The organism is Kitasatospora sp. NPDC093550, assembly GCF_044764985.1.
Taxonomy (GTDB): Bacteria; Actinomycetota; Actinomycetes; order Streptomycetales; family Streptomycetaceae; genus Kitasatospora.
In genome coordinates, this window is record NZ_JBIWJF010000019.1 from 21,832 (window position 1) to 76,426 (window position 54,595).

Here is a 54,595-nt window from a genome sequence, read left to right on the forward strand (position 1 = left end):
CCCGGCCCCCCCCCCCCCCCGCCCGCCCCCGGCCGCCCCGCCCCGCGCCCCCCCGCCCCCCCCCCCGCCCCCCCCCCCCCCCACCGGGCCGCCCCCCCCCCCCCCCCCCGGGGGGGCCCCCACCCCCGCGCCGGCGGCCGGGGGACCGCTGCCCGGTCCCCCGACCGCCACCCTCCGCCCCCGGCCGGGCGCACGGCCGTACGGCTATCGTGCACAGGTGCACGAGGCGGCCCGGGACCCCGGGCACGGCACGTGAGGGGAGCTCCAGGTGATCGGACGGGCGCTGAACGGGCGTTACGAACTCGTCGAGACGCTCGGCGTCGGCGGCATGGCCACCGTCTGGCGCGGCGTGGACCGCGTGCTCGGCCGCCAGGTCGCCGTGAAGGTCCTCAACGGCGGTCTCGCCGACGACCCCCGCTTCGCCGAGCGCTTCAGCCGGGAGGCGCAGCACGCGGCCATGCTGGTGCACCCGAGGATCGTCATGGTCTTCGACTCGGGCGTGGACCAGGGCACCCCGTTCATCGTGATGGAGCTGGTCAGCGGCCGTTCCCTGGCCGCGCTGCTGGCCCAGCAGCCGACCCTGCCGGTGGAGCGCGCCGTCGGCATCGCGGCGGCGGTCTGCGAGGCGCTCGCGGTCGCGCACGCGGCCGGACTGGTGCACCGGGACATCAAGCCCGGGAACATCATGATCACCGAAGACGGCGGCGTGAAGGTCGTCGACTTCGGCATCGCCCGGGCCGGCTCCTCCAGCAACCTGACCCAGACCGCGAGCGTGCTCGGCACGGCCGCCTACCTCTCGCCCGAGCAGGCGACCGCCTCCCCGTTGGACGGCCGGACCGACCTGTACGCGGTCGGCTGCGTGCTGACCGAGATGCTCACCGGAGCGACCCCGTTCACCGCCGAGACCCCGGTGGCGATCGCCTTCAAGCACGTCAGCGAGCAGCCGCTGCCGCCGTCCGCGCGGCGCCCCGGCCTGCCGCCGGCCCTGGACGCGGCGGTGCTGCGCCTGCTCGCCAAGGACCCGGCCGGCCGTCCGGCGGACGCCACCGCCGCCCGGGCCGAACTGCTGGCCACCGTGCCGGGGTTGGTGGTCGGGGACCCGACGGCCGAGCTGCTGGCCACGGCCGCCCCCACCCAGCTGCTGCCGCCGGTCCAGGCTCCGGCTCCGGGGCCGGGTCCGGTGGCATCGAACCAGCAGCACACCACCGTCCTCCCGCCCCAGGCCCCGGCCGCCACCTCGGTGATGGCTCCCGTGCCGGTCGCGGGGCCCGTCGGCGGTCCTGCTCCCGGCGCTCCTGGCGCTCCCGCGGCCCGCACCGGCCGCCGCAAGCCGCTGGTGCTCGGCGCGCTGGGCGTCGCCGCGCTGGCCGGCGTCACCGCCCTGGCCGTCTCCGCCTTCGACGAGCCGGCGGGCCACGCCGCGCCCACCAAGCCCGCCGCGGCCTCCACCCCCGCCGCGCCGCCCGGCACCGCCCCGACGCCCGTCGCGACCGCCACCGCCCCCGCCGGCCCCTCGGCGGCCCCGACGCCCACCCAGGCCGTCCCGCGCAACCAGCCCGCGGCGCTGCAGCTCCAGTCCTTCCGGCAGGCGGTGGCCCAGGCCCAGCTCGGCAAGGACCGGGACAAGCAGACGGAGCTGCTGCGGATCCTCGACACCACCTCCGCCCGCCTCAACGAGGGCGACCCGGACGCGGCCGCGCAGGAGCTGAAGAACGCCCAGAAGGTGATCAAGGACATGGGCAAGCGGCACGCCGTCGACGCCCCGACCTACGCCAACTGGAACGCCCGCCTCTCGGCCCTGTTCGCCACCCTGCACAGCGCGGCCGACCTCCAGGACGACTGACCGGGCTGGCCCGTCGGACCTCCGCCCGCGGACGGGGCGTCAGAATGGGCCCGTGCTGACGATCGGTTCCCTCGTCCTCGGTGTCTCCGACATGCCGCGCGCCGTTGCCTTCTGGACGGCGGCGCTCGGCTACGTGCCGCGCGGCGGGCTGGTGGAGGAGGACTGGACGGTGCTGGTGCCCGCCGAGGGCGCGGGCGGGGTGCAGCTCGCCCTCGGCCTGAGCGAGTCGCCCGTCCAGGAGCACCCGAGGGTCCACCTCGACCTCTACGCCGGGGACGCCGCCGACCAGGCCGCCGAGGTGGAGCGGCTGGTCGCGCTCGGTGCCGAGCGGGTCGACTGGGACCTGTACCCGGAGGACCCCGACTTCGTGGTCCTCGCCTGCCCCGACGGCAACCGCTTCTGCGTGATCGACACCGGTCGCTCCTGAGTCCACGGCGTCGTCCACAGCCTGTGGACGGCGCCCGGCCCGGCCCGCCCGCGGGCTCAGCCCTTCTGCCGGATCCGCCGTTCGACGTTCCCGCGGATCGCCCGGGAGGCCGTCCCGGCCGCCGCCGCGAGGAAGACGAAGTTGTAGCCGATCTGCAGCACCACCACGAACCGCGCCGTCTGCCCCGAGGGGGTGATGTCGCCGTACCCGACCGTCGCCAGCGTTACGACCGTGAAGTACAGCGCGTCCAGCCGGGTCTCCAGGCCGGCGAACTCCGCCTTGTGCGAACCCAGGACGTAGTACGTCGCCGAGAAGACGGTCAGCGCCAGACTGATCAGGAAGGCCAGCCAGACCACCGGACGCCGGGCCGTCCCCCGCAGCACGCCCGCGATCTTGACCAGCAGCAGCCAGGTCAGGCCGACCAGCGCGCAGACGAACAGGGCCCAGCTCAGCACCGGCCGGTGTTCGCCCAACCACCCCAGCGGAAGCGTGAAGTACCCGACCATCAGCAGGGTGAAAGCGCACAGCAGCCAGAACCAGGCCCGCAGGTCGGCGGGCGGCGGTGGCGGGTTCTCGGACATCCCGACCAGCCTGGCCGCCGTCCGCCCCCGCCGCCCGCCCGCCTGCTCCGTCCGGGCGAACGGGCCGGACCGGGCGGGGCGGACGGATCCGGCGCCCCCACCGACCGGCCGCCCGGGTCGTCCGGGGGCGTGGCCCCGGACAGCCGAATGCCCCCCGGACAGCCGAGAGCCCCCGGTGGGTCACCGGGGGCTCTTGACAGGAAGGGGGAGACTCAGGCGCTCTCGGGCCGCTTCGCCTCGGTGGCCTTGGTCACGTTGGTCGGCGTGACGGCCGGACGGTCCGCGCTCTGCTGGGGAGCGGCGGTGCTCTGCGCGGTGCCGGCGTCCGCCGGGGTCTCGTCCTCGCGCATGGCCTTGGTCTCGGCCTTCAGGATGCGCATCGACTTGCCCAGGCCGCGGGCCATCTCCGGCAGCTTCTTCGAACCGAACAGCAGAATGACGACCGCCAGCACCACGAAGATGTGCCAGGGCTCAAGACCGTTCCGCAGCATCCCTGGCCACCGGTCCCTTCTTGTCTAGAGTCACGGCGGGCTAGCGCCCGTGCTGGCCAGTATGCCTGGCCCTCACGGCGAACGGATACACCGGCCGGGAAACGCTGGCCAAAAACCAGGTGCCGCTCCAGCGGATCGCGAGGCCGACGGCGACCGCTCCTCGGCGGCGGTCCACCGGCCGGGCAATCGGCCCGTACGGCCCGTACGGCGTGGACGGTCAGGCCGTACGCCGGGCCAGCAGGTAGCCGCGCCGGGTGGGCGCCTCCTCGGGCAGGGCCGCGCGCTCCATCCGCACCTCGACGGTGAACCCGGCCCCGGCGAGGCGCTCGGCGACGGTGTCGCTCTCCAGGAAGTGGAAGTCGACGTCCACCGGGTGGCCCCACCACTCCCGCATCCGCCGCACCTCGGTGCCCAGGTGGAAGGAGACCAGCAGCACGCCGCCGGGCCGCAGCACCCGTCGCATCTCGGCGAACGCGGGCGCCAGCTCCTCCGGTTCCAGGTGGATCACCGAGTACAGCGCCACGGCGGCCGCGAACTCCCCGTCGGCGGCGGGCAGCGCCAGCAGGTCGCCGGTGCGGAACGCGGCCCGCGGCTGTTCGCGCCGGGCCAGCCCGACCATCCGCGGCGAGAGGTCGACCCCCACCACCTCGGCCCCGCGCCCGGTCAGCCACCCCGCCACGTGCCCGGGCCCGCAGCCCAGGTCCGCCACCACCCCGCCGGCCGCCTCCTCCACGACCACCCCCAACAGCGCCCGGTCGACGGCCTTGTGCGCCAGCTCGTCCCCGATCCGCCCCAGGTACTCCTCCGCCACCGTGTCGTAACTCCCGCGCACCCGCGCCCGATCAGCACCCATGGCCCTCACCCTGGCACGGGCGGTCGCCGGCCGGCAGGGGTCTCCGGCCTTCCCCGGTACGGCGGAGAGCCCCCGCCCTGGCACGGGCGGAGGCTCTCGATGACTCGCGTGGATCGGGCCGCGGTGGATCGGGCCGGCGTGGTTCAGACGGTGGCGGGCTCGGCGGGCCGGGCGGGGGCGGCGGCCGGGAGGTGGCGCATCAGGCGGTGGGCCAGGAGCGCCGCGCCGAGGGCGAAGACCAGGCCGACCACGGCCGCGACGTGCAGACCGTCGGTGAAGGCGGTGCGGGCGGTCTCCAGCAGGTCGGCGCCGAGCGTGCCGGGCAGCTGGGCGGCGGTGTGGACCGCCCCGCCGAGGGTGTCCTGGGCGGTCCGGGCGGCCTCGCCCTCGACGCCGGCCGGGAGGGCGCCGTCCAGCCGGTGGTGGTAGACGGCCGCGCCGGCCGCGCCGAGCAGGGCGATGCCGAGCGAGCTGCCGAGCTCGACCGCGGTCTCCGAGGTGGCGGAGGCGGCGCCGGCCTGCTCGACCGGGGCGGCGGAGACGACCATCTCGGCGGTCATCGTCATGGTGCCGACGGTCCCGGCGGCCAGCACACCCGCCGCGGTGAGGACCAGGGCGAGCGGGGAGTGCGCGCCGACCTGCGTCATCATCGCGAAGCCCGTCGCGCCGATCAGGAACCCGCCGCTCATCAGCGTTGCCGGGCGGACCCTGCCGGCCAGCGCGGAGCTGATCCCGACCGCCGCGCCGACGCCGACGCTCGGCACCAGCGACCAGAGCGAGGCGGTCAGCGGGCTCATGCCCTTGACCAGCTGCAGGTACTGCGAGGTGAAGAGGGAGAAGCCCATCATCGCGAACATCGCGATGGTGTTGACGCTGATCGCGCCGCTGAAGGTGCGGATCCGGAACAGGCTCAGGTCGAGCAGCGGGTCCGCGGCGGTGCGCTGGCGCAGGACGAACAGGGCGGCGAGCAGCAGGCCGGCCGGAACGGCGAGCCCGGGGAGCAGGCTCCAGCCCTCGACGGCGAGGGTCTTGACGCCGTAGACGAGCGGCAGGATCGCGGCCAGCGAGAGGGCGGCGCCGAGCAGGTCGAAGCGGCCGCCGCGGGCGGTGGAGCGGTACTCGGGGAGCAGGATCGGCGCGGTCAGCAGCACCAGGGCCATCACCGGGACGGCGGGCAGGAAGGCCGAGCCCCACCAGAAGTGGTCGAGCAGCAGGCCGCCGGCGACCGGGCCGAGGGTGGCCCCGGCGGTGAGGATGCCGCCCCAGGCGCCGAGCGCGACCTGCCGCTGCCTGGGGTCGTGGAACATGTTGCGGATCAGCGCGAGGGTCGAGGGCATCACGGTGGCCCCGGCGGTGCCGAGCAGGGCGCGGGCCGCGATCAGCTGGCCGGCGTCGTGCGACCAGGCGGCCAGCAGCGAGGCGCCGATGAAGCCGGTGGCGCCGATCATCAGCAGCCGGCGGCGGCCGATCCGGTCGCCCAGCGAGCCCATCGTGATGAGCAGCCCGGCCAGCAGGAACGAGTACATGTCCATGATCCACAGCTGCTGGGTGCCGCTGGGCGCCAGCGTGGTGGAGATGTACGGGACGGCGAAGAAGAGCACGCCCATGTCCATGGTCAGGACGAGGGTCGGGAGCAGGAGGACGGCCAGGCCGATCCATTCGCGACGGCCTGCGCGGCCGGTGGTTGCGGTCATGGGGAAGACAGTACGATCGTGTCAGACGTTTGTCTAGTACGTTCGTGTAAATCGAACGTGCAAGACGCGCGTGCAAGACATTTGTGCAGCCGTTCCGTAGGATCGGGGGCATGGGAAACCGCGAAGACCTGATGGCCGGCGCCAAGCGCTGCCTGTACGAGAAGGGCTACGGGCGCACCACCGCCCGCGACATCGCCACCGCCTCCGGTGTCAGCCTGGCCGCGATCGGCTACCACTTCGGATCGAAGGACGCGCTGCTCAACGCGGCGATGATCGAGGCGATCGGTGACATGGGGACCGCCCTGGGCGCGGTGGTGGTCGCCGCCAACGAGGTGTCGGGCGACCCGGAGAAGCGCTTCGCCGCCGTCTGGGACGGCCTGCGGGACGTCTTCGTCGAGCACCGCGGGCTCTGGGCCGCCCAGTTCGAGGCGCTCGCGCAGGCCGCGCACGCGCCCGAGCTGGCCGAGGCGTTCGCGGGGGCGCAGAAGGACGGCCGGCTCGGACTCGCCGCCCTGTTCCAGGGGCTGCCCGAGGTGGCGGAGAACGAGGAGGAGCTGGCCCGCGGCGCCTTCTACCAGACCCTGCTGGCCGGCTACGCCGCCCAGTGGCTGGCCGCGCCCGAACTCGCGCCCAGCGGGGAGGACTTCCTGCGCGGGCTGCGACTGGTCAGCGGCAGCGTGCTCAACCCCGGCTGAGCGGCCCGGGTGGCTCAGGGGTCGACGGCGGTCGGGCGGGAGACGGCGCCGGGCGGGAGGCGGCGGTCGGGCGGGGGACGGCGTTCACGTGGTGACGGCGGTCAGCAGCACCACCGAGTCGACGTGCGCCAGCAGCCCGTGCCGCTCCTGCGGGACGGGCTCCAGCCGACCGACCGGCAGCTCCAGCAGCCGGCCGGCGATGGTCAGCGAGACCCGGCCGCGCAGCACCTGGACGCTGCCGGCGGTGGGCGGGTTGTGCTCGTCCAGCGCCGTCCCGGCGGTCAGCGCGATCACCGTCTGCCGCAGGGCGCCGTCGTGCAGCACCAGGTGGGCGCTGCGCCCGTGCGGGCTCTCGGCCGCCAGGGCGGCGTGCTCCACGGCGAGCTGTTCGAGATCGGGCATCGCGCCGCCTCCTCACTCCGTGTGCCCAGGGTCGCGGACCGCCCGGCGTCCCGCACCCGGAGCGGCCCGGCGCCCCGACCCGAGCAGTCCGAGGTGCAGGCCCCGCCGACTGCCCGCATCGTGGAGGCATGGCGACCAACCAAAACTTCTTCAGCGGGTTCCAGGTCAACCGCTCGCTGCTGGCCGGCGGCGTGGTGCTGACCGGCATCGGCGCGGCACTCGGCGCGGCCGGGACGGTGATGGTGTGCGCGGCGCTGGCCACGGCCGGCCGCAACTGGATGCGGAACATGGACGCTCCGCCGAGTGCGATCGCGCACCGGGCGTTGCACGGGGCCAAAGTGGCGTCCGCCGCGGGCTGGGAGGCCTGGCGCGCCGAGCAGGCCTCGCCGAACTGAGCCCCACCGCCCGGCCCCGGGCCCGACCGGCCGCGCCCCGTCCGGCCCCGGGCCCGAGCGGACGAGGACGGCGCGGCGGGCCGCCATGGGGGTGCGGCCCGTCGCGCCGTCGGAACCGAACGGACCTACAGCCCGAGCGACTTGGCGACGATGCTGCGCATGACCTCGCTGGTGCCGCCGTAGATCCGGAACACCCGGTTGTCGGTGTAGAGCCGGGCGATCGGGTACTCCAGGATGTAGCCGTAACCACCGTGCAGCTGGAGGCACTTGTCGATCACGGTGGAGGCCGACTCGGTGCAGAACAGCTTCGCCGCGGCGGCGTCGGCCACGGTCAGCTCGCCGTTCTGGTACAGCTCCAGCGCGCGGTCCACCATCGACTGCTGCGCCATCACCTGGGACTCGCAGTCCGCCAGGGTGAACTTGGTGTTCTGGAACTCGGCCACCGCCTTGCCGAACACCTTGCGGTCCTTGACGTACTGCACCGCGAAGCGCACCGCCGCCGCGGCCGCCGCGTACGCGCCGACGGCGATCGCCAGCCGCTCCTGCACCAGGTTGTGGGTCAGGTAGGAGAAGGCCTTGCCCTCCTCGCCGAGCAGGTTCTCCACCGGCACCTTGACGTCGCTGAACGCCAGCTCGGCGGTGTCCGAGGTGCGCAGCCCGATCTTCTGCAGCTTGCGGCCGACGGTGTAGCCCGGCGAGTCGGTGTCCACGCACAGGATGGACAGTCCGGCCCGGCGGTTGTCCGGGTCGTACGGGGCGGTGCGGCAGACCACCAGGACGAGGTCGGCCAGCACGCCGCCGGTGATGAAGGTCTTGGCGCCGTTGAGGACGTAGTGGGTGCCGTCCTCGGAGAGCCGCGCGGTGGTGGTGATGCCCGCGAGGTCGGAGCCGGCACCCGGTTCGGTCATCGCGATCGCGGTCATGATGTCGCCGGAGACGAAGCCGGGCAGCCAGCGCCGCTTCTGCTCCTCGTTCGCGTACTCCAGCAGGTACGGCAGCACCAGCCCGGTGTGCACGCCGGAGGAGCCGAAGCTGACGCCCGCCCGGGCGGTCTCCTCGGCGACCACCGCCTGGAACTTGAACCCGCTCTCGCCCGCGCCGCCGTACTCCTCGGGCACCTCGATGCCGTAGACGCCGAGCGCGCCGAGCCGGCGGTAGAAGTCGCGCGGCGGGTGGCCCTCGGCCTCCCAGCTCTCGTAGACCGGGACGACCTCGTTGGCGATGAAGTCCCGGATGGTCTCCCGGAAGGCCTCGTGGTCCTCGTTGAACACGGTGCGGCGCACGGCGGCGCTCCCTTCGACGGTGCCGGCCGGAGCTGCCGGCTGGGCGGAACGTTCCAGGTGATGGCCCCACAAGTTAATCCCGGGTAGCTTCAGCTGTCCAGAGTCGCCCGCCGTGGAAAACCAGGCCACTGGGGGGATCGGGTGAATCCTTGCTAGCCTTCGGGCGACGATCCGGAAGGCTGCGCGGGAGGCTCGCCATGGTGGTCCGAAGGCCGCCCGGACGGCGTGCCCAGATCCTCGCCGTGGCAGCCGACCGCTTCCATCGCAGCGGCTACCACCAGGTCTCGATGAGCGAGGTCGCCGCCGGGGTCGGCATCACCGCGCCCGCGCTCTACCGGCACTTCCGCGGCAAGCCCGAACTCCTGGACCGCGCCGTGCGGTTGGGCCTGGACGCGCTCGCGGACGGCCTGCGCCCGGCCGGCACCACCGGGGAGCTCGGCGCCGCGCTGGCCGCCGTCGCGGTCGGCCACCGCCCCCTCGGCACCCTGGTGCAGCGCGACGCCCGGCTGCTGCCGTCGGCGCGACGGGCCGCGCTGCGCCGCGAGCTGCGCGCGGACGTCGCCCTGATGGCCGCCGTGCTGCGCGCGGAGCGCCCCGGACTCTCCGCCGCCGACGCCGAGTTCCTCTGCTGGTCGGCGCTCTCGGTCTGCGCCGGGCTGTCCTACCAGTCGGCCGCCCCGCAGCCCCGGCGCGCCGAGGCGCTGCTGCGGGAGCTGGTCGCTGCCGTCCTCGCCGTCCCGCTGGACGGCACGGCCGAGGACCCGCCGGCCGGACCGGCACCGGACCCCGGGCCGCGGGCGCGCCGGGAGGAACTCCTCGCGGCGGCCGTCCGGCTGTTCCACCAGCGCGGCTTCGACAACGTCAGCACCGACCAGCTCGGCGCCGCCGTCGGCATCTCCGGCCCCAGCGTGTACCGGCACTTCGAGAGCAAGGCCCAGTTGCTCGCCGCCTCGCTGGTGCGCAGCCGCGAGCGCCTGTGGCACGAGGTGGACGGCGCGATCGCGGCCGCCGACGGGCCCGGTGCGGCGCTGTCGGCCGGGCTGGCGGCGTACATCGGCTTCGCCCTGCGCAACGGCGACTACCTGGGCGCGATGCTCAGCGAGACGGAACGGCTGGCCCCGCCCGACCGCCGGGCCGCGGTGGACTTCCGGCGGGACTTCCTGCGCACCTGGGTCGGTCTGCTGCGGCAGGTGCACCCGGAGTACGACGCGGTGGCCGCCCGGATCCGGGTGCACGCGCTGTTCTCGCTGGTCAACGACGGGGTGCGGAACCGCCCGCACAGCGGCCGGCCGGACCTGGGGGACTGCCTGCTGCGGCTCGGCCGGGCGGTGCTGGGGCTCTCCCGGAACGGGCTCGCCTGAATCACCCGCCGGGAAGCGGCGGGGGGCCGGGTGCCCGCCCCGCGACGGCGGGACTGGCACCCGGCCCCTCGGCTCTCCTGGCCCTAGGCCCTCTGGCGGAGTGCGGCCTAGGAGACGACGTGCGGGTAGTACACCCGGGCGTCGACGTTGCCGTTGCCCTGGAGGGCGCCGACGTTCCCGCCGTTGCCGGCCACGGCGAGGCCGTTGTTCTGGTTGCTCGCGCCCGAACCGGTCGCCGTCTGCTGGGTGTTGACCACGTTGCCGTGGACCGTTCCGATGACGTTGCCGGAGCCGACGTTGCTCACGACGCTCCCGTTGGAGTGGTCGGTCGCACCGGCGCCGTTGTCGGCGTGCGCGGTGGCGGCACCGACGCCGACGAGGAGGAACGCCCCGAGGGCGGTGACGGCGGCGGCTGCGCGGATACGGGACACGCTGGTCTCCCTGACTGGAAGTGCGAATGGTGGCGCGGACGGAGTGGCCGCTCCGCAGCGCCGTTGCCTGACGTCGCCCGCTCAGCATTCACCAGCGGTGTGGACGAACTCCACCGAACGGGTGGCAATTCCTCCGATGGTGGAGGCCGGGTCAATTCGGAGTTGACGGGATTCCGTCATGCCGGCGCTCGTCATACCGGTGCTCCTCAGGCCGGCGCTCGTCCTTCGAAGTCCGCCATTCCGCCTCCCGCCATTCCGTCAGGAACCCCCGGGAAGAAAGAAATGGTCGGCAGATAGTCGCACTGGCACACTGGGGACCCATGTCTGAAGGTGCCCCGCCCGAGCCCACCCCCGCCGAGGAGCTGCGGACGACCGAGGTCGACCTCGGCGGCCTGGTGAGCGTCCTCGCCACCCACCTCTACTCCACCCCGCTGGTCGCCCTGCGCGAACTGGTCCAGAACGCGCACGACTCGCACACCCGCCGGCTCCTGGAGGACCCCGAGGGCGAGCACCGCCCGCTGATCCGGGTGCGCGCCGACGCCGCCCGGCGGACCGTCGCCATCGAGGACACCGGAGCCGGCCTCACCGAGCCCGAGATCCACTCCTACCTCGCCACCGTCGGCACCGGCTACACCCGCATGCTGCGCGAACTCACCGGCAACCAGGAGCTGATCGGCGCCTTCGGGCTGGGCTTCCTCTCCGCCTTCTCGATCGCCGACGAGGTCACCGTCACCACCACCTCGCACCGCGAGCCGCAGCTCGGCCACCGCTACCGCAGCCGCGGCGGCGAGCAGTACCGGGTCGAGCCGGTGCCCGCCCGGCCCCGCCCGGGCACCGTGGTCGAGCTGGCGCTCAAGGCCGAGCACGCCCACCTCGCCGACGAGGACACCCTGCGCGACGTCCTCGGCCGCTACTGCGTGCTGCTGCCGATCCCGGTGTACGTCGGCGAGGACGAGCAGCCGGTCAACTCCGTCGAGGTGCCCTGGCGCCAGGCCGTGGGGGGCGACCAGCACGCCGCCCGGATGCGCTTCGCCACCGCCTTCGGCCGCCGCTTCGAGCCGCTCACCGCCTTCCCGGTCCACCCGGTCGACGGCGCCACCGACGCGATCGGCCTGCTCTGGGTCCAGGACGGCGGCACCTACGGCAGCAGCGACAACCGCGACCTCGCCGTCTACCTGCGCGGCATGCTGCTCGCCGAGGACGCCCGTGAACTGCTGCCCAGCTGGGCCGGGTTCATCGGCGGCGTGGTCGAGTCCAGCCGGCTCACCCCGACCGCCAGCCGCGAGGACCTCCAGCGCGACGAGCACTACCGCGCGCTCCGGAAGGCCCTCGCCGACGCCATCGTGGACGGCCTGTACGAGACCGCCCGGCTGCGGCCCGCGGCCTGGCGCCGCATCCTCACCCGGCACGGCCAGGACCTGCTCGGCGCCGCGCTCTGCGACGAGCGGCTGTTCACGCTGCTCGCCGACGACGTCCCGGTGCCCACCTCGCAGGGCGACCTCACCGCCGGCGCGCTGCGGGCGGCCGGCGGGGGAGCGGTGCACGTCGCGCTCGGCAGCGGCGGCGGCTTCGAGGAGATGCTGTACCGGGCCATGCGGGTGCCGATCGCGCGCGGCGACCGCTACGCCGTCCTGCCCTTCCTGCGGCGCTACGCGCAGCTGCGCGGTTGCCGGCTGGTCGAGCTGGGCAGCGAGCAGGGCAACCGCGAGCTGTTCCGGGACCCGGAGCGGCCGCTGCCGGACGGCGAGGCGGCCTGGCTGGCCGGCGCCCTGGCCGACCCTGGCGAGCAGCTCGTCCCGGCCCGCTTCGACCCGCCGGGCCTGCCGCTGGTGCTGGTCCCGGACCGCGAGGCCGAGCTGAAGGCCCGGATCGAGGACGACCAGGCCGACGCCCGGATCCCGTCCGCCGCGTTGCGGCTGGCCCGGGCGTTCACCGCCCGCACCGACGGCGGGGTCAGGGCCCGGCTCTACCTCAACCTGGCCTGCCCGGCGGTCCAGGACCTGCTCGCCGCCTACCGCACCGGGCACACCGGCAGCGCCACCGCGGCCGGGCTGCTCCGCTCGCTCAAGGTGATCATGGCCGCGGCCTCCTCCGGCCCCGCCGACGGCGACCTCACCGCCGCGCTGGCCGGCGTCGGCACCGCGGTCTCCGCGCTGACCGCGGCCGTGCCGGCCGGCCTGCCGGACGTCCCGGACAGCCCCGGCGCCCTCGCGGGGGACGCGTGACGGACGGGTCGCCGCTCCCCCCGGCCCGGGGCGGAGGCGCGCCCTTGTCAGTGGTTCGCGATAGACACGTCATCAGCACGACGCAGGGGGAAGAAGCATGACCACCGACATCTGGTCCTGGGTGCGCGACGCCCACCGGCAGTTGGCCGAGGCCGGCCACCACCGGCTGGCCGACGCCATCGTCGAGCTGCCCGACCACGCCTCGGAGGGCCGCAACGACCAGCTGGACGCGCTCTACCCGGAGGCGGTCGCCGCCGCGCGGTCGCTCGGCCTGCCCTGGGTCGAGGTCTACCTGCGGCACTGGCGGATGCAGAACCTGCTGAACAAGCGCCAGCAGGGCGAGGCGGTCATGCCCGAGGTGGTCGACCTGCTGGACTTCGCGCACCGGGAGGAGACGGCGGGCTGCCCGCAGTCCGTCTGCGTGGTGCAGGACTTCGCGATCTGCCACGCCCGGGTCGACGGGCCCGGGTACGTGGCCGAGCGGCTGGAGGTCGTCGGCGAGACGCTCTCCCGGATCGAGCCCGGCCGGGCCTGCTACGACTGCCTGTCCCGCGAGTACTCCGACGCCCTGGAGGACGACGGCCGGGCGGCCGAGGCGCTCGACCACCTGGACACCGCGGCCCACCGGATGCGGGCGGCCGGCCAGCGGATCTCGCTCCGCTTCCACCAGGCCCGGGCCGGCACCCTGCACCTGCTGGGGCGGTACGACGAGGTGCTGGAGCTGCTGGACACCGCCGAGCGCGCCGAGCTGGCGCAGGGGCGCCGGCTGGACGAGCGGGACGAGCGCTGGGGCGCCCTGCTGCGGGCCCGCGCGCTCGCCGCGCTCGGCCGGGCGGAGGAGGCGCTCGCCCTGCTCCCCGACCGCGCCGAGGCCGAGCTCCACGCCGACCTGCGGCCGGCCTGGACGGAGACGGTCGAGCTGCTGGTCGCCGCCGGGGCCCGGGAGAACGACGCCGAGCTGGGCGCCGTGCTGGCCGGCTGGGTCGGCTACCTGGACGGCGTCGGCGCGCACCGCCCCTGCGTGGACCTGCTGCTGGCGGCGGGCCGGCTCGCCCTCGCCCGCGGTGCCCGGACGGTCGCGCTGACGCTCGCCGCGACGGGGGAGCGTAAGCTCACCCGGTTGCGTCGCACCGACGGCGTGTCGGAGCAGGTCGCCGCCCTGCGCGCGGCCGCCGAGGCGCTGCCGGAGCCCGAGCTCCCCGTGCCGCCGGGCGAGCTGACGGCGCACCTGGCCGAGGCCGGGGTGCCCTTCGAGACCGGCGCCGACCTGCTCTCCGTCGCCCTGGACCGGTACCGGGGTGAGCAGGCCGGCGCCACCGGGCTGACGGTGCTGCTGGCCACCGTGCTGGGCGGGCTCGGCCACGCCCGGGCCGCCGCCGACCTGCTGTGGCAGCGGCTGGAGGCCGATCCGGGAGACCGCGAGCTGACCGGCAGGCTCGGCGAGCTGCTGATCGACGCCCGGGACGCCGAGGGCGTGCGACGCCTCGCCGACCGGCTGGCCGGCCCGGCGCCGGCCGACGCGCACTGGATACGCGCCCGCTGGGCCGCCGCCGAGAGCCGCTGGGCCGAGGCGCTGGAGCAGTGCGGGGCGATCCTCGCGCTGGACGACGAGGTGCTCAACACCCGCCGCCTCGCCGCCCGCGCCGCCACCGAACTGGGCGACCACGCCACCGCGCAGCGCTTCTACCAGGAGCTGCTGGAGCGCGCCGCGCCCGCCGACGCCCCGGAGGAGGACCACCGGGCGGTCCGGGAGCCCGACCTCTGGCACCTGATCACCGCGGCCACCGCCAACCGGGACTGGGCCGTGGTCCGCTCCACCGGCGCGCTGCTCGGCATTGAGTTCGAGGAGCCCGAGGGCCCGGTGGACGAGGAGTGGCAGCTGGTCACCGTCCGGGCCACCCGGACCAACGGCGCGACGGCCGACCTGCCCGCCGTCCGGACGGGCCCGGCCACCGCCCGCGTCCTGCCGGTGCTCGGCGAGGACCTGACGCTCAACCACGGCGACGTGGTGGTCTTCGGCCCGGCCCTGCTGGAGAGCCCGCCCGCCGAGGACGCCCCGGAGGAGGAGCGGCGGAACTGGCGCCCGGTGTTCGAGGTGCTCACCCTGCTCGACCCGGCGGGGTACACCACCTACTGGATCGACGGCGGCTGGCCCGGCGACGAACCGTGGGCGGCCCTGCGCGAGCGGCTGCGGGAGCACGGCTACGCGGTGTGGGCGTACAGCGGGGAGCAGTACCGGATCACCGACCCGGCGGACGAGGACGAGTCGCTGCCCGGGATCTACGCGGCCCTCGGGGTTCCGCCGACGGCCTCGGCCGCCGAGGCCGACGCGCTGCTGCACCGGCTGACCGGCGACTGGACGCACCCGCTCGCCTGGCCGGTCCTGGCCCAGGCGGCCGGCGCGGACGTCGCCCGGCACGAGGAGATCGTCGAGCGCTACGGCCTCTGACCGGCGGGTTCTCCGGCCCGGCCGCGGTCCTGAGCTCCCGCCTCGGGCCGGGGCCGGGGAACCTTTCCGGCCCGGATCGAGTCTTTGTGAATGCTTTACCATTCCATTGCCAAGACCCGACCTCCGGGAGTGCCCGCACCGTGACCAGCCTCGCCCTCGGCCCGTCCTGGCTCGATCCGACCACCCTGATCTCCACCTTCGGCCTGCTCGGCATCCTGGCCATCGTCTTCGCCGAGTCCGGACTGCTGATCGGCTTCTTCCTGCCGGGCGACTCGCTGCTGTTCACCACCGGCCTGCTGGTGGCCGGCGGCACCTACCTGCACCAGCCGCTCTGGCTGGTCTGCGCACTGATCGTGGCCGCCGCCGTGGCGGGTGACCAGGTCGGCTACCTCTTCGGCCGCAAGGTCGGGCCGAGCCTCTTCCGCCGCCCCGACTCCCGGGTCTTCCGGCAGGAGAACGTCGAGAAGGCCGCCGCCTTCTTCGACCGGCACGGGCCCAAGGCGATCGTGCTGGCCCGCTTCGTGCCGATCGTGCGCACCTTCACCCCCGTCGTCGCCGGGGTGAGCAGGATGAACTACCGCGCCTTCGTGGTGTTCAACCTGGTCGGCGGTGTGCTGTGGGGCGGCGGGGTCACGGTGCTCGGCTACTTCCTGGGGCGGATCCCGTTCGTCCGGGACAACATCGAGGCCATCCTGGTGGGCATCGTGCTGCTCTCGGTGGTCCCGGTGGCGTTCGAACTGCTGCGGGCCCGCCGCTCCGGCGCGGCGCCCGCCACCCGCCACCGCGCCGGGTAGGCGCCCGCCGCCCCGGCCGCGGGACGTCGCGTACATGTGCGTCGGGCTGTTCGATCAGGCAAGGTGTAACCCGAGATCGAGCGGTGGCCGGCGGCCACCAGGGGCGGCGAGGAGCGGAAGTGCCTAAGCGGGGCCGACCGGGTGCGGGCAAGCGGGCGAGGGGAGGCCGGGCGGTCCGCCGGACGCGGCAGACACCCCCGAAGCCGGTGCACCCCGCGGACGCCCCGCCCACCGAGGGCCTGCTCGGCCACCCGGCGCCGCCCGTCGAGCCCACCATCGTGGTTCCGCTCGCCCCGCCCGCCCCGGAGACCAAGGGCCTGCTGGCGCCCGAGCCGACCCCCGAGCCCGAGCCGTACCCCGAGCCGCACCCCGACCCCGAGCCGCACCCCGAGCTCACCGTCGACGTGCGCGCCCGGGGCGCGGGTCCGACGGACGGCCACGCCGCGCCTGCCCGCTCCGCGGACGCCCGCCCGGCCCGCCGCCGCTCGGTCGCCGAGGACACCCTCACCCCCGAGGAGTGGCGGGCGGCCGGCTACACCCCGCCCACCGGCATCCCGATCCCCGAGCTGACCGCCGGCGCCCCCGGCGAGGCCCCGTGGCCGGACCGGATGCGCACGCTGCTGCGCACCCCGATGTCCGAGCGCCCGGCCTTCGAGCGGACCGCCCGGGAGATGCACCCCTCGGCCGGCGCGGCCCGCAACGTCCCCCGCATCCTCGACCTGACCCTGCGCATCGGCGAGCTGCTGCTGGCCAGCGGCGAGGCCGCCGAGGACGTCGAGGCGGCGATGCTCGGCATCGCGCACGCCTACCGGCTGGACCGCTGCGAGCCGCAGGTGACCTTCACCCTGATCGGCATCTCGCACCAGCCCTCCCTGGTCGAGCCGCCGGTCACCGCCGACCGCGTGGTGCGCCGCCGCACCTCCGACTACACCCGGCTGAACGCGGTGTACGAGCTGGTCGCGGACATCACCGCGGAGAAGGTGACGGTCAACGACGCCTACCGCCGGCTCGCCCGGATCCGCCGCAACCGGCACCCGTACCCGGCCTGGCTGCTCGCCCTGACCACCGGTCTGCTGGCCGGCGCGGCGACCTTCCTGGTCGGCGGGCGGGTCGACGACAAGGCCTGGCTGGTCTTCGCCAGCGCCTTCGTCGCGGCGGTCCTCGGCGACCGGCTGGCCTCCGCGCTGGCCCGGCGCCGGCTGCCGGAGTTCTACCAGTTCGTGGCGGCCGCGATGCCGGCCGCGGCCTCCGGGATCATCCTGTCCTTCAACGACTGGGGCCTGCGCGGCTCGGTCGTGATCACCGGTGGCCTGTTCGCCCTGCTGCCCGGGCGCGCCCTGGTCGCCGCCGTCCAGGACGGGCTGACCGGCTTCTACATCACCGCCGCGGCCCGTCTGCTGGAAGTGATCTACCTGGTCGCGGGCATCGTGATAGGCGTCATGGTGATCCTCTACCTGGGCGTCGGCTTCGAGGCGGAGCTGCGGCCGGACGAGAGCCTGGTGGGGGTCAGCTCCCCGCCGGTCCAGCTGACCGCCGCGATGCTGCTCACCCTGGCGTTCGCGATGCTGCTGCAGACCGACCGCCGTACGCTCGCCTTGGTCACGGCCAACAGCGCCATCGGCTGGTCCAGCTACGGCGCGCTGGTCTACAACGCGGGCGTCAACCCGATCGCGGCGACCGGGGTGGCGGCCGGCCTGGTCGGTCTGTTCGGCCAGTTGATGGCGCGCTCCCGCAACGGCTCGGCGCTGCCGTACGTCACCGCCGCGATCGGCCCGCTGATGCCGGGTTCGGCCCTCTACCTCGGGATGCTCGCCTTCGCCCAGGGGCACTCCAGCGCCGGCCTGGTGTCGGTCTTCCGGGCGGCGGCGATCGCGATGGCGCTGGCCGTCGGGGTGAACCTCGGCGGGGAGATCGCCCGGTTGTTCCTGAAGCTTCCGGTCGGTGCCGAGCTCCCGTCGCTCTACCCGGCGGGGCCGCGCCGGGCGGCCAAGCGCACCCGGGGGTTCTGACCGCGCGTTGACCCGTGTCGGACCCTTCTTGGGCCCCGGGCCATGTCACGGCAGCCAGGACGCAGGACCAGGAACGAAGGTAAGGCGCATGACCACACTGTTGGACAGCTACCGCGAGCACATCGTCGACGCCCACAAGCAACCGCTGTTCCTGCTGCTGGTCGGTTTCATCACGTCCTTCGTCTTCATCCGGTTCAGCGTCCGGATGATCCGGGCCCAGGTGCGCTGGTGGCCCGGCAACGTGACCCCCGGCGGCCTGCACATCCACCACATGGTGTTCGGCCTGGGCTTCCTGCTGCTCGGCGGCATCGGGGTGTTCGCCACGTACGGGGGGCAGCCGTGGATGGACTGGTTCGGACTGGCCTTCGGCATCGGCTGCGGCCTGGTGCTGGACGAGTTCGCGCTGATCCTGCACCTGGACGACGTGTACTGGAGCGAACAGGGCCGCAAGTCGGTGGACGCGGTGATCTTCGGGATCCTGTTCACCGCCCTGCTGCTCATCGGGTACGTGCCGTTCGGCGCGCTGCCCGGCGAGGAGACCAGGTGGGGCCTGATCACGGTGATCTCGGTGAACGCGCTGGCCTCGGTGATCACCCTGATCAAGGGCAAGATGTGGACCGGCCTGCTCGGGATCATGGTTCCCGGCCTGTCCTGGATCGGGGCGATCCGGCTCGCCCGGCCGAGCAGCCCCTGGGCCCGCTGGCGGTACACCACGCGCCCCCGGCGCCGGGCGCGCGCGCTGCGGCGCGAGCGCCTGCTGCACCGGCGCGCCGACCGGGCCCGCACCTGGCTCTTCGACCTGATCGCCGGCGCCCCCGACAAGGTGCCCGCCAACCACCCGGCCGCCCACCGGGTGGCCGAGCGGATGGCGGCCCGGGCCACCGCGCACCTCGACGCGCACGCCGCCCGGGCGCTGGCCCGCCGCCAGGCCCGGCTGGCCGACCGCCGCACGGCGGCCGCCGCCGGGGCGACGGCGAAGTTCCCGGCGGCGGACGGTTCGGCGCACGGGGCCGGTCCCGGCCGCTCCCACCGGGCGCAGCAGCGGCGCCGTACGGTCCGGGCCGGGCGCAGCCGGACCTATGCGATCGGTCCGACCGGGCTGGAGCGCCGTCCCGAGCGACACCCCCGGCTGCGGACGCACACCCCCCGGATCCACCGGTAGTCCGTCCACCCCGTCCGCCTCGATGGGGTTGATTCCTGGTCGGATCATCGGATGGTCCCTCGACTGGCGGAGCGCCTTTCCGGGTGTGAGGGCCGCTGGAATTGAGAACATGAGCGTCATGTGACCGTTCTGTCACGTGATGGGATGAATCGTCGGATTCCCTGCCGCCGGTCGGCGTCCGCCCGCCCGGCGGCCGCCCGTGCGCCGTGCGCCGTCCGCTGGCCGTCGTCCGCCGAGCGCCGTCGGGCGTGGGCCGTCCGCGGCCGTCCCCTCCGGACCCGTCAGAAGGGATGTCCCGTGGCGCGCAGGCTCCTGCCGACCCTCCTGTTGTCGCTCACCGCCCTGTTCGGGCTGCTCCCGGCCGCCCGGGCCGTACCGGTCACCCCGGCCACGGGCGAGCCGGTCGTCGGCGAACCGGCGAGCCGGCCGGCCGGCGGCGGGGACCCGTACCCGAGCACCGAGGAGATCGACCGCGCCCGGACCGAGGCCGCCGGCAAGGCCTCCTCGGTCGCCACCCTGGAGGCCGCGCTCACCGCCGCCCGGGCCGAGCTGGACCGGGCCGGGCGCGGAGCCGAACAGGCCGTCGAGGCCTACAACGGCGCCCAGCTCGCCCTCGCCCGGGCCCGCGCCGAGGAAGGCGCCGCCGCGCGGCGGGCCGCCCAAGCGGAGGCCGAGCGGTCGGCCGCCGCCGAGGACGCGGCCCGGCTCGCCGCCGAGACCTACCGGCAGGGCGCGGGCGCCGAACTGTCCGCGCTCAACGCGCTGCTCGGCGCCCACGGCGCGCGCGAGGCGGGCGACCGCGCCGCCGTGGTCGGGGTGGTCAGCGAGCGCACCCGGCAGATCCTGGACGCCGCCACCTCCACGGCCGCCGCCGCCAGGACCGCCTCCGCCGCCGCCCGGGCCGCCACCGAGACCGCGGAGAAGGCCGCCGTCGAGGTCGGCGCGGCCAGGGCGCGGGCGGAGCAGCGGCTGGCCGCCCAGCAGGGCGAGGTGACGGCCGCCGGCCTGCGCCGCGAGCACCTGCTCACCGAGCTGGCCGCGGCCCGGAACACCACCGTCGAGCTGGAGCGCCGGCGCCGCGAGGCGCTGGAGGCGATCGCCGCCCGCGAAGCCGAGGCGGCGGCCCGGGCCGCCGCCGAGCAGGCCGCCCGGGAAGCCGAGGCCGAGGCCGCCGCAGCCGCGGCCGCCGCCCCAGCGCCCGGTGCGCCGCCGGCGGAGCGTCCGTGGTCCGCCGAGGGCGCGGCCGCCGCGGTGGCCTTCGCCAAGTCCAAGATCGGACTGCCCTACGTCTGGGGCGGCGAGGGCCCCGACGGCTACGACTGCTCGGGGCTGACCATGATGGCCTGGCGCGAGGGCGGCCGGCCGCTGAACCACTTCGCGGCCGACCAGTACGCCCAGAGCACCCGGATCGGCTACCGCCAACTGCGGCCCGGGGACCTGGTGTTCTGGACGGACTCCGGCCGCGCGGCCGACATCTTCCACGTCGGGCTCTACATCGGCGACGACCAGATGATCGAGGCCCCGCGCGCGGGCATGCCGATCAAGCAGGCCAGCCTCTGGATCATGGGCACCCCGGACTTCTACGCCCGCCCGTGAGCCCGGGCCGGGACCGTCATCCGGGCGGGGCGGGGACCGTCCTCCGTCGGTCCCCGCCCCGCGGGTCACCGGCCGAACAGCGCGCCCAGCTCCTCCCGGCGGACGCGCAGCCCGCCGAGGGCCCAGACCCACGCGGCGCAGAGCGGGAGCGTCAGGACGACGACCGCGACCGCCCCGCCGATCCGGCCGATCACCTGGGAATCGCATACCTCCTGCAGGTGGTAGCCGAGCGGTTCGTAGAACGCGGGCGAGCCGCAGTCCCCGCCGGCCGGGGCGAGGACCAGCCAGGCCGCCCAGACCCAGCCGAGCACCGTCAGCGCGCCCAGCGCCTTCGCCGTGGTGCTGCGGCCCTCGTACTCCTTCAGCCTGCGGCGGTATTCGTCCTCCATGGCTCCCCCCGGGAGATCGTCCGTACCTGAACCGGCACGAGGATGGCAGCAAGGGCACTCCGGCGCCACTGTCGGGGGTCGGCGGTAGCGTGGCCTCCCGACCGTTCTGAGGAGTCGTCGTGATGCTGCGGGATGTTCGTGCGGGAGATGTCGAGGCGTACCTGCGGATGCGCTGCGACCCGGTGATGATGGCCGAGTTGGGCGGTCCGCTGTCCCGGGAGGCGGTGGAGGAGCGGCACCGCAAGGACGTGGTGGAGGCGGCGGCGGACCGCTGCTGGATCAGGATGATCGTCCCGGACGGCACCGAGGACGGCGAGGTCGCGGGCACGGTCAACCTCTGGTCGGCCGAGGAGGAGGACGGCGAGCGGGTCTCCGAGATCGGCTGGATGGTGCTGCCCGAGCACCAGGGCCGGGGCCTCGCCAAGGAGGCCGTCCGCCGGGTGCTGGACGCCGCCGCCGCGGACGGCCGCTGGGGCGAGGTGCACGCCAACCCGGGGAGGACCAACGGCCCGTCCAACGCGATCTGCCGGGCGCTGGGCTTCCGGCTGGTCGGCGAGCGCGACGTCGACTTCGCGGACCGGGTCCTGCACACCAACCACTGGGTGGTGCTGCCGGGGGAGCACACCGGGGCGGGCGCGGCATGAATCGGGTACGGAATTAATCGGGTGCCGCTCCCGGGGGGCCGCCGTACGGTGGGCCGATGGGCAACAGCATGGATCACCCGGCCGTCGACACCGTGAACGGACTCCTGGTCAGGGCCGTCTCGGTCGACGAGGTGGAGGAGTGGAACCGGGCGCTCAACTTCGGGTTCCTGCGCCCGCACGCGGGTGTCGCGCCGGAGCTGCGCCGCCGGCGCTGGGAGCCGGGCCGGATGCTGGCCGGCTTCGACGGCGAGCGCCAGATCGCCACCTACCGGAGCTTCGACACCGAGCTGACCGTCCCGGGCGGGGCGACGGTGGCGGCCGACGCCATCACCAACGTCACGGTGAGCGCCACCCACCGCCGCCGCGGTCTGCTCAGCACGATGATGCGCCGGGACCTCGCCGCCGCCGCCGAGCGCGGCGTGGCCGTCGCCGTCCTGATGGCCGCCGAGTACAACATCTACGGCCGGTTCGGTTTCGGCCCGGCCACCCGTGGCTCCGGCTGGAGGATCGACCTCCGCCGCACCCGGGGCCTGCGGGAGGGGCTGCCGGGCGTGCCCGGCGGCCGGATCGACTTCGTGACCATGGCGGAGCTGCGCGAGCTCGGGGCCGCGCTGCACGAGCGCTGGCGGCGGACCCAGCCGGGCGCCATCGTCCGCGACGGGCTGTGGTGGGAGCGCACCGTCGGGGAGGTCCGGGTCCCGGGTGACGAGTTCAAGGAGCCGTTCGCCGCCGTCCACCGGGACGCCGACGGCACGGTCACCGGGCTGGTCGTCTACCGGGTCGACACCAAGTGGGACGGCGCCCGCCCGGACAGCACGCTCACCGTGGACGACGTCATCGCCCTCGACCTGCCGACCTCCGTGGAACTGTGGCGCTTCGTGCTGTCCGTCGACTGGGTGGGCAAGGTCGTGGTGGAGAACCTCGGCCCGGACGACCCGCTGCCCCTGCTGCTCCAGGACCCGCGTGCCGCCACCCCGCACGAGCTGAACTCCGACCAGATGTGGCTGCGGTTGCTGGACACCGGGGCCGCGTTCGAGGTCCGGACGTACGGCGCCCCCGGCCGGGTGGTGCTGGAGGTCGACGACAAGCTCGGCTACGCGTCCGGGCGTTGGGCGATCGAGGTCGGCGCGGACGGTTCCGGCCGCTGCACCCGGACCACGGCCGAGGCCGATCTCGCCCTCGGCGCCTCGGAGTTGGGATCGCTCTACCTGGGCGCGGAGACCGCCCCGAGGCTGGCCGCCGCGGGGCTGGTCACCGAGCTGCGCCCGGGCGCGGCGGCCGCCGCCGACCTGCTGCTGCGCACGCCGCTGCGGGCGTGGACGCCGACCGAGTTCTGAGCGGTCCGGCGCGGTGGAGTTCCACGACGGCGGGGCCGGTCCCGGTGGGGGCCGGCCCCGCCGCCGTTTCCGCGGCCCGGGTCGCCCCGGCCGTCCGGGTCGCCCCGGCCGGGCCTCACTTGGTCGCGGTCTTGCCGATGGTCGGCAGGATGAAGTCCTGGATCAGGCCCTTGGCGTCGCGGACGATCGGGCGGAACACCCGGTAGCGCGACAGGTTGATCACCCGGGCCGCCAGCGGCGTCGAACGCCGGACGAACTCCCTGGTCCGCTCGGTGTCCGGGGTGCGGTCGAAGACCCAGTAGAGCACCACGATCATCAGGTGCAACCACAGCACGTCGGGCAGCAGCTCGACCAGTTCGGCGTCCAGCTTGGGTGCCAGCTCCGAGCCCTGCAGGACCTCGCGGAACAGCTCGACCGCCGTCGCCCGGGCCGGGTGGGACTCGTTGGAGAACGGGCTCAGCGAGCTGGTCGGGTCGGCCGCGGTGCGGAAGAACTGCGCGGAGAACTCGTGGTACGGGGCGGCCGTGTCGAGCCACGAGACCAGCGCGATCTGCAACCGCTCGGAGAAGTCCCGGGTGTGGGCCATGCGGCGCTTGGCGTCGGCCGCGTGGTCGTAGGTCATCCGGTCGTAGAACCCCTGGATCAGGAATTCCTTCGCCGAGAAGTAGTAGTAGGCGTTGCCCACCGAGACGCCCGCCTCGGTGGCGATCGCGCGCATGGTGGTCTTCTCGTAGCCCCGCTCCTGGAACAGCCGCATGGCCGTCTCCAGGATCAGCGCCCGGGTCGCCTCACTCTTGTCGGTCTTCGGCTGCGCCCGGCCGCCGGGCAGGGGCCCGCCTTCCGCGCCGGGTGCGGCCGAGTCCTCGGCCGCACCGTTCTCGCCGTCCGTTCGGTTCGTCGCTGCCAGGTCGTCCACGGGCACGAGCCTAGCCGGAGACGAGGTTCCATCCGGTGTCGGTGTTCGTGGCACCGGATGCCCCCTCCGCATCCGGTGCCACGAACACCACCCCCCGGGATTCGAACACGTTCAAAATCTCGGCAGAACTGTAGATGGTCAGGTTGAACATGTTCAACTCCAATTCGTGGGAGGCTGGTCACATGATCAGTTCAGGACACGCCACCATCCGGCGCGGCGGAGTGCGGGACGCCGAGTCCGTCGCCGGACTGCACGCCCACAGCTGGCGCACCGCCTACCGGGGGATCGTCCCGGAGGAGGCGCTCGGCGACGGGATGGCCGCCCAGCGGCGGGAGCTGTGGGCCTTGCGCCTGGACGCGGACTACGGCGAGCCGGAGAACACGCCCGAGCTGTTGATCGCCGAACTGGACGGGGGGACGGCCGGGTTCGTCTACCTCGTCCCGCAGTCCGACGGCCGGGTGCTGATCGACAACCTGCACGTGCGTCCGGGTCTGACCGGCGGTGGCATCGGCCGCGCGTTGGTGGCCGCGGCCCGCGCCCACGTCGCCGAGCGGCACCCCGGGGCGGAACTCTTCCTGGAGGTGCTGCGCGACAACACCCGCGCGATCGCCTTCTACGAGCGCGAGGGCGCCGTGCGGGTCCGGGCGCAGGAGGGCGTCTTCCCCGGCGGCTTCCTGCTGCCCGAGTACGTGTACGCCTGGCCGGGTGGGTCGGTGTCGTAGGCCGTTCGGCGCCGCAAGCCGTTCGGCGCTGCAGGTCGGTGGCCGTGGTGAGTCGGTGGACGTGGTGAGTCGGTGGACGTGGTGAGTCGGTCGACGTTCGGTGGAGGTCGGTGGAGGCCGTGGGTCAGTCGAAGTCGTAGACGGTCACCGGCACACCGCGAGCCGTCAGCCGGCCGGTGACCAGCGGCTCGACCTTCTGCCAGCGCCCGCCCGCCAGGCCGCAGCCGATCCGCGGCATGTGGACGGAGGCGCCGAGTTCGAGCGCGCGGTCGCCCAGCGCGGCGAGCCCGGCGTCGATCGCCTCGTACCGCACCGGCACCCCGGTGGAGCGCCCGGTCCGGATGCCGCGCTGGCCGACCAGGTTGGCCACCCAGACGTACGGCTCGACCCGCACCAACTGCAGGGCGCCGAGGCCGAAGTCGTTCTTCGCCCGCTCCCGGTGCCAGCGTCTGAAGGCGGCCTCGGGCTCGGGCCAGCGTCTGGAGAGCGCGAGCACGAAGCCCTTTCCCCAGCCGCCGAGGTCGTTGCAGACGTGCGCGATCACCTTCACGCCCTTGCCGAGGGGCGCGGTGGCATCGCCTCGGACGTAGGTGATTTCCGCCATGACTCGAAGTTAGACGGTGGCACTGACAATCGGCTCGGCATTTTCCGCCGCCCCGTCGGGCGAGGACGGGCGGGCCCGCAGGTGCCGCCGTCCGGCCAGCGCGATCAGCAGCGCGAGCGCGGCGGCCGCCGCGGGCAGCGCGTAGCCGGTGCCGGGTGCGGTGTGCTCGGCGACGGTGCCGGCCAGCGCCGCGCCGGCCGAGATGCCGACCACGATGCCGGACACCGCCAGCGCCATCCCCTCGTTGAACTGCCGCTGCGGCAGCAGCTCCTGGACCAGCGTCATCCCGGTCACCATGGTCGGCGCGGTGGCGGTGCCGGCCGCGAACAGCACGGCCCCGAGCACCCCCAGCCCGGCCCCGCCCAGCCCGGCGGCGAGCGGCAGCAGCAGCACGCCGGCCATCGCCGACGCCCCGAGCAGGAAGCGCGTGCCCGCCGCCCGGCGCGGCGTCAGCAGCCCGAACACCAGCCCCGCCGCGCAGGACCCGGCCGCGACCAGGCCCAGCAGCGCGCCGCCCGCCGCCTTGTGGCCGAGCGCGTCGGCGTACGCGACGGTGGTGATCTCGGTGGCGCCGAAGACCACGCCGGTCGCGAGGAAGGTCAGCACCAGCACCCGCAGACCGGGCACCCGCAGCGGGGAGCCGTGCCGCCGGCCGGGCCGGCCCGCCCCCTCCGCCGGGACGGGCGGCAGCGGCGGTTCGGTGCGGCGCTGGGCGGCGAAGAGCAGGGAGCCGGCGGTGCCGACCGTCCCGGCGGTGACCAGCCCGGCCTCCGGGGCCAGGGTCGTGCAGAGCAGCATCGCGAGCACCGGCCCGGCCATGAAGCAGAGTTCGTCCAGCGCCTGCTCGAAGGAGTTCGCCAGGTGCCGGGCGGCCGGGTCGTCGCGGTGCAGGTGCGCCCAGCGGGACCGGGCCATCCCGCCGAGGTTGGGCGCGGCCGCGCAGGCCGCCCAACAGGCGTACAGCGTCCAGTCCGGAGCGTCGGAGCGCACGCAGAGCAGCAGCCCGGCGAGCGGGACGGCGTTGTACAGCGCGGCCGGCACCGTCACCCGCGCCTGCCCGTACCGGTCCACCAGCCGGCCGATCAGCGGCATCCCGATCGCGCCGGTGACGAGCCCGGCCGCCGACACCGTCCCGGCCAGCCCGTACGAGCCGCGCCGCTCGGAGAGCAGCACCACCAGCGAGACGCCGGTCATCGACAGCGCGATCCGGCCGAGCAGCCCGGCCAGGGTGAAGGCGACGGCACCGGGGGCCGCGAACAGCCGCCGGTAGGAGGCGAGGAGGGCGGGCGAGGGCATCGGGCTCCTGGGAGGAAGAGGGGGATGCCCCCAGCCTCGCCGCGGGGGCGGACCGCCGTCCAACACCTGTTCCGCCGCATTGACAACGCCTTGTTGTGAATGCGGCCGGTGGATCCGCGTTGTTACTGTGCCGCCCATGCCCCGCGACCTGCACCCCCGCCTGCTCCGCGGCTTCGTCGCGACCGCCGAGACCCTGCACTTCGGCCGGGCCGCCGAGCGGTTGCACATCGCCCAGCAGGCGCTGAGCCGGGACGTCCGGAGTCTGGAGGGGCTGCTCGGCGAGGCGCTGTTCACCCGCACCACCCGCAGCGTCGACCTCACCCCGGCCGGGCGGCGGCTGCTGCCCAGGGCCCGCCGGCTGCTCGCCCTGCACGACGAGATCCTCGCCGAGGCCGCCTCCGGTGCCGGATCCGCCGCCCGGCCGCTGCTGCTCGACCTCAACAGCGACGTCACGGGCCCCGACCTCACCGCCGACCGGGTGCTCGAACGGGCCCGCGCCACCTGGCCCGAGGGCGAGTTGCTGGCCCGCTTCCACGGCGGCCTCGCCGCGGCCGCCGCCGAACTGCTGGCCCACCGGCTGGACGCGTCCTTCGGCCGCTTCGCCGGGCTGCCCGCCCCGCTGCGCGCCCAACTCGTCCAGCTGCCCGTGCGGTTGGAGCGGGTCTCGGTGATGATGGCGGACACCCACCCGCTGGCCGGCCGCCCGGCGCTGCGCCCGGCCGACCTCGCCGGGCACCCGGTGGACATCTGCGCGGGAAACCCGGCCACCACCGAGTGGGCCGACCTCGGCGCCCGGCTGCTGCGCGAGCACGGTCTGACGGCGGCCGACCCGTACGTCCCGCCGGTGGGCGTGGACGAGACCGCGCGCTACCTCGCCCGGCACGGCGATCCGATGCTGACCACGGTCGGCGGGCCGAGGATCCCGGGGACGGTCAACGTGCCGCTGGTGGACCCGGTGCCGTTGAGCCTGGTCAGCCTGGTGCACCGGCCCGGCGAGCGCCACCCGGGGCTGCGCGCGCTGGCCGCCGCGGCCGCCCGGCTGGGCGCGGCCGAGGACTGGCTGCGCCGCCCGCCGGGCAGCTGGCTGCCGGACGCGGACGCCGCACTGCTCCCGCAGGCGGGCGCGACGCCCCTCCCACGGGCGGGCGCGACGCCGCTGCCGTGACCGGCGCCGGGGGCCGCGCGTCCGCGCTGACCGGGCACGGGGGCACGCCGAACCGCCCCTGCCCCGGGGGGACGGGCAGGGGCGGCGCTCACGGGGGGCGGGCTCGGGCCCGCCCGGCCACGGCCCGGGTCAGCCGGCCTTGACGGCGGAGATGTCGAAGCTGAGCTTGACCTTCTCGCCGATCAGCACGCCGCCGGTCTCCAGCGCCGCGTTGTAGGTCAGGCCGAACTCGGTGCGGTCGACGACGGCCTTGCCCTCGAAGCCGACCCGCTGGGCGCCGTAGGCGTCGGTCGCGCTGCCGGTGTACTCCAGGTCCAGGACGACCGGGCGGGTGGTGCCCTTGATGGTGAGGTCGCCGGTCATCCGGTACGCGTGGTCGCCGAGCGGCTCGGCGGAGGTGCTGCGGAAGTGGATCTCCGGGTGGGTCTCCGCGGCGAAGAAGTCGCCGGTGCGCAGGTGCTCGTCGCGCTGGGCCTGGTTGGTGTCGACGCTGGCGACCTTGATCACCAGGTCGGCCGAGGAGTTGGCCGGGGTGCTCCCGTCCAGGTGCAGCTTGCCGTCGTACTCGGTGAAGCGGCCCTTGACGTTGGTCACCATCGCGTGGCGGACGGAGAAGCCGATCTCGCTGTGCGTGGTGTCGATCGCCCAGTCGCCGGTGAGGTGGGCGAGGTCGGGGCCGGCCGGGGTCTGGACGGCGGTGGCGGTGGGGACGGCGGCGGTCTTGGTGCGGTTGAAAAGGCCCATGGCTCCTCCTCGGGTCCGAAGCCATTTGTTTAGGCTTCAACTTGTTGGCTCCAGCGTAGGGCGTCTTCGTTCAATTTTCAACCACCATTGTCGAGCTTCCCCCGGACGGCTCAGCGGACCCGCCCTGTCGGACCTCCCGACTAGGCTGCGAAGGACGGTTCCACCCGCCCGGAAGGCCCCCCGATGTTCGTCCTGCACGCGCTCTGGCGGATGGACGGGCAGCTGGCGCTCTGGGCCGAGGACGCCCGCGCGCACCCCGGCGCCGCCGAGCCGCAGCCCGACCGGCCGGCCCCGCGCGCCCACCCCCACGCCTGCCCGGCCGCCGAGCTGGCCGCCCTGCTCGGCGGCATCGGCCCGGGCCTCGGCTGGCTCGCTGGCCAGGCCTCCGAGCGCTGGGCCACCCTGCTGCTGCCCACCGTCGGCGCCGCCCCCGCACCCTCGCCCGACCTGCCGGTCACCCCGCCGCGCGGCGGTGCGGTGCTCACCCCCTGGCGGGTGCCGGCCCTGCTCTTCGACGCCGCGGCCGCCGCCCAGCTGCTCGGCGAGGTCTTCGACCCGCACTGGGCCGTCACCGGCGCCGACCTGCCCGGCGCCGGGCGCGTCGAGGTCGTCCACGGCCCCTCGCTGCGCTGGCTCACCGGGGTGCACGACCTCGCCTGGCGGACGGTCGGCCGCGGCCGGGTGCTCCCCGTGCCCGTGCCGGCCGACGGCCGCCCGCGGGCCCGCTGGCGGCCCGACCTCACCGCGGCCGGGCGCCGCGAGGCCACCGCACTGGCGGCGGGCTGCCCGCCGGTCCTGCTGGGCGAGTGGCCGCACGGCGCCGGTACCGGGGAGGCGCTGCTGGCGGCCGCGCTCGGCGCGCTGACGGACGCCGAGGCCCGCGCCGCCCTCGCCGACACGGCCTTCCCGGCGCCCGGGGAGGCCGCCGCCGAACGCTGGCTGCACGCCCTCACCACCCCCGACGGCGGTGTCCGCGACGTCCCGCCCGAGGACTTCGCCGAGCTGCGACGCCGGGTCGCCGCCTGGTACGCCGCCGCCGAGCCCACCGATCCCGCGCTGCGGCTCTGCTTCCGCCTGGTCGAGCCGCTCGGCCCCGACCCCGAGGACCCCGAGGGCCGCCCCTCCGACGACGCCTGGCAGCTGGAGTTCCTGCTCCAGGCCGTGGACGAGCCGTCCCTGCTGGTCCGCGCCGTCGACCTGCACGAGGGCGGCGCCGCGCGCGCCGCCCTCGCCCGCAAGACCGCCGACCCCGCCGACGTCCTGGTCGCCGAACTCGCCCGCGCCGCCCACCGCTGGCCCGCCCTGGACGGGCTGCGCCACCGCTCCCGCCCGTCCGTCCTGCCGCTCGACCGGGCGGGTGCCCTGGACTTCCTGCGCACCGCCGCGCCCGTCCTCGCCGAAGGCGGCTTCGGGGTGCTGCTGCCCGCCTGGTGGCGCCGCCGGCCCCGGCTCGGCCTCGCCCTGCGCGCCACCACCCCGCCCGCGCCCGGCTCGCTCGCGGTCACCAGCCAGGTGGACCGGGACGCCGTGGTCGCCTTCCGCTGGCAGGCCGCGCTCGGCCCGGACGGCCCCCCGCTCACCGAGCGGGAACTGGCCGAACTGGCCGCCGCCAAGCAGGGACTGGTCCGGGTGCGCGGCACCTGGCTGGAGGCCGACCCGGCGCAGATCGCCGCCGCGCTGGCCTTCCTCGCCGACCGGCGCGACGGCGTGCTCGCCGCCGCCGACCTGCTGCGGCTCGCCCTCGACCCGCAGGCCTCGGTGGCCGGGCTGCCCGTCACCTCCGTCCACGCGGACGGCCCGCTCGGTGACCTGCTCGCCGGGCGCACCGACGCCGTTCCCGCCCCGGTGCTGCCGCCGGACTTCCGGGCCGTGCTGCGCCCGTACCAGGAACGCGGACTGGCCTGGCTGCAGATGATGTCCGGGCTCGGCCTCGGGGTCGTGCTGGCCGACGACATGGGCCTCGGCAAGACCGTCCAGACCCTCGCCCTGCTCGCCGCCGAACGGGCCGCCGGAGCGGCCGGAGCAGCCGGAGCGCCCGGAGCGACCCACGCGCCCGGAGCGACCGAAGAGCCCGGCCCGACGCTGCTGGTCTGCCCGATGTCCCTGGTCGGCAACTGGCAGCGCGAGGCCGAGCGTTTCGCCCCCGCCCTGCGGCGGTACGTCCACCACGGCGCGGGCCGGCTCGGCGCGGAGCGACTCGCCGAAGCCGTCCGGGACTCCGACCTGGTCATCACCACCTACGGGCTGGTCCAGCGCGACCTCGCCGCCCTGCGGGCGATCCGCTGGCGCCGGGTGGTCGCCGACGAGGCCCAGCACATCAAGAACACCGGCACCGCGCAGTCCCGGGCGATCCGCGCGCTGCCCGTCACCCGGCACCGGATCGCGCTCACCGGGACGCCGGTGGAGAACCGGCTCTCCGAACTGCACGCCGTCCTGGACTTCGCCAACCCCGGCCTGCTCGGCCCCGCCGAGCGCTTCAAGGAGCGCTACGCGATCCCGGTCGAACTGCACCGCAGCCCCGACCGGACCGACGAACTCCGGCGCCGCACCGCCCCGTTCGTACTGCGCCGGCTCAAGTCCGACCCGGCGGTGGCGGCCGATCTGCCCGCCAAGCAGGAGATGACCGTCTGGTGCAACCTGACCGCCGAGCAGGCGGGCCTCTACCAGGCCGTGGTCGCCGACCTGCTGCGGCGGGTCGAGGGGATCCGGGGCGTCGAGCGGCGCGGCACGGTGCTGGCCGCGATCGGCAAGCTCAAGCAGGTCTGCAACCACCCGGCCCAACTGCTGCACGACGGATCGGCGTTGGGTGAACGCTCGGGCAAGGTCGCCCGGCTGGCCGAGCTGCTGGAGGAGGCGCTGGCCGAAGGGGACCGGACGCTGGTCTTCACCCAGTACGCCGAGTTCGGCGCGATGCTCCGCCCGTACCTGGAGCGCCGGCTCGGCGAGGAGGTGCTCTACCTGCACGGCGGCCTGCCCCGGGCGCGCCGCGAGGAGCTGGTCGAGCGCTTCCAGTCCCCGGACGGGCCGCGGGTGTTCCTGCTCTCCCTGCGGGCCGGGGGCACCGGCCTCAACCTGACCGCCGCCAACCAGGTGATCCACCTGGACCGTTGGTGGAACCCGGCGGTCGAGGAGCAGGCCACCGACCGCGCCTTCCGGATCGGCCAGCGCCGGGACGTCCAGGTCCGCCGCCTGGTCTGCGTCGGCACCGTCGAGGAGCGGATCGACGGAATCCTCGCCACCAAACGCTCCTTGGCCGATGCGGTGGTGGGGGAGGGCGAGCACTGGCTCACCGAGCTGCCGGTCGACGCACTGCGCGAGCTGGTCGCCCTCACCCGGGAGGACGCCGTCGCGGAGGACACCGTCGCCGCGGACACCGACGAGGGCGACGTCGACGCAGCCGACGCAGCCGAGGAGGACGCATGACCGACCAGCCGAAGCCCGAGACGGTCACCATCGCCGCCTACTGGCGCGGCGACTTCACCCTGAGCCCCGACACACCGGAGGAGGAGCCGGACGAACCCTCGCTGCACCGCCTCGGCCGCTCCGGCATCACCGCGTACGGCCGCGACCTCGCCACCCTGCTCGCCCCCGTCTACGACGCCTTCCGCAGCTGACGGACCGCCACTACCGTGCGGTAGCGTCCCGGGGGTGACCGAGACTTCCGACCACCGGTCGACCGACCCGTCGTCGGCCGACACCCGCCTCGCCGACTTCGAGCAGCACCGCCGGATGGTCTTCGGCATCGCCTACCGGATGCTCGGCAGCGTCGCCGACGCCGAGGACCTGGTCCAGGACACCTGGCTGCGCTGGAGCCGGGTGACCGGCCCGGTCGCCAGCCCCGGCGGCTTCCTGGCCCGCACGGTCACCAACCTCGCCCTCAACCGGCTGGACTCGGCCGCCGTCCGCCGCGAGGCCTACGTCGGCCCGTGGCTGCCCGAGCCGCTGGTCACCGAGCCGGACGCGACCGACGGCGTCGAGCGCGCCGAGACCGTCTCGTTCGCCCTGATGGTGGTGCTGGAGAGCCTGTCCCCGCTGGAACGGGCGGTGTTCGTCCTCAAGGAGGCCTTCGGCTTCTCCTACCAGGAGATCGGCGAGGCGCTGGACCGCACCGAGGCCGCCTGCCGCCAGGTCGGCAGCCGGGCCCGGGCGCACGTCCGCGCCCGCCGGCCCCGTTACGACGCGCCGCCCGAGCTGCGCCGCCGCGCCACCGACGAGTTCCTGGCGGCCTGCGTCGGCGGCGACCTCAACCGGATGCTCGAACTGCTCGCCCCCGACGTCACCGCCTGGAGCGACGGCGGCGGAGTGATCCGCGCCGCGCTGCGCCCGGTCACCGGCGCGGAGAACGTCGCCCGCTTCACCCTCGGTGTGATCCGTCAGCTGGGGGAGGGCGCCGACGTCCATCCGGTCCTGGTCAACGGCGAGCCCGGCCTGGTGCTCACCGTGGACGGCGCGGTGGACTCCGTCTCGGTGCTCGACTTCGTGGCGGGGCCGGACGGCACGCTCCTGATCTCCGCGATCCGCGCGGTCCGCAACCCGCACAAGCTCACCCACCTCGTCCTGCCCGGCGGCGGCGCCGGCCTCGGCACCGCCGCCGACGAGCGGGCTTGACCCTCGACCAGGTCGAGCCCGCAGAGTCACCGGCATGGAGAGCGAGCTGCACAGCATCGGCGAGCTGGCCCGCGCCAGCGGCCTGGGCGTCGGCACCCTGCGCTACTACGACGGCGCCGAGGTGCTCACCCCCGCCTGGGTCGATCCGCAGACCGGCTACCGCTGGTACCGGCCCGGCCAGCTCGCCGACGCCCGGCTGCTGGCCCGGCTCCGCCGGGTCGGCCTGCCGCTGGCCGGCATCCGCGCCGTGCTCGGCGCCGCGCCCGGCAGTGGCGAGGCCGGCCGGGTGCTGGACGCCCACCTGCGGAGGCTGGAGGACGGCCTCGCGGACGCGCGCCGCGAGCTCTCCCTGATCCACTCGATGATCGACCAGAGGGAGCAACCGATGACCACCGACCCGCACCCCACCGCCCACCGCCTCACCGTCCGGGCCGAGGGCCTGGCCACCGCGCTGGACGCGGTCCGCTTCGCGGTCAGCGGCGACCCGGAGCTGCCCTCCCTCGCCGGGGTGCTGTTCGAACCGGACGGCCCGGTGCTGCGCCTGGTCGCCACCGACCGCTACCGGATGGCCCTCGCCGAAGTGCCCGCCACCGGCTCCACCGGCTCCACCGGCGCCGCGCCCGAACCGCCGGCGGCCGGCACGATCGTCCCGGCCCCGCTGGTGGACGCCCTGCGCGCCCTGCTCGGCCCGGGGGCCGCCGAGGTCACGCTCACCCTCGGCGACGGTCTGGTGCGCGCCGAGACCGGCGGGCACCGGATCGAGGGCACCGCCCTGGACTTCGACTACCCCGACCACCGGGCCGTCACCAGGCTCGAACCCGAGCACCGGATCACCCTCCCCGCCGCCGAACTGCGCGCCGCCGTCGAGACCGGCGCCACCCGTACCCTGCCCTCCGGCCCGCACGGTGCCGACTGCGAGGTCACCGTCCTCACCCTGACCGGGGACGGTCGACTGGCCGTCACCGCCGACCCGGGCCCGGAGGAGCTCCGACTGGCCGTCAACCGGGACTTCCTCCTCGACGCCCTCGACGCCGGCCGCCCCGAACAGCTCGTCCTCGAACTCGGCGGCCCCATCGCCCCCCTGGCCATCCGCACCCCCGGCCGGACGGGCACCTTCTCGGTCCTGATGCCCGTCCGCCTCCCCGAACCCGTCTGACCGACCCACCGGCCCGGGCCCCCGGAGCGGTCCCTGAGCGGTCCCTGCGAGGATCGCGGCATGAGCCTGCGCACGAGCGAGCACGCGAGCGAGCACACGAGCGGGCGCGCTGACCGCTCCCGGTCCGAGGTCCACCTGGTCCCCGCCCCCGGCGGGGGCCGGCTGTGGGCGGAGCGCAGCGGCTCCGGCACCCCGGTGGTGCTGCTGCACGGCTCCGGGATGGACTCCCGGCTGTGGGACGGCGTCCTCCCGGAGCTCGCCCGCCGCCACGACGTGGTCCGCTACGACGCCCGGGGCCTCGGCCGGTCCGCCGAGCCGGATCGGCCGTTCGACGACGTCGAGGACCTGCGCGCCGTGCTGGACCACTTCGGCCTGGCGAGCGCCGCGCTGGTCGGGCTCAGCATGGGCGGGGAGACCGCGCTGGACTTCGCGCTCGCCCACCCGGCGCGGGTCACCGCCCTCGCCCTGGTCGGTGCCTCGGTCAGCGGCCACCACTGGCCGGCCGCGCCGGAGACCGCCGACTACGCCGAGGCCCGCCGCCGGGGCGACGCCTCGGCGCTGGCCGCGCTGGAGCTGTCCGTGTGGGCCGCGATGGGCCGCACGGCACCGGGCGGTGAGCTGATCGCGGCGATGGTCGAGGAGAACGCCGCCCGCCGGATCGTCAGCGAGCACCACCTCGCCGGCGCCCCCGTGCGGGCCGCCGAACCCCGCCTCGGTGAGGTCGCCGTCCCCACCCTGGTCGTGCACGGCGACCGGGACCACCCGGAGATCGCGGCGATCGCGGAACGGCTCGCCGCCGACATCCCCGGCGCCCGGGCCCACCGCGTCCCGGCCGCCGACCACTACCTCCCGCTGCGCACCCCCGAACGGCTCACCGAGCTGCTGCTCGCCCACCTGGCGGCCTGAGCGCCCCGGCCGCCACGCCGCGTTTGCTGCCGCTAGCGCCCTGCTTGCATTTGCAAGCGGCGTGCTGCACGCTGTCCGCATGGCCTCACTCAACGTCGGCTCGCTGGGCGAGTACATCCGGGAGCAGCGCCGCAACGCGCAGTACTCGTTGCGGCAGCTGGCGGACGCCGCCGGCGTGTCCAACCCGTACCTCAGCCAGATCGAGCGCGGGTTGCGCAAGCCGAGCGCCGAGATCCTCCAGCAGATCGCCAAGGCGCTGCGGATCTCGGCGGAGACGCTGTACGTCCAGGCCGGGATCCTGGAGGAGCGGCGGGGCGAGGGCCTGGAGCTGCGGGCCTCGATCCTGGCCGATCCGCTGATCAACGAGCAGCAGAAGCAGGCGCTGCTCGCGGTCTACGACGCCTTCCTCAAGGAGAACGCCGCCCCGGCCCCCGGTGCGACGACCGACGACTCAGCCACCCAGAACACCCACCGGGAGGACCGGTAACCATGCCCATCACCGACGAGATCAAGAAGACCCTCAGCGACCCGACCCCGCTGTACGCCCTGGCCGGCGCCGGGGACCTCGCGTACGAGAAGCTGCGCGAGGTGCCGGGCAAGGTCGAGGCGCTGGCGGCGGACCGCAAGGGCGCGCAGGAGAAGGCCGGCGCCCGGCTGCAGGAGGCGCAGTCGCTGCTGGCCGGTGCCCCGGCCAAGGTCGGCGAGGCCGTCACGGCGCTGCCCACCGACCTCAAGGCCCTGCAGGAGCGGGCCCAGGGCTTCGCGCTGCAGCAGGTCGGCCGTGCGGTCGAGCTGGCGGTGAAGGCCAAGGAGGCGTACGACGAGCTGGCCGAGCGCGGCAAGGTCGTGGTGGAGAAGGCCCGTCCGGGTGCGGCCGCCGGGACCGAGCCGGTCCGGGTCGAGCGGGTCGAGTCCGCGCCCGCCGAGTCCGAGCCGGTCGAGGCCGAGCTGGTGCAGGACGCCGATGCCGCAGCCGCCCCCGCGCCCGCGCCGAAGAAGTCCGCCCGGGCCCGGAAGGACGGCTCCGCCGGCGCGGAGTGAGTGACGGCCCTCCGGCGGGGGCACGACCCAGGACCACGGGACGTTGACACCGGTGCCGACGGCCGCCGTGCCAGGATGGGCGGCGGTCGAAGCGCCGCAAGCGAGAGACAGAGGAGATCGTGATGGTCGGAGTGCTCCAGATTCTGGCCTTTTCCTACCTGAATCCGATCTGGTGGGCGACGATCGCCATCCTGGCCTACAAGCTGTTCGCCCTGGTCGACGCGGCCACCCGCCGGGAGGACGCGTACCGGGCGGCGGACAAGAAGACCAAGGGGTTCTGGGTCGCGATCCTCGCGATCTCCTTCGGCTGGGACTTCCTGTTCGGGGTGAACTTCTTCACCGGCATCGGCACCCTGGCCGGTCTGGTCGCCTCGATCGTCTACGTGGTGGACGTCCGCCCGGCGATCCGGGCGCTGACCGGTGGCGGCGGCCGGAGCAACACCGGCCCGTACGGTCCCTGGTAGGCCCGACGGCGGACAGCGCGACGGCCCGGGCGGTGAGTTCACCCGCCCGGGGCGTCGCGCTGTCCGGAACCGCGTCGGCCGCGGACCGCCAACCGGGGATTCACCACCCCGGGATCAACCGAGGATCAGCTGCACCGGATTGCGCTCCAGCAGCAGCACCGCGACGTCGTCGGTCAGCGCGCCGCCGTTCAGCTCCTCGACCTCGGCGATGGCGCTGTCGACGAGCCGCCCCCGGGTCAGCCCGGCGGCCTGGTGGTCGCCGATCAGGTCGGCGAGCCCGTCCTGGCCCAGACGGCGGGAGCCGGCCCCGACCCGTCCCTCGATCAGCCCGTCGGTGTAGAGCAACAGCCGCCAGCCGGGCGGGAGTTCGATCTCGTGCGCGGGCCAGGCGGCCTGCCCGTCGTGGCAGGGCAGCAGGCCGAGCGCGGGGCCGGCGTGGTCGGCGGGCAGGGTGACCGGCGCGTGGTCGCGGCCGAGCAGCATCGGGGCGGGGTGCCCGGCGAGGTAGAGCTCGGCGTGCTCACTCCTGCCGAGCGAGTCGAGGTCGCTGTCGGCGCCACCGGGCCGGATGACGACCATGCAGAGCGTCGCGAAGATCTCGTCGCTGCGCCGCTCGTGCTCCAGCACGTGCTGGAGGGTGGTGAGCAGGGCCTCGCCGGTGAGGCCCGCGAAGACCAGGGTGCGCCACGCTATGCGGAGCGCGACGCCGAGCGCGGCCTCGTCCGGGCCGTGGCCGCAGACGTCGCCGATCACGACGTGGACGGTGCCGTCGTCGGTGCGCACGGCGTCGTAGAAGTCGCCGCCGAGCAGGGCGCGGCGGCGGCCGGGGCGGTAGCGACGGGTGAAGGAGAGGCCGGCGCCGTCCAGCAGCGGGGTGGGCAGCAGGTGGCGCTGGAGGCGGGCGTTCTCCTGGCCGCGCAGCTCGGCCTCGACGAGGCGGCGCTGGGACTCGTCGGCCCGCTTGCGTTCGACGGCGTAGCGCAGGGCGCGGGCCAGCAGCGGGCCGTCCGTCTCGTGCTTGATGAGGAAGTCCTGGGCGCCGGCGGCGACGGCGGCCGCGCCGAGTTCGGCCCCGGCGGCGTCGGTGAGCACCACGACGGGGATGTGCGGAGCCCGGCGGAGCAGTTCGTGCAGGCCTTCCAGCCCGTCGGAGGAGTCGGAGGGGTGCGGCAGGTCGGCGGGCGCGGCGAGGTCGAGCAGCACGCAGCCGAACTCGGTGCCGCGGGAGCGTCCGCGCCGGGCCAGGGGAGGGGCCAGCAGCGCGGTGGCCTGGTCGAGGCCGCGGGCCCAGTGGATCTCGATCGAGGTGCCGCTGTCGGCCACCGCCGCCTTGATCAACTGGGCGTCCGAGAGGTCGTCCTCGATGACCAGCAGCCGCAGCGGTGCGTCGCCGTCGGCGGTGGCGTCCGGGCCGGGCGCCGTCGGGACCTCGGAGACGTGCGAGGGGTGGGCGGCGTGCGCCGCCCGTGCGGCCTGCGAGCGGGGGTGGGGTATCGGGGGAGCCGCCGTCGCCGGGCCGGTCGTGACCGGGCGGCTGCGGGCGCGGCCGACCGGGGCGCCGTCGTGGGCGCCCGGCAGGTTCGCGGCACCAGGTGCCCGCCCGTCTCCCGTTGCGGGCATCGGTGGTTCCTCCCTTTCCCCGACTGCGTAACGGTCGACGTCCGTCCGCAGTGCCCGCCTGGCACCGTGCGTCGGGGAACTTCTCGCGACCATAACGTGATCTCCGGGGATTTCTCTGGCCGACCGGCGCCGTTGTGGTTATTGCCACGCCGGTGGCGGTGTGGTGATCGGACTCGGACGACGGCTCGGATGCCCGGCCCGGCGGCTGCCGGGAAGGGCGGAAACGGGGGCAGCTGATGGTGACGCGGATCACCCTGGTCGAGGGTGACATCACGGAACAGCAGGTGGACGTGGTGGTGAACGCCGCCAACTCCTCCCTGCTGGGCGGCGGCGGGGTGGACGGTGCGATCCACCGCAAGGGCGGGCCGCAGATCCTGGAGGAGTGCCGTCGGCTGCGCGCCTCGCACTGGGGCAAGGGGCTGCCCACCGGGCGCGCGGTGGCGACGGCGGCCGGACGGCTGCCGGCCCGGTGGGTGGTGCACACCGTCGGGCCGGTCTACCGGTCGGAGGAGTACGGGGAGCGGGCGGAGCTGCTGGCCTCCTGCTATCGCGAGTCGCTGCGCGTCGCGGCCGGGCTGGGCGCGCGCACGGTGGCCTTCCCGGCCGTGTCGGCGGGGATCTACGGCTGGCCGCCGGCGGACGCGGCCCGGATCGCGCTGGGCACCGTCGCCGAGGTGCTGGACGGCGGTGACGCGGCGGCGGGCGCGGCGCTGACGGAGGTGCGGTTCGTGCTGTTCGGGTCGGAGATGTACGGGGTGTTCGAAGCGGCCCGACGGGAGCTGCTCGGGCGGGAGGGCTGACGGCCGACGGCTGGGCGTGGTGCGGACCGAGCGGCGTGTGGTGTCGCCGCTCGGTCGCGTCCATCGTGGCGTGACGAGGCGTCAACACGCCAGAGATATTCGATAACTCGTTCGAGTGAATGCATCGGATCGCTCACCAGCTCCCGCCCGCCCGGCCCCGCCCGTCCTGCGACCGGCCGTCCGGCTCCCGCCCGTCCTGTGACCGTCCGCCCGGCGGGCACCGCCGCCGCGGGACCTACGGCGCGAGCGCCGACCAGGGCACCGTGACCTCGCCCTGCCGCCACCGCCCGCGCGCGTCCACCAGCGGCCAGCTGCCCGCCAGCGCCGTGCAGGCCGCCACCCAGCGCTGCCGCGCCCCGAACGCCCCGTACGGCGCGGCCGCCGCCCAGGCCCGGTCGAAGTCGGTCAGGAAGGCGTGCACCGGCCGGCCCGGCACGTTGTGGTGGATCAGCGCCTTGGGCAGCCGCTCGGCGAGGTCGGAGGGCTGCACCAGGCCGCCGAGCCGGGCCGCGAAGGTCACCGTCCGGGGGCCCTCCGGGCCGAGCGCGACCCAGACGTGCCGCCGCCCGATCTCGTCGCAGGTGCCCTCGACCAGCAGTCCGTCCGGGGCGAGCCGCGCGCACAGCCGCTCCCAGACCCCGGCGACCGCCGCCTCGTCGTACTGCCGCAGCACGTTGGCCGCCCGGATCAGCTGGGCGGGCGCGCCGCCGTCCAGCGGCACCTCGAATCCGCCGCGCCGGAAGGTGAGCAGCGGCGGCTCGGCGTACGGCAGCGCGGCCGCGACCCGCTCCGGCTCGATCTCGATCCCGACCACCCGGACGTCCGGCCGCACCGCGCGCAGCCGCGCCGCGAGCTCGACCGCCGTCCAGGGCGCGGCGCCGTAGCCGAGGTCGACCGCCACCGGCGGTCGCCCCGCGGCCTGCAGCGCCCGGCCGAGGGTGTGGGCGATCCAGCGGTCCATCCGGCGCAGCCGGTTGGTGTTGGTGGTGCCCCGGGTGACGGTCCCCACCGGGCGCCCGGTCCGCCCACGGGAGGGCGCGGCGGTGCTGGGGTCGAAGGAGGCGGCCATGCCCAGAAGGGTAGTCGGGGAGTCGGCGCCCCCGTGCTGACCTGGGGTGATGGTGGTCGCTGCGGCTCGTGGGCCGGACCGGGAATGCCGGACGCCGCTCGTGTGGTTGGCACACTGGTGGTGATGTGTGCCCGGACGGGGCAGCGCACACCGGACAACGGGCGGCCCGGCGCGGACCGCCTAGACGGGCCGCACAGAGGAGGCTTCAGCCAGGTGATCCAGCACCCCGTCCGTTCGGTACGCCGTGCCCAGCCCGCCGTACCCGCACGCGGGCGACTCCAGTCGCTCGTCCCGGGCCGTCGCCGCCCGCGCCGGATAGCCATGCTGAGCGTGCACACCTCGCCACTGCACCAGCCCGGCACCGGGGACGCCGGCGGGATGAACGTCTACATCGTCGAGCTGGCCAAGCGCCTGGCCGACCTCAACATCGAGGTCGAGGTGTTCACCCGGGCGATCTGCTCGGACGACGCCCCGACCGTCGAGCTGGCCCCGGGCGTGCTGGTCCGCCACGTCACCGCCGGTCCGTACGAGGGCCTGGTCAAGGAGGACCTGCCGGCCCAGCTGTGCGCCTTCACCCACGGGGTGCTGCGCACCGAGGCGGGCCACCGGCCCGGCCACTACGACCTGGTGCACTCGCACTACTGGCTCTCCGGGCAGGTCGGCTGGCTCGCCGCGCAGCGTTGGGGGGTGCCGCTGGTGCACACCATGCACACCATGGCGAAGGTCAAGAACGCCGCGCTGGCGGAGGGCGACACCCCCGAGCCCGCGGCCCGGGTGATCGGCGAGACCCAGGTGGTGGAGGCGGCCGACCGGCTGATCGCCAACACCACCGAGGAGGCCGCCGAGCTGGCGCTGCACTACGCCGCCCGGCCGGACCAGCTGGCCGTCGTCCACCCCGGGGTCAACCTGGACGTCTTCCGTCCGGGCGCGCAGCGGGCGCCGTCCGCGGCCCGGGCCCGGCTCGGCCTGCCGCGGGACGCCGCCGTGCTGCTCTTCGCCGGCCGGATCCAGCCGCTCAAGGCGCCGGACGTGCTGCTGCGGGCGGTCGCCGCGCTGCTGGCCCGCCGCCCGGAGCTGCGCGAGCGCCTGGTGGTGCCGGTGGTCGGCGGCCCCTCCGGCACCGGGCTCGCCCGGCCGGAGAGCCTCCACAAGCTCGCCGCCCAGCTCGGCATCTCCGACGTGGTGCGCTTCCACCCGCCGGTCGGCCAGGACCGGCTCGCGGACTGGTACCGCGCGGCGACGGCCCTGGTGATGCCCTCGTACAGCGAGTCCTTCGGCCTGGTCGCGCTGGAGGCGCAGGCCTGCGGCACCCCGGTGGTGGCGGCCGCGGTCGGCGGCCTGCCGGTCGCGGTGCGGGACGGCGAGACCGGCACCCTGGTGCGCGGCCACGACCCGCTGGAGTGGTCGCACGCGCTGGAGCCGTACGTCACCGACCCGGAGCTGGTGGCCCGGCGCGGCGCGGCGGCGGCCCGGCACGCGGCGGGCTTCGGCTGGGACGCCTCGGCGGCGACCACCGCCGAGGTGTACGCCGGCAGTCTGGCCCGCCCGGCCGGTCGCCTGGCCACCGCCCGGCGTCGGCTCGGCTGAGGCCGCCCCCGCGGCGACCGGGGGCTGCGCCCGCCCGGTACCGACGAGTAACGTCAGCTCCATGGCAATCCGCACCAAGGACGAGGCCCTGACCCTCCTGCGCACCGCCCTGGACGACGCCGGGGTGGCCTGGGAGCCGGCCGCCACCGATCCGCACACGTTGGTGGCGACCCTCCCGGGCACCCGGAAGCTGAGCACCACCTGCGCCCTGCGGGTCGGTGACCACACCCTGTCGGTGAACGCCTTCGTGATCCGCCGCCCGGACGAGAACCACGAGGGCGTCTACCGCTGGCTGCTGGAGCGCAACACCAGGCTGTACGGCGTGGCGTACGCGGTCGACGCGCTCGGCGACGTCTACCTGGCCGGCCGGCTGCCGCTGGAGGCGCTCACCCCGGAGGTCGTGGACCGGCTGCTCGGGACGGTGCTGGAGAACGCGGACGCGCCGTTCAACACCCTGCTGGAGCTGGGCTTCGCTTCGGCGATCCGGCGCGAGTGGGAGTGGCGGACCAAGCGCGGGGAGTCCACCCGCAACCTGGCCGCCTTCTCCCATCTGGCCGCCCCGGACGCCGGCGGATCACCGGCCGCCGGCTGACCCCGGCCGCGGGGCGTTCAGGCGCCCACCCCGGCCTTCGCGCCCTCCCCGGCCGGCGCCGCCACGGCGTCGGCCGGCGCCGCCCCCGGGACACCCCCGGCGGGCGCCGCCGCCGGGACGGCATCGGCGGGGCCGGTGCCCCGCGCGGCGCCGGTCCGCCCGCCCAGCAGCGCGTAGCCGACGGCGGCGACGGTGCCGCACACCCCGCACGCGCCCCACAGCACCCCGCTGCCGGCCCGCTCCAGGAGCACCCCGCCGACGGCCGGACCGACGAAGGAGGCGAGCGACCAGGAGAGCGAGTAGACGCCCTGGTAGCGACCGCGGGCGTGGGTCGGCGACAGCTCGGCGACCAGGCCCATCAGGGTCGGGGTGTAGAGGATCTCGCCGACCGTCCAGACCGCCACGGTGAGGGCGTAGAGCCAGGCGGAGGACCCGGCCAGGGCGCTCATCCCGAACCCCCAGCCGATGAACAGCGCGGCGGCGACCAGCATGGCCGACCGGCTGCGGTTCTCGACCCACCGGGTGAGCGGGATCTGCAGCACCACGATCAGCAGCCCGTTCAGGCCGATGACCAGGCCGTACTGGGTGGAGCTGATCCCCCGGCGGCCCATGTCCACCGCGAGGGTGGTCGATCCCTGCTGGATCACCAGGGCGAGCAGCAGGGTGAGCCCGACCACGGCCATGAAGCGGCTGTCGCGGAACACCGTGCCCAGGCCGACCGTCGGCTCGTCGGCCTTCGCCGCCGGGGCGTCGGGCTTGGTCTCCGGGATCCCGATGAAGATCACCACCGCGCAGAGCACCGTGGAGAGCGCGTCCAGCAGGAAGAGCGTCAGGTAGCCATGGGTGGCGATCAGGCCCGCGACCGCGGCGGAGAGGCCGAAGCCCAGGTTGATCGCCCAGAAGTTCAGGGAGTAGGCGCGCACCCGGTCGGCGGCCGGGACGATGTCCGCGATGATCGCCGAGATGGCCGGCCGGGTGGCGTTGTTGCAGAAGCCCACCAGGAAGGCCACCACCGCGATCGCCACCTGGCCGTCCGCGAAGCCGAGCACGGCGGTGAACAGCGCGGTGCCGAGCTGGGCGGCGAGCAGGGTGGGCCGGCGTCCGATCCGGTCGGTGAGCACGCCCGCGACGATCGCGGAGGCCGCCGAGCCGAGGCCGAACAGGGCGGCGACCAGGCCCGAGTAGGAGGCCGAGTAGCCCCGGCTGCTGGTGAGGTAGAGCGCCAGGAAGGTGACCACGAAGGCACCGAGCCGGTTGACCAGGGTCGAGACCCAGAGCCACCAGAACTGGCGCGGCAGCCCGCCCGCCGTCTCCTGGAGCATTCTTCGGAAGCGGACGGCGTCGGGCATGCGGGCTCCCCCGGGGCGGGCGTCCGCTGAGCGGAGAGGGCGGGCCCGATCAGCCGACGCATGTAAGCAGCATTTGCGCGAAGCACACATTACCCAGCTGTCGTAGGTCCCCACCAGGGGTTTTCGGGCCCTCCACTAAGCTGGAGCGCATGGCTGACACGACGTACCGACTCATCCTGCTCCGCCACGGCGAGAGCCAGTGGAACCAGAAGAACCTGTTCACCGGTTGGGTCGACGTCGACCTCAACGAGAAGGGTGAGAAGGAGGCCGCCCGCGGTGGCGAGCTCCTGGCCGCCGAGGGTCTGCTGCCCGACGTGCTGCACACCTCGCTGCTGCGCCGCGCCATCCGCACCTCGCAGATCGCCCTGGACAAGGCCGACCGCCACTGGATCCCGGTCAGCCGCAGCTGGCGCCTGAACGAGCGCCACTACGGCGCGCTGCAGGGCAAGGACAAGGCCCAGACCCTGGCCGAGTTCGGCGAGGAGCAGTTCCAGCTGTGGCGCCGTTCCTACGACACCCCGCCGCCGGTGCTGGCCGACGACGCCGAGTACTCGCAGGCCGGTGACGCCCGCTACGCCGAGATCCCGAGCGAGCTGCGTCCGCGCACCGAGTGCCTGAAGGACGTCGTCGACCGGATGCTCCCGTACTGGTACGACGCCATCGTCCCGGACCTCGCCGCCGGCCGGACCGTCCTGGTCACCGCCCACGGCAACAGCCTGCGCGCGCTGGTCAAGCACCTCGACGGCATCTCCGACGAGGCCATCGCCGGCCTGAACATCCCGACCGGCATCCCGCTGGTCTACGAGCTGGACGCCGACTTCAAGCCCGTCACCCCCGGCGGCCGCTACCTCGACCCGGAAGCCGCCGCCGCGGCCATCGAGGCGGTCAAGAACCAGGGCAAGAAGTAAGCCTGAAAGCGGCACGGCCCCTGACCTGCGCACATGGCGCAGATCAGGGGCCGTCGGCATTCCCGGGCCGTCTGTGGGCCGTCAGTCTTCGTGATCTTGGGGCTTGAAGACCCCTTCGATCGCCTGCCGCGCCCGGTCCCGGCTGTCCGGCATCAGGTGCGCGTACACCCGCAGCGTCAGCCCGGGATCGGCGTGGCCCAGGTACTCGCTCACGGCCTTGATGCTCTCCCCGGCGTCCAGCAGCACCGACGCGACGAAGTGTCGGAGCGCGTGCATGCCGCGCTTCCGTGCGGAGGCGTAGGACTCGCCCTTGCCCGGCTTCGGGATGACCCCTGCGGCCGCGAGCGCGGGCTTCCAGTAGTCCTCGTTCAGCATCCCGCGCCAGACGATCCAGTCGGACGTGCTGGTGAAGATCAGGCGCTTCGTGACCGGCGGCCCGCCCACCTTCATCCACGGCAGCGTGATCTCCACCGGCGCGAACCGCTCCATGTGGGCCTTGAGCGCGTCGGCCACCGGCCGGGGGAGAAGACCTGAACAACTACGAGCACCTGCGGAAGCTGTTCACCGGCCTCAAGCTCGACTCCGCCTACGAGGTCATCCCGCCGTCCGGCATCGTGAACCTGAACCGCGAGCACCTGGTCGTCATCTGCGGGCCTCGGCTGTCCCCGATCGTGGCCCAGGTGCTCGAAGGTGACGACAACCTGCGGTTCCGCAAGGACTCAGCCTGGCACCTCGTGGACCTGCACACCGAGACCGAGTACCGCTCACCGCTCGACGTGGACGGCACGGCTGGGGACGTCGGCTACCTCGCTCGGCTTCCCCGTCTCGACGGCAAGGGGACCTTCCTGTACATCGCGGGCATCCACGCGATCGGCGCGAACGGCGTCGTGCACTACCTGGAGAACCACCTCAGCGAGCTGTACCGCGAGGTTCGGGCGAAGCGTTTCTCCACGCTCATCTCCTGCCGTTACGACCCGGAGACTCTGGAAGTTCTGGAGAGCAGCAGGGTCACTCCGATCTACCGACACGAGGGCTGAGAGATGCGCGTCTCCATCGCCACCGCACCGGGCGGCGCAAACCCCAACGAAGACTGGGTGGCGGCCACGCCCACGCTCGCCGTGGTCCTGGACGGCCTGAGCACGGCCGGGCTCGACACCGGCTGTCGGCATGGTGTCCCGTGGTATGTCGCCCATTTGGGCGGCCACCTGGTGGCCGCGCTGGCAGAGCCCGGTCGGCCGCTTGCTGACGGACTGGCGCAGGCCCTCGACCAGGTCGCCGCGCTCCACCCCGGGTGCGACCTCGGCAACCCAGGCACGCCATCGGCAACGGTCTCGATCCTGCGGGCCGGCGCCGATCGCTTCGACTACCTGGTTCTCGCCGACTCGCCGATCGTCTTCGAGCGGGTCGACGGCTACCAGGTGGTCACCGACCTGCGGGTGGACACCGTGGTGCCAGAACTCCGCGCCGAGACGGAACGGTTCGCCACTGGGACGCCCGAGCACGCGGAGGCCGTCCGCCGGATGGTCGAGGCCCAGCGGCTCACCCGGAACACCGTGGTTGGCTACTGGGTGGCTGCGTCCAACGGCGAGGCGGCACAGAACGCGCTGACGGGCACGGTGCCGCTGGCCGGCGTTCGGGCGGCGGCGGTCCTGTCCGACGGGGCCTCGCGACTCGTCACCGAGTACCGCGCTGCATCGTGGGCGGACGCCTTCGCGACGCTCCGGGAAGCTGGCGCGGACGGGCTGATATCGGCCGTACGAAAGGCTGAGGCCAGTGACCCTGATGGATTGCGATGGCGGCGATACAAGGTCAGTGACGACGCTGCTGTGGCGTTCTGCCAGCTGCCGTAAGCCAACCTGACTGGTCCTCGCGCGTGCTGTAAGGAGGTTCTCCGGGCGGTGATCCTTCGAGAAGAGGATGTTGGCATCAGCCAGAAGCAACGAGGAGCCGCGAGGAACCGCGAGGAACTGTGAGCAACTACGAGGAACTAAGAGAGCACGTTTCATGTGGCTTAGTTGATACAGTTCTCTTGTTGCTGCTCGCTGACAACAAGATCTTGTCAGCTGACAACTAAGCAAGTTGGTTTGAAGTCTGGAAGCAACGAACGATTGCTTCGCTAGCTTCTACAACAGAACGCCCGGACCTGGCTGCAACCAGACCCGGGCTCCTGTGTAGAGAGATCGAGTGAGTCCGGCCGACTAGACAACGGCCGGGCTTGCTCGCGCTAGCCCTGACGCCCGTCCGGTTCTGCTCTCGACCATGGGGGAGCGCTAGTTCAGCGCACCAGCTGCTCTACGCAGCTCGCGATAGCTGTCACCGCCGTAAGTGCTGCAATGAGGATCTGCCCCCAAGAGGGCCGATTCTCCCGCGTCTTGGCAGGTGGCCGCCGCTTTCCCATGTTTGCCCAGCTCCTCGGGTTAAATTGCCCCGCAAGTGCGAGGCCCTCGGCCGCTCGCCGAGGCGTGCGAGACCGTGGAGCTGAACATCAATCAGCATACCGGCTAAGAAAGGGCGTTAAGGCGCTTGTTGCCCTGAATAACTTTAAGTGAGATGGCGCGTTCGGAGGGTGACATCCCGGACGTTGGGGACTCGCGCTGAAGTGCGACCCGGGGGGCGCTCTTGGGCCGCCTGTGGGCCGTCCGGTGTCAGCCAAGGGTGGCCAGCGATGACAACTGTCGACACCTCGGCCCCAGGTCAGACCCCCTTGATCAGGCCCGAAAAAGCCGACAGGCCAGACCCAGGGCAAGAAGTAGTCCCGAAGGGCGAGCGGCAGGCCCGACCGCGCGCAGGCCCCGTCATCCGGTTCGCCGGGTGGCGGGGCCTTTCGGATCTCAACCGGCTTGCAGGGGCCGGGAGTTGGCCTAGATGGGGAAAGTGGTTCAGACCATTGACGGTTAGTGGGGGCGGCTCCTACCGTGAGGGCACCGGGTCGGCGCAGGCATGCCAAGGATCCCCCGTCCGGGCCGCACCCCCACGTGCGCGCGTCTGCGCCCCGGCGCACTCTCCATCCACCCCCACGGAGGAGCACCATGCGCACACGTCACATCGTCGGGGCGGTGATCGCCGCGCTGGCGGTACCGCTCACGCTCGCCTTCCCGGCGTCGTCACACGGGTACATCTCGACGCCGCCCAGCCGGGCCGCGCTCTGCGCCGCGGACGCGGTCGCCTGGGACTGCGGCGACATCCAGTGGGAGCCACAGAGCGTCGAGGGCCCGAAGGGCTTCCCGGCCGCCGGCCCCTCCGACGGCACCATCTGCGCCGGCGGCAACGCGCGCTTCGCCGAGCTGGACGACCCGCACGGCGGCGCCTGGCCGGCCAAGCAGGTGTCGGCGGGCCAACAGCTCACCTTCACCTGGAAGTTCACCGCGCGGCACGCGACCACGAACTTCACGTACTACCTGACCAAGCCGGGCTTCGACGCGAGCCGGCCGGTCACCCGGGCCGCCCTGGAGCTGACGCCCTTCCTGACCGTCCCGTACGGCGGGAAGCAGGTGCCGAGCACGCTCAGCCACACCGCGACCCTCCCGGGCGGGCGCACCGGCCACCAGGTGGTCGTCGCGGTCTGGGAGATCGCCGACACCGGGAACGCCTTCTACTCCTGCACCGACGTCAGGTTCTGACGCCCGTCTGACGCCCGATGGACGGGCGCCGGGCGGTCGGCGGGTGTGCAAACCGGGTGCACGGCCGTCGCCCACGGCGGTCGTGCACCCGAGGCCTTCAGTGGCCGCCGCAGCAACCGCCGTCGGCGCCGCCGCACTGGCAGGGCGCACCGGACTGGCAGCCGCAACCGCAGCCCGGACCGCAGCCGCAGCCGGCGGCGAGGACGGGCAGCAGCTTCGGGGCGGGCGGCTCGACGGTGTCGCGGGCGGGGGCCGGGCGGGTCGGGTTGGCCTTCATCGAGCTGTTCCCTCCGTGAAGCGGGCACACTCCGGCGCCCGATGCTTCGAGTGAAACCGCCGAACGGAGGGAGCGTCAACAGGCGCGCAGTGGTGGGGCGTCCGGGAAGCCGTGCGCCCGCACCACCCTCGCGACAGGTTTACTCACCCCTCGGGGGAGCGGCTCCGGGAGCGGAGCTCACTCCGGGGTGCCGGGCTCGGTGGCGGCCACGAACTCGCCCGCGTGCTCGCCGGTCACCAGGTAGACGACGCGCTTGGCGACCGACACCGCGTGGTCCGCGAAACGCTCGTAGTAGCGGCCGACCAGGGTGATGTCGACGGCGGTCTCGATGCCGTGGTGCCAGCGCTCGTCGATCAGGTGCGACAGCAGCTCGCGGTGCAGGCTGTCGATGGCGTCGTCGTCCTGCTCCATCTCCAGCGCCTTGTCGACGTCCTTGGTGGCGATGACCAGGCCGGCCTTGGCCACCAGGCGCTGGGCGAGCTGGCCCATCTCCAGGACGGTCGAGTGCAGGTCGCGCGGCACGGCCGAGTCGGGGTACCGCATCCTCGCGACCTTGGCGACGTGCCGGGCGAGGTCGCCGCAGCGCTCCAGGTCGGCGCTCATCCGCAGCGAGGTGACGACGATGCGCAGGTCGGTGGCGACCGGCTGCTGGCGGGCGAGGAGGTCGATGGCCCGGTTCTCGAGCTCGTGGTGCAGCTCGTTGACCTTCTCGTCGGCGGAGATCACGCTCTCCGCCAGTGCCAGGTCCGCGTCGAGGAGGGCGGTGGTGGCCCGGCCCATGGCCGATCCGACCAGCCGGGCCATCTCGATCAGGCTGTCGCCGATCGCATCGAGTTCCTCGTGGTACGCGTCGCGCATGCTCTCTCCTCAGTAGCTGTGTCGGTGGCGGTGCCGACCGGTCATCCCGTACGACCGGCGTTCCGGCGTTCGGGTGACCGCTGCTGGTGGCGCGCATCGTACGCGCACACCCGAGCCGGTGGCCGCCGAACGGCACACCGGTCTCTCCCACACGGGCTGCTCGGCCCACTTTCCGCCGCCAGAGCGACGGTGCACGGCCGGTGCGGTGAATCGGCAGCTACCTGAAGGTGAATTCTCGGCAACGTGTGATCGATGCCTTGATCCAGGCCTTGGGAAGGGGCCTGGCCGTGCGCTTACGCTGGCCACATGGACGTGAACGTGGCCGCCGCCGCTGCCTGCGCCATTGCCGGGCTCGGCGTCGGCCTCACCGCCTCCATCGCCTTCCGCTGGAGCGAGCGCGAGCAGGCCAGGGGCAAGTACGGCGGCACCAGCGGCAGGACCCACAGCCGGTACCAGGGACTCGGCACCGGCAACCCCGAGCCGCCCCTGCCCCCGGGGGTCGACACCGTGCTCTCGGTGCTGCGCTCCTGCGCGATCGTGCTGGGCGAGGGCGACGAGGTGGTCAAGGCCAGCTCGGCGGCGTACGCGATGGGCCTGGTGCGCGGTGGCGCGGTCGCCGTCGACCAGATGCTCGCGCTGGCCCGCGCCACCCGCCGGGACGGTGAGATCCGCCAGGTCGAGCTGGAGGTGCCCCGGCCGGGCGCGGCCCGCGCGGCGGAGCCGCTCGCGGTCTCCGTCCGGGTCGCCCCGCTGGGCTCCCGGCTGGTGCTGGTGCTGGTCGAGGACCAGACCGAGCGGCGCCGGGTGGAGGCCGTCCGCAGGGACTTCGTGGCCAACGTCAGCCATGAGCTCAAGACCCCGGTCGGCGCCCTGTCCCTGCTCTCCGAAGCCGTCGTCGACGCGTCCGACGACCCGGAGGCCGTGCAGCGCTTCGCCGGCCGGATGCAGGTCGAGGCCGCCCGGCTGGCCAGCCTGGTCCAGGAGATCATCGACCTCTCCCGGGTCCAGGACGACCGGTTGATGATCGACCCGGAGCCGGTCGCGGTGGACGAGCTGATCGCCGAGGCGATCGACCGCTGCCGCCAGCAGGCCGCCGCCAAGCAGATCCTCATCGCGGCGGGCGGCATCGCCGGCCTCTACCTGCACGGCAACCGCGGCCAGCTCGCCGCCGCGCTGGGCAACCTGGTGGAGAACGCGGTCAACTACAGTCCGCCCCGCACCCGGGTGGCGATCGCCACCCGCCGGATCTCCAGCGCCGCGGCGCTCGGGGAGGCGGACGGCGAGCTGATCGAGATCTCGGTCACCGACCAGGGCATCGGCATCTCCGAGAAGGACCGCGAGCGGGTCTTCGAACGCTTCTACCGCGTCGACCCGGCCCGCTCCCGGCAGACCGGCGGCACCGGCCTCGGCCTCTCCATCGTCAAGCACGTCGCCGCCTCGCACGGTGGCACCGTGTCGGTGTGGAGCGTCGAGGGCCAGGGGTCGACGTTCACCATCCGCCTGCCCGCCGGCCAGGCACCCGTCGACGACGAGCCGGACGACGAGCCGGACGACGAGCCCGAGAAGCCCGACGCGGCCGACGCCGGCGCCGGTCCCGCCTCCGCCCCCGGCGACGGACCGGATCGCGCGCCCGACCCCGGCGCGCCCGCCGCGGCACCCCGACCCCTCACCACGGACCGTGCGGATCGCCTGGACCGCACCGCCCGTTCGCTCCCCGCCGGGGAGCGGGAACAACACCTGTCAGACACAACCCCCCAGCTTGCCCCGGAGGCCTGATCGTGACCCGAGTACTGGTGGTCGAGGACGAGGAGTCGTTCAGCGACGCCCTCTCGTACATGCTCCGCAAGGAGGGCTTCGAGGTGGCCGTCGCCGCCACCGGCCCCGACGCCCTGGAGCAGTTCGAACGCAACGGCGCCGACCTCGTCCTGCTCGACCTGATGCTCCCGGGCCTGCCCGGCACCGAGGTCTGCCGCCAGCTCCGGGTGCGCTCCAACGTCCCCGTGATCATGGTGACCGCCAAGGACAGCGAGATCGACAAGGTCGTCGGGCTGGAGATAGGCGCTGACGACTACGTGACCAAGCCGTACTCCACCCGGGAGCTGGTCGCCCGGATCCGCGCGGTGCTGCGCCGCCGCGGCGAGGACGGCGGCGCGGGCGAGAACGGCGGCGGCCCGGGCGCCCTGGAGGCGGGCCCGGTCCGGATGGACGTCGACCGGCACGTGGTGACCGTGGACGGCGCCAAGGTCGAGCTGCCGCTCAAGGAGTTCGACCTGCTGGAGATGCTGCTGCGCAACGCGGGCCGGGTGCTCACCCGCATGCAGTTGATCGACCGGGTCTGGGGCGCGGACTACGTCGGCGACACCAAGACCCTGGACGTCCACGTGAAGCGCCTGCGGGCCAAGATCGAGCCGGACCCGGGCGCGCCGCGCTACCTGGTCACCGTCCGCGGCCTGGGCTACAAGTTCGAGCCGTAAGCCGCACCCGCCCCCGCGGTCAGGCACGCGGAAGGCCCCCGCCGGCAGCAGCCGGAGGGGGCCTTCGCGTTGCTCCCGACGGGCCCGGGCGGGCCCGCCGGAGGCGGTCACGGCGTCAGTGCGCGGCCGGAACGGCCGGGGTGGTGGCGCCGGCCGGGACGGCGGTGCCGGTGGCGGTGGCGCCGGGGGTCGCCCCCGGGGTGGCGGTGGCACCGGGGGTGGTGGCACCGGCGCTCGGGGCGGCCGCGGTGGGCGAGGAGCTCTTGGCGGGCGTGGCGGTCGCCGAGGGGGTCGGGCCGAAGCCCTTGTAGAGGCCCTTGCCGTCCGGGCTGACGCCGGCCTGGGCGTCGACCTTCTGGCCGTCCTTGAAGGTGAAGGTGGTGGGGGCGAAGCCGCCGACGTGGACCGAGGCGGAGGCGACGGTGGCGCTCGGGTTGCCCTGGCCGCCGATCGCGACCGAACCGCCGGCCGGGATGACGATGCCGGTCAGCGTCGCGCCCGCGGCGTCCGCCAGGGTGGCGGCGGAGGAGCCGACGGTGATCGACTGCAGCTCGGCCGGGGTGGTGGCGGTGTTCGAGATGTTGACGACCACGTTGGCGGGGCCGGTGTAGTCGCCCGAGGTGCCCTCCCCGGTGACGACCACGATGTTGTTCAGCCGGAGGTCCGTCCCGAGGGTGGCCGCCGCGTTGTCCGGCTTGATCTGCAGGGTGTCCGGCGTGTTGCCGGCGGCGCAGGAGGACAGCGAGGCGATGGCGATGGCGGCGATGGCGGCGATGCTGCCGCGTCGAAGGCTGCGGCTCACGGCGGCGGCTTCTCCTATGGGTCACGTGTCGGTAGGTCAGGTCTCAGATTATCGACCTCACTTATGCGCTCCTCACGGGGTGGTCCCCGTGTCGCACTCCCGGGGGCCGCCGGGGGCCGTCCGGCGGTACGGCCGCCATGTCCCGGTCACGGCGCGGACAAGCTTCGACCAAGATCGAATAACGATTCGGTCGCGACCGGAAAAGGGGTGAAAGCTCAAGATCCAATCATGGTTGCAGGGGTGTTGCGCAAGGGTTTCGCCGAACCCCGGAACCGCCTCCGACCTGCGGGAAGCCTCTCTCGAACACCGGTCGCAGCACGTGATGGGGGTGGTTGTCAAGCCCCGAGACCGGCCCTGACCTGCGAAAACGCCCTTCGGGTGCGCCGAGAAGCGTGTTATTCTGGAAAGCCACGGAAGGGGTCCTGTCACATGACGTTCAAGGTTGGCGACACGGTGGTCTACCCCCATCACGGGGCCGCGCTGATCGAGGCCATCGAAACTCGCCAGATCAAAGGTGTGGACAAGACCTACCTGGTGCTCAAGGTGCAGCAGGGAGACCTGACGCTCCGCGTGCCCGCCGAGAACGCGGAGTTCGTCGGCGTGCGCGATGTAGTCGGCCAGGAGGGTCTGGACCGGGTCTTCGAGGTGCTGCGCGCACCGTACACGGAAGAGCCGACCAACTGGTCCCGTCGCTACAAGGCGAACCTGGAGAAGCTCGCCTCGGGCGACGTTATCAAGGTCGCCGAGGTTGTGCGCGATCTCTGGCGTCGCGAGCGCGAGCGCGGCCTCTCGGCCGGCGAGAAGCGGATGCTCGCGAAGGCGCGCCAGATCCTCGTCAGCGAGCTCGCGCTGGCGGAGAACACCAACGAGGACAAGGCGGAGACGCTGCTCGACGAGGTCCTCGCCTCGTAGCGCACGCGCCACCGCAGTGCAGTCGGGCTGCCGCCCAACGCTCACAGCGCCCGGTGCCGGCGCGCCGCTCCTCGGACGAACCGTCCGGGAGTGGTGCAGTGGCACTCCGGGCGCTGAGGCGTGTCCGGACAACGCCTCCCGCCCGAGCCGGGCCGCGCGCGCAAGACCGTTTCCGCACCGCTCCGTGCGGGTCCTGCGGTTGGTGCGGGTTCTGCGGAGCTGTGCGGCGGGCAGCGGACCGTGGTTCTTCGGAAGGGGCCCGGTGCGCCCGCCGGGCACGCCATGGCCATACCCACTTCGCCGAAGGAGTGAAACCTGAACGCGTCAGCAGCAGTCGCAGCAGCAGTGGTGCCCGCCGCCGGACGCGGTGAGCGGCTGGGGCCCGGGGCCCCGAAGGCCCTGCGGGAGCTGGGCGGTGTGCCGCTCCTGGTGCACGCCGTCCGGGCGCTCGCCCGCAGCCGGGCGGTCGGCCTGGTCGTGGTCGCCGCACCCGCGGACGGGGTGGCCGAGGTGGTTGCCCTGCTGGACAGCCACGGGCTGGACGGCAAGGACATCCGCGTGGTGGCCGGCGGCGCGACCCGCCAGGAGTCGGTGCGGCTGGGCCTGGCCGCGATCCCGGAGGACGTCGAGATCGTCCTGGTGCACGACGCGGCCCGTCCGCTCGTGCCGGTCGAGGTGGTGGACGCCGTCGCGGCCGCCGTCCGGGCCGGCGCGCGGGCCGTGGTGCCCGCGGTGCCGCTGGCCGACACCGTGAAGCGGGTCGAGCCGAACCCGGGCCACCCCGAGCCGGTGCTCGACACGCCCGAGCGGTCCACGCTGCGCGCGGTGCAGACCCCGCAGGGCTTCGACCGCGCCACCCTGGTCGGGGTGCACGCCGAGGCGCTGGCCGAGGAGAGCGCGGGCACTGCCGGCGCGCCGGCCGTCACCGACGACGCCGGACTGGTCGAGCGCTACGGAGGCCGGGTCGTCGTGGTGCCCGGCCACGAGGAGGCGTTCAAGGTCACCCGTCCGCTGGACCTCGTGCTCGCCGAGGCCGTACTCGCC

At 74.3% G+C, this 54,595-nt stretch carries 53 protein-coding genes and 1 pseudogene (1 of these 54 cut by a window edge); 34 read left to right on the forward strand and 20 right to left on the reverse strand.

Annotation, left to right across the window (positions count from 1 at the left end):
- The first annotated feature begins 268 nt into the window (after positions 1-268).
- Together ACIRD3_RS27425 and ACIRD3_RS27430 are read left to right on the forward strand one after the other, a co-directional pair.
- Complete coding sequence (locus tag ACIRD3_RS27425; protein ID WP_402221700.1) at positions 269-1,843, forward strand: protein kinase; 1,575 nt, start codon at positions 269-271, stop codon at positions 1,841-1,843.
- 52 nt (positions 1,844-1,895) lie between these two features.
- Positions 1,896-2,270, forward strand: coding sequence for a VOC family protein (locus tag ACIRD3_RS27430; protein ID WP_402221703.1), 375 nt, complete (start codon positions 1,896-1,898; stop codon positions 2,268-2,270).
- 56 nt (positions 2,271-2,326) lie between these two features.
- Here ACIRD3_RS27430 and ACIRD3_RS27435 read toward each other — a convergent pair whose 3' ends face one another.
- From ACIRD3_RS27435 to ACIRD3_RS27450, 4 genes are all read right to left on the reverse strand, one after another.
- A complete protein-coding gene (locus tag ACIRD3_RS27435) occupies positions 2,327-2,851 on the reverse strand; it encodes an ion channel (protein WP_402221706.1) in 525 nt (174 codons plus the stop codon).
- 212 nt (positions 2,852-3,063) lie between these two features.
- Complete coding sequence (gene tatA / locus ACIRD3_RS27440) at positions 3,064-3,342, reverse strand: Sec-independent protein translocase subunit TatA (protein WP_402221709.1); 279 nt, start codon at positions 3,340-3,342, stop codon at positions 3,064-3,066.
- A 217-nt stretch (positions 3,343-3,559) separates the two neighbouring features.
- Positions 3,560-4,195, reverse strand: a complete 636-nt coding sequence (locus ACIRD3_RS27445) for a class I SAM-dependent methyltransferase (RefSeq protein WP_402221712.1) — start codon at positions 4,193-4,195, stop codon at positions 3,560-3,562.
- A gap of 143 nt (positions 4,196-4,338) precedes the next feature.
- The gene (locus ACIRD3_RS27450) at positions 4,339-5,889 is read right to left on the reverse strand and encodes an MFS transporter (RefSeq protein WP_402221714.1); all 1,551 of its coding nucleotides are present in this window, start codon (positions 5,887-5,889) and stop codon (positions 4,339-4,341) included.
- Between the two features lie 110 nt (positions 5,890-5,999).
- Here ACIRD3_RS27450 and ACIRD3_RS27455 point away from each other — a divergent pair, with 110 nt between their 5' ends.
- Positions 6,000-6,584, forward strand: coding sequence for a TetR/AcrR family transcriptional regulator (locus tag ACIRD3_RS27455; RefSeq protein ID WP_402221717.1), 585 nt, complete (start codon positions 6,000-6,002; stop codon positions 6,582-6,584).
- Positions 6,585-6,668: 84 nt separating this feature from the next.
- Here ACIRD3_RS27455 and ACIRD3_RS27460 read toward each other — a convergent pair whose 3' ends face one another.
- Positions 6,669-6,986: a cupin gene (locus tag ACIRD3_RS27460; RefSeq protein ID WP_402221720.1), complete on the reverse strand. Its 318-nt coding sequence runs from the start codon at positions 6,984-6,986 to the stop codon at positions 6,669-6,671.
- Positions 6,987-7,114: 128 nt separating this feature from the next.
- Here ACIRD3_RS27460 and ACIRD3_RS27465 point away from each other — a divergent pair, with 128 nt between their 5' ends.
- Positions 7,115-7,381: a hypothetical protein gene (locus ACIRD3_RS27465; protein WP_402221723.1), complete on the forward strand. Its 267-nt coding sequence runs from the start codon at positions 7,115-7,117 to the stop codon at positions 7,379-7,381.
- 125 nt (positions 7,382-7,506) lie between these two features.
- Here the strand turns inward: ACIRD3_RS27465 and ACIRD3_RS27470 are convergent, their stop codons facing one another.
- The gene (locus tag ACIRD3_RS27470) at positions 7,507-8,664 is read right to left on the reverse strand and encodes an acyl-CoA dehydrogenase family protein (RefSeq protein ID WP_402221725.1); all 1,158 of its coding nucleotides are present in this window, start codon (positions 8,662-8,664) and stop codon (positions 7,507-7,509) included.
- A 197-nt stretch (positions 8,665-8,861) separates the two neighbouring features.
- Between ACIRD3_RS27470 and ACIRD3_RS27475 the strand changes: the two genes are divergently transcribed.
- Positions 8,862-10,025: a TetR/AcrR family transcriptional regulator gene (locus ACIRD3_RS27475; RefSeq protein ID WP_402221728.1), complete on the forward strand. Its 1,164-nt coding sequence runs from the start codon at positions 8,862-8,864 to the stop codon at positions 10,023-10,025.
- Positions 10,026-10,132: 107 nt separating this feature from the next.
- On the opposite strand, the gene ACIRD3_RS27480 is transcribed toward ACIRD3_RS27475, so the two are convergent.
- Positions 10,133-10,456, reverse strand: a complete 324-nt coding sequence (locus ACIRD3_RS27480; protein ID WP_402221730.1) for a hypothetical protein — start codon at positions 10,454-10,456, stop codon at positions 10,133-10,135.
- A gap of 320 nt (positions 10,457-10,776) precedes the next feature.
- On the opposite strand from ACIRD3_RS27480, the gene ACIRD3_RS27485 reads away from it, so the two are divergent.
- From ACIRD3_RS27485 to ACIRD3_RS27510, 6 genes are all read left to right on the forward strand, one after another.
- A complete protein-coding gene (locus ACIRD3_RS27485) occupies positions 10,777-12,681 on the forward strand; it encodes an ATP-binding protein (protein ID WP_402221733.1) in 1,905 nt (634 codons plus the stop codon).
- 97 nt (positions 12,682-12,778) lie between these two features.
- Complete coding sequence (locus ACIRD3_RS27490) at positions 12,779-15,130, forward strand: tetratricopeptide repeat protein (protein ID WP_402221736.1); 2,352 nt, start codon at positions 12,779-12,781, stop codon at positions 15,128-15,130.
- A 140-nt stretch (positions 15,131-15,270) separates the two neighbouring features.
- Positions 15,271-15,924 (forward strand): DedA family protein, encoded by a 654-nt coding sequence (locus tag ACIRD3_RS27495; protein ID WP_402221740.1) that lies wholly within the window; start codon positions 15,271-15,273, stop codon positions 15,922-15,924.
- Between the two features lie 206 nt (positions 15,925-16,130).
- Positions 16,131-17,933, forward strand: coding sequence for a threonine/serine exporter ThrE family protein (locus tag ACIRD3_RS27500; RefSeq protein WP_402221742.1), 1,803 nt, complete (start codon positions 16,131-16,133; stop codon positions 17,931-17,933).
- 88 nt (positions 17,934-18,021) lie between these two features.
- Entirely contained in the window at positions 18,022-19,095 is a 1,074-nt protein-coding gene (locus ACIRD3_RS27505) for a hypothetical protein (protein WP_402221744.1), read from the forward strand.
- 297 nt (positions 19,096-19,392) lie between these two features.
- Positions 19,393-20,691, forward strand: a complete 1,299-nt coding sequence (locus tag ACIRD3_RS27510) for a C40 family peptidase (RefSeq protein ID WP_402221747.1) — start codon at positions 19,393-19,395, stop codon at positions 20,689-20,691.
- 65 nt (positions 20,692-20,756) lie between these two features.
- Here ACIRD3_RS27510 and ACIRD3_RS27515 read toward each other — a convergent pair whose 3' ends face one another.
- The gene (locus ACIRD3_RS27515) at positions 20,757-21,080 is read right to left on the reverse strand and encodes a hypothetical protein (RefSeq protein WP_402221750.1); all 324 of its coding nucleotides are present in this window, start codon (positions 21,078-21,080) and stop codon (positions 20,757-20,759) included.
- Between the two features lie 122 nt (positions 21,081-21,202).
- On the opposite strand from ACIRD3_RS27515, the gene ACIRD3_RS27520 reads away from it, so the two are divergent.
- Positions 21,203-21,724, forward strand: coding sequence for a GNAT family N-acetyltransferase (locus ACIRD3_RS27520; protein WP_402221752.1), 522 nt, complete (start codon positions 21,203-21,205; stop codon positions 21,722-21,724).
- 56 nt (positions 21,725-21,780) lie between these two features.
- Positions 21,781-23,061, forward strand: a complete 1,281-nt coding sequence (locus ACIRD3_RS27525; RefSeq protein ID WP_402221755.1) for a GNAT family N-acetyltransferase — start codon at positions 21,781-21,783, stop codon at positions 23,059-23,061.
- A 115-nt stretch (positions 23,062-23,176) separates the two neighbouring features.
- Here the strand turns inward: ACIRD3_RS27525 and ACIRD3_RS27530 are convergent, their stop codons facing one another.
- Entirely contained in the window at positions 23,177-23,977 is an 801-nt protein-coding gene (locus ACIRD3_RS27530; RefSeq protein ID WP_402221757.1) for a TetR family transcriptional regulator, read from the reverse strand.
- Positions 23,978-23,987: 10 nt separating this feature from the next.
- Entirely contained in the window at positions 23,988-24,128 is a 141-nt protein-coding gene (locus tag ACIRD3_RS27535) for a hypothetical protein (protein ID WP_402221759.1), read from the reverse strand.
- A 31-nt stretch (positions 24,129-24,159) separates the two neighbouring features.
- Between ACIRD3_RS27535 and ACIRD3_RS27540 the strand changes: the two genes are divergently transcribed.
- A complete protein-coding gene (locus tag ACIRD3_RS27540) occupies positions 24,160-24,699 on the forward strand; it encodes a GNAT family N-acetyltransferase (RefSeq protein WP_402221762.1) in 540 nt (179 codons plus the stop codon).
- A 124-nt stretch (positions 24,700-24,823) separates the two neighbouring features.
- On the opposite strand, the gene ACIRD3_RS27545 is transcribed toward ACIRD3_RS27540, so the two are convergent.
- Together ACIRD3_RS27545 and ACIRD3_RS27550 are read right to left on the reverse strand one after the other, a co-directional pair.
- The gene (locus ACIRD3_RS27545; RefSeq protein WP_402221764.1) at positions 24,824-25,303 is read right to left on the reverse strand and encodes a macro domain-containing protein; all 480 of its coding nucleotides are present in this window, start codon (positions 25,301-25,303) and stop codon (positions 24,824-24,826) included.
- A gap of 9 nt (positions 25,304-25,312) precedes the next feature.
- Positions 25,313-26,599 carry an MFS transporter gene (locus ACIRD3_RS27550; protein WP_402221767.1) on the reverse strand — a complete coding sequence of 429 codons (1,287 nt, stop codon included), beginning with the start codon at positions 26,597-26,599 and terminating at the stop codon, positions 25,313-25,315.
- A gap of 136 nt (positions 26,600-26,735) precedes the next feature.
- Between ACIRD3_RS27550 and ACIRD3_RS27555 the strand changes: the two genes are divergently transcribed.
- The gene (locus ACIRD3_RS27555; RefSeq protein WP_402221769.1) at positions 26,736-27,764 is read left to right on the forward strand and encodes a LysR family transcriptional regulator; all 1,029 of its coding nucleotides are present in this window, start codon (positions 26,736-26,738) and stop codon (positions 27,762-27,764) included.
- Positions 27,765-27,893: 129 nt separating this feature from the next.
- On the opposite strand, the gene ACIRD3_RS27560 is transcribed toward ACIRD3_RS27555, so the two are convergent.
- Positions 27,894-28,508, reverse strand: coding sequence for a YceI family protein (locus ACIRD3_RS27560; protein ID WP_402221772.1), 615 nt, complete (start codon positions 28,506-28,508; stop codon positions 27,894-27,896).
- A gap of 183 nt (positions 28,509-28,691) precedes the next feature.
- On the opposite strand from ACIRD3_RS27560, the gene ACIRD3_RS27565 reads away from it, so the two are divergent.
- The 8 genes from ACIRD3_RS27565 (at position 28,692) to ACIRD3_RS27600 (ending at position 36,683) form a co-directional block, all read left to right on the forward strand.
- Complete coding sequence (locus tag ACIRD3_RS27565; RefSeq protein ID WP_402221775.1) at positions 28,692-31,931, forward strand: SNF2-related protein; 3,240 nt, start codon at positions 28,692-28,694, stop codon at positions 31,929-31,931.
- Positions 31,928-32,122 carry a hypothetical protein gene (locus ACIRD3_RS27570; RefSeq protein WP_402221777.1) on the forward strand — a complete coding sequence of 65 codons (195 nt, stop codon included), beginning with the start codon at positions 31,928-31,930 and terminating at the stop codon, positions 32,120-32,122. Before ACIRD3_RS27565 ends, ACIRD3_RS27570 begins: the two co-directional genes overlap by 4 nt.
- 34 nt (positions 32,123-32,156) lie before the next feature.
- Positions 32,157-33,116, forward strand: a complete 960-nt coding sequence (sigJ, locus tag ACIRD3_RS27575; RefSeq protein WP_402221780.1) for an RNA polymerase sigma factor SigJ — start codon at positions 32,157-32,159, stop codon at positions 33,114-33,116.
- A gap of 34 nt (positions 33,117-33,150) precedes the next feature.
- Positions 33,151-34,272, forward strand: a complete 1,122-nt coding sequence (locus ACIRD3_RS27580) for a MerR family transcriptional regulator (RefSeq protein WP_402221782.1) — start codon at positions 33,151-33,153, stop codon at positions 34,270-34,272.
- 60 nt (positions 34,273-34,332) lie between these two features.
- Positions 34,333-35,178, forward strand: coding sequence for an alpha/beta fold hydrolase (locus ACIRD3_RS27585; RefSeq protein WP_402221784.1), 846 nt, complete (start codon positions 34,333-34,335; stop codon positions 35,176-35,178).
- Between the two features lie 79 nt (positions 35,179-35,257).
- On the forward strand, positions 35,258-35,665 hold the full coding sequence (locus ACIRD3_RS27590) for a helix-turn-helix domain-containing protein (protein ID WP_402221787.1): 408 nt from the start codon (positions 35,258-35,260) through the stop codon (positions 35,663-35,665).
- Positions 35,666-35,667: 2 nt separating this feature from the next.
- Entirely contained in the window at positions 35,668-36,219 is a 552-nt protein-coding gene (locus ACIRD3_RS27595; protein ID WP_402221789.1) for a hypothetical protein, read from the forward strand.
- Between the two features lie 122 nt (positions 36,220-36,341).
- Positions 36,342-36,683: a DUF2516 family protein gene (locus ACIRD3_RS27600; protein WP_402221792.1), complete on the forward strand. Its 342-nt coding sequence runs from the start codon at positions 36,342-36,344 to the stop codon at positions 36,681-36,683.
- A gap of 114 nt (positions 36,684-36,797) precedes the next feature.
- Here the strand turns inward: ACIRD3_RS27600 and ACIRD3_RS27605 are convergent, their stop codons facing one another.
- A complete protein-coding gene (locus ACIRD3_RS27605; RefSeq protein WP_402221795.1) occupies positions 36,798-38,303 on the reverse strand; it encodes a SpoIIE family protein phosphatase in 1,506 nt (501 codons plus the stop codon).
- A 236-nt stretch (positions 38,304-38,539) separates the two neighbouring features.
- On the opposite strand from ACIRD3_RS27605, the gene ACIRD3_RS27610 reads away from it, so the two are divergent.
- A complete protein-coding gene (locus ACIRD3_RS27610) occupies positions 38,540-39,103 on the forward strand; it encodes an O-acetyl-ADP-ribose deacetylase (RefSeq protein WP_402221798.1) in 564 nt (187 codons plus the stop codon).
- A gap of 235 nt (positions 39,104-39,338) precedes the next feature.
- Here ACIRD3_RS27610 and ACIRD3_RS27615 read toward each other — a convergent pair whose 3' ends face one another.
- Positions 39,339-40,172, reverse strand: coding sequence for a class I SAM-dependent methyltransferase (locus ACIRD3_RS27615; protein ID WP_402221800.1), 834 nt, complete (start codon positions 40,170-40,172; stop codon positions 39,339-39,341).
- Positions 40,173-40,388: 216 nt separating this feature from the next.
- Between ACIRD3_RS27615 and mshA the strand changes: the two genes are divergently transcribed.
- Positions 40,389-41,759, forward strand: a complete 1,371-nt coding sequence (gene mshA, locus ACIRD3_RS27620) for a D-inositol-3-phosphate glycosyltransferase (protein WP_402221997.1) — start codon at positions 40,389-40,391, stop codon at positions 41,757-41,759.
- A gap of 61 nt (positions 41,760-41,820) precedes the next feature.
- Positions 41,821-42,351, forward strand: coding sequence for a YbjN domain-containing protein (locus ACIRD3_RS27625; protein WP_402221801.1), 531 nt, complete (start codon positions 41,821-41,823; stop codon positions 42,349-42,351).
- A gap of 17 nt (positions 42,352-42,368) precedes the next feature.
- On the opposite strand, the gene ACIRD3_RS27630 is transcribed toward ACIRD3_RS27625, so the two are convergent.
- Positions 42,369-43,700, reverse strand: a complete 1,332-nt coding sequence (locus ACIRD3_RS27630) for an MDR family MFS transporter (RefSeq protein WP_402221804.1) — start codon at positions 43,698-43,700, stop codon at positions 42,369-42,371.
- Positions 43,701-43,849: 149 nt separating this feature from the next.
- Between ACIRD3_RS27630 and ACIRD3_RS27635 the strand changes: the two genes are divergently transcribed.
- The gene (locus ACIRD3_RS27635) at positions 43,850-44,608 is read left to right on the forward strand and encodes a phosphoglyceromutase (protein ID WP_402221807.1); all 759 of its coding nucleotides are present in this window, start codon (positions 43,850-43,852) and stop codon (positions 44,606-44,608) included.
- A gap of 81 nt (positions 44,609-44,689) precedes the next feature.
- Here the strand turns inward: ACIRD3_RS27635 and ACIRD3_RS27640 are convergent.
- Positions 44,690-45,133, reverse strand: a pseudogene (locus tag ACIRD3_RS27640) (tyrosine-type recombinase/integrase); the annotation flags it as partial.
- Positions 45,134-45,222: 89 nt separating this feature from the next.
- Here ACIRD3_RS27640 and ACIRD3_RS27645 point away from each other — a divergent pair.
- From ACIRD3_RS27645 to ACIRD3_RS27655, 3 genes are all read left to right on the forward strand, one after another.
- Positions 45,223-45,645, forward strand: coding sequence for a hypothetical protein (locus tag ACIRD3_RS27645; RefSeq protein ID WP_402221810.1), 423 nt, complete (start codon positions 45,223-45,225; stop codon positions 45,643-45,645).
- A gap of 3 nt (positions 45,646-45,648) precedes the next feature.
- Positions 45,649-46,458 (forward strand): hypothetical protein, encoded by an 810-nt coding sequence (locus tag ACIRD3_RS27650; RefSeq protein ID WP_402221813.1) that lies wholly within the window; start codon positions 45,649-45,651, stop codon positions 46,456-46,458.
- A gap of 1,179 nt (positions 46,459-47,637) precedes the next feature.
- Positions 47,638-48,228 (forward strand): lytic polysaccharide monooxygenase, encoded by a 591-nt coding sequence (locus ACIRD3_RS27655; RefSeq protein WP_402221816.1) that lies wholly within the window; start codon positions 47,638-47,640, stop codon positions 48,226-48,228.
- 97 nt (positions 48,229-48,325) lie between these two features.
- Here ACIRD3_RS27655 and ACIRD3_RS27660 read toward each other — a convergent pair whose 3' ends face one another.
- The gene (locus ACIRD3_RS27660) at positions 48,326-48,505 is read right to left on the reverse strand and encodes a hypothetical protein (RefSeq protein WP_350521682.1); all 180 of its coding nucleotides are present in this window, start codon (positions 48,503-48,505) and stop codon (positions 48,326-48,328) included.
- 177 nt (positions 48,506-48,682) lie between these two features.
- Positions 48,683-49,363: a phosphate signaling complex protein PhoU gene (gene phoU / locus ACIRD3_RS27665; protein ID WP_402221819.1), complete on the reverse strand. Its 681-nt coding sequence runs from the start codon at positions 49,361-49,363 to the stop codon at positions 48,683-48,685.
- Between the two features lie 306 nt (positions 49,364-49,669).
- Here phoU and ACIRD3_RS27670 point away from each other — a divergent pair, with 306 nt between their 5' ends.
- Complete coding sequence (locus tag ACIRD3_RS27670) at positions 49,670-51,139, forward strand: sensor histidine kinase (protein ID WP_402221822.1); 1,470 nt, start codon at positions 49,670-49,672, stop codon at positions 51,137-51,139.
- Between the two features lie 2 nt (positions 51,140-51,141).
- On the forward strand, positions 51,142-51,837 hold the full coding sequence (locus tag ACIRD3_RS27675) for a response regulator transcription factor (protein ID WP_033347005.1): 696 nt from the start codon (positions 51,142-51,144) through the stop codon (positions 51,835-51,837).
- A 115-nt stretch (positions 51,838-51,952) separates the two neighbouring features.
- On the opposite strand, the gene ACIRD3_RS27680 is transcribed toward ACIRD3_RS27675, so the two are convergent.
- On the reverse strand, positions 51,953-52,639 hold the full coding sequence (locus ACIRD3_RS27680; protein WP_402221825.1) for a DUF461 domain-containing protein: 687 nt from the start codon (positions 52,637-52,639) through the stop codon (positions 51,953-51,955).
- Positions 52,640-53,068: 429 nt separating this feature from the next.
- Between ACIRD3_RS27680 and ACIRD3_RS27685 the strand changes: the two genes are divergently transcribed.
- Entirely contained in the window at positions 53,069-53,551 is a 483-nt protein-coding gene (locus tag ACIRD3_RS27685) for a CarD family transcriptional regulator (RefSeq protein WP_014136563.1), read from the forward strand.
- 345 nt (positions 53,552-53,896) lie between these two features.
- Positions 53,897-54,595, forward strand: partial view of a 2-C-methyl-D-erythritol 4-phosphate cytidylyltransferase gene (ispD, locus tag ACIRD3_RS27690; RefSeq protein WP_402221828.1) — the 5' portion only. 27 nt of this gene lie beyond the right edge of the window; only the first 699 of its 726 coding nucleotides appear in the window; its start codon is at positions 53,897-53,899; its stop codon lies off the right edge, out of view.

Excerpts from the sequence above, each read along its gene's own strand:
- ACIRD3_RS27435 (WP_402221706.1), bottom strand. The coding sequence starts at position 2,851 with ATGTCCGAGAACCCGCCACCGCCGCCCGCCGACCTGCGGGCCTGGTTC.
- tatA (WP_402221709.1), bottom strand. The coding sequence starts at position 3,342 with ATGCTGCGGAACGGTCTTGAGCCCTGGCACATCTTCGTGGTGCTGGCG.
- ACIRD3_RS27445 (WP_402221712.1), bottom strand. The coding sequence starts at position 4,195 with ATGGGTGCTGATCGGGCGCGGGTGCGCGGGAGTTACGACACGGTGGCG.
- ACIRD3_RS27450 (WP_402221714.1), bottom strand. The coding sequence starts at position 5,889 with ATGACCGCAACCACCGGCCGCGCAGGCCGTCGCGAATGGATCGGCCTG.
- ACIRD3_RS27455 (WP_402221717.1), top strand. The coding sequence starts at position 6,000 with ATGGGAAACCGCGAAGACCTGATGGCCGGCGCCAAGCGCTGCCTGTAC.
- ACIRD3_RS27460 (WP_402221720.1), bottom strand. The coding sequence starts at position 6,986 with ATGCCCGATCTCGAACAGCTCGCCGTGGAGCACGCCGCCCTGGCGGCC.
- ACIRD3_RS27465 (WP_402221723.1), top strand. The coding sequence starts at position 7,115 with ATGGCGACCAACCAAAACTTCTTCAGCGGGTTCCAGGTCAACCGCTCG.
- ACIRD3_RS27475 (WP_402221728.1), top strand. The coding sequence starts at position 8,862 with ATGGTGGTCCGAAGGCCGCCCGGACGGCGTGCCCAGATCCTCGCCGTG.
- ACIRD3_RS27485 (WP_402221733.1), top strand. The coding sequence starts at position 10,777 with ATGTCTGAAGGTGCCCCGCCCGAGCCCACCCCCGCCGAGGAGCTGCGG.
- ACIRD3_RS27490 (WP_402221736.1), top strand. The coding sequence starts at position 12,779 with ATGACCACCGACATCTGGTCCTGGGTGCGCGACGCCCACCGGCAGTTG.
- ACIRD3_RS27505 (WP_402221744.1), top strand. The coding sequence starts at position 18,022 with ATGACCACACTGTTGGACAGCTACCGCGAGCACATCGTCGACGCCCAC.
- ACIRD3_RS27515 (WP_402221750.1), bottom strand. The coding sequence starts at position 21,080 with ATGGAGGACGAATACCGCCGCAGGCTGAAGGAGTACGAGGGCCGCAGC.
- ACIRD3_RS27520 (WP_402221752.1), top strand. The coding sequence starts at position 21,203 with ATGCTGCGGGATGTTCGTGCGGGAGATGTCGAGGCGTACCTGCGGATG.
- ACIRD3_RS27525 (WP_402221755.1), top strand. The coding sequence starts at position 21,781 with ATGGGCAACAGCATGGATCACCCGGCCGTCGACACCGTGAACGGACTC.
- ACIRD3_RS27535 (WP_402221759.1), bottom strand. The coding sequence starts at position 24,128 with ATGTTCAACCTGACCATCTACAGTTCTGCCGAGATTTTGAACGTGTTC.
- ACIRD3_RS27540 (WP_402221762.1), top strand. The coding sequence starts at position 24,160 with ATGATCAGTTCAGGACACGCCACCATCCGGCGCGGCGGAGTGCGGGAC.
- ACIRD3_RS27545 (WP_402221764.1), bottom strand. The coding sequence starts at position 25,303 with ATGGCGGAAATCACCTACGTCCGAGGCGATGCCACCGCGCCCCTCGGC.
- ACIRD3_RS27550 (WP_402221767.1), bottom strand. The coding sequence starts at position 26,599 with ATGCCCTCGCCCGCCCTCCTCGCCTCCTACCGGCGGCTGTTCGCGGCC.
- ACIRD3_RS27555 (WP_402221769.1), top strand. The coding sequence starts at position 26,736 with ATGCCCCGCGACCTGCACCCCCGCCTGCTCCGCGGCTTCGTCGCGACC.
- ACIRD3_RS27560 (WP_402221772.1), bottom strand. The coding sequence starts at position 28,508 with ATGGGCCTTTTCAACCGCACCAAGACCGCCGCCGTCCCCACCGCCACC.
- ACIRD3_RS27565 (WP_402221775.1), top strand. The coding sequence starts at position 28,692 with ATGTTCGTCCTGCACGCGCTCTGGCGGATGGACGGGCAGCTGGCGCTC.
- ACIRD3_RS27570 (WP_402221777.1), top strand. The coding sequence starts at position 31,928 with ATGACCGACCAGCCGAAGCCCGAGACGGTCACCATCGCCGCCTACTGG.
- ACIRD3_RS27580 (WP_402221782.1), top strand. The coding sequence starts at position 33,151 with ATGGAGAGCGAGCTGCACAGCATCGGCGAGCTGGCCCGCGCCAGCGGC.
- ACIRD3_RS27585 (WP_402221784.1), top strand. The coding sequence starts at position 34,333 with ATGAGCCTGCGCACGAGCGAGCACGCGAGCGAGCACACGAGCGGGCGC.
- ACIRD3_RS27590 (WP_402221787.1), top strand. The coding sequence starts at position 35,258 with ATGGCCTCACTCAACGTCGGCTCGCTGGGCGAGTACATCCGGGAGCAG.
- ACIRD3_RS27595 (WP_402221789.1), top strand. The coding sequence starts at position 35,668 with ATGCCCATCACCGACGAGATCAAGAAGACCCTCAGCGACCCGACCCCG.
- ACIRD3_RS27600 (WP_402221792.1), top strand. The coding sequence starts at position 36,342 with ATGGTCGGAGTGCTCCAGATTCTGGCCTTTTCCTACCTGAATCCGATC.
- ACIRD3_RS27605 (WP_402221795.1), bottom strand. The coding sequence starts at position 38,303 with ATGCCCGCAACGGGAGACGGGCGGGCACCTGGTGCCGCGAACCTGCCG.
- ACIRD3_RS27610 (WP_402221798.1), top strand. The coding sequence starts at position 38,540 with ATGGTGACGCGGATCACCCTGGTCGAGGGTGACATCACGGAACAGCAG.
- ACIRD3_RS27615 (WP_402221800.1), bottom strand. The coding sequence starts at position 40,172 with ATGGCCGCCTCCTTCGACCCCAGCACCGCCGCGCCCTCCCGTGGGCGG.
- ACIRD3_RS27625 (WP_402221801.1), top strand. The coding sequence starts at position 41,821 with ATGGCAATCCGCACCAAGGACGAGGCCCTGACCCTCCTGCGCACCGCC.
- ACIRD3_RS27630 (WP_402221804.1), bottom strand. The coding sequence starts at position 43,700 with ATGCCCGACGCCGTCCGCTTCCGAAGAATGCTCCAGGAGACGGCGGGC.
- ACIRD3_RS27635 (WP_402221807.1), top strand. The coding sequence starts at position 43,850 with ATGGCTGACACGACGTACCGACTCATCCTGCTCCGCCACGGCGAGAGC.
- ACIRD3_RS27650 (WP_402221813.1), top strand. The coding sequence starts at position 45,649 with ATGCGCGTCTCCATCGCCACCGCACCGGGCGGCGCAAACCCCAACGAA.
- ACIRD3_RS27655 (WP_402221816.1), top strand. The coding sequence starts at position 47,638 with ATGCGCACACGTCACATCGTCGGGGCGGTGATCGCCGCGCTGGCGGTA.
- ACIRD3_RS27660 (WP_350521682.1), bottom strand. The coding sequence starts at position 48,505 with ATGAAGGCCAACCCGACCCGCCCGGCCCCCGCCCGCGACACCGTCGAG.
- phoU (WP_402221819.1), bottom strand. The coding sequence starts at position 49,363 with ATGCGCGACGCGTACCACGAGGAACTCGATGCGATCGGCGACAGCCTG.
- ACIRD3_RS27670 (WP_402221822.1), top strand. The coding sequence starts at position 49,670 with ATGGACGTGAACGTGGCCGCCGCCGCTGCCTGCGCCATTGCCGGGCTC.
- ACIRD3_RS27685 (WP_014136563.1), top strand. The coding sequence starts at position 53,069 with ATGACGTTCAAGGTTGGCGACACGGTGGTCTACCCCCATCACGGGGCC.